Source organism: Streptococcus sp. ST14, assembly GCF_046098195.1.
Taxonomy (GTDB): domain Bacteria; phylum Bacillota; class Bacilli; order Lactobacillales; family Streptococcaceae; genus Streptococcus.
This window is the reverse complement of the sequence record NZ_JBJUSF010000014.1, coordinates 1-55,926: the sequence shown is the minus strand read 5'-3', so window position 1 is coordinate 55,926 and position 55,926 is coordinate 1. Positions and strand designations below refer to the sequence as shown.

Below are 55,926 nucleotides of genomic sequence, written 5' to 3'. Positions count from 1 at the left end.
TTGTCGTTAAAAACATTGTACCGTAAAAGGACTGTTATATGGCCTTTTTACTTTTACACAATTATACGGACTTTATCAAAAATGTTCCTATTTTCTTTATTTTATGCTGTTAATACATTTTTATTTCCGAATTAAAAATAATCCTATAAAAACTACTGATTTATGAGATAAATTAGATCACCTATTTTAAAAAAGCATCAAACTATAAACTAGTAGGTTCCACACTAAATGTAGCCCCATACTGCCCCATAAGTCAGATTTATAGCGTACAAGCCCTAAAAACATCCCAAGTGAAACATATAAACACCAAGCTAGAATGGTTCCTGGATGATGTGCTAAGGCAAATAAAACACTTGTCAAAGCAACTCGAATATCTAATTTTCTGACCAAGTTCCATAAAATTTCTCGATACAGAAATTCTTCAACCATACTCGCATTGATTAAGAACAATAAAAATGAAAACCAAGGAACTTGATGTTGAAGGCCAATTAAGTTTGCTTGATTCGTGCTTCCTTGAGCATGAATCAGACTAAAACATAGACTTATAATCAGTAGGCTAACGAATCCAATACCAAGCCATTTCATCCTAGTTTTCATATTGACCTTGGCCACTTGTTTACGTTGAACATACATCCATAAAAAAGAAATGAGCGACGCTCCATAGAGAATCTCTAGTATAGTTAACTCACCGATACAAAGCAATTTCAGTAAGTATAAGGATACCAATAGGACATTTACTTGTTGGAATATATAAACTGGAATTATTCTTTTCATAGTTACCTCCGAAATAAATCTTCATAATCTAAATCTAATGCCTGCACAATCCTTTCTACCCATGGACTTTGAGGCATTCGTTGTTCCATCTTGTAGTGACGAATCTTTTGATACAAACGATTCAATTCACTTGGATAGTGAAACTCTCCCGCAAACATTTTTCTGGTTAACTCAATCCAGCTGATATTTCTTTCAGCCAAAATAATGGACAAGTTCTCCCAAAATCGTTCAGCCATATTGCTTCTCCTTTAGTTAGATAAATAATGTGTTTGTGCCATGTAAATCAATTGTTTCGTATCTCTTGGCAATAAAGCTCTAGCTTCCTCCAAATTTAGATTTGGATAAACTCGCTTATTTGAAACCGCAAGAGGAAGTCTGATGGTTAGTTCAGGATTTTTTAATATCATTTCAATGAAATCCGTTAGTCTTAAATTGTCACGGTTCTTAAATCGTAATAAATTAGGAGATAAAAACTCAAAACAATCTGAAGAATAGCTCATCATCTCAATTAATTTATCCCTTGTCATTTCAGAAATCGAATGACAGGATACCTCAATGCCATAGTTTTGGAAGAATTCTAAAAGAATTTGATTTCTATGGTTATTTTTACTTAGATAGAGATCAATCATGTGAGACCTCCCAAAGATTCGGTTCCATTTGATATTCTGAGACGATTAAGGAATCTAATAAATTGGAGAAGTTAATTGATTTCTTGTCTTCATCATAAGCTTTTACAGTTACTTGGGTTGTAAGTATTCCCTCTTTTCCCTCGGCTCGATAGCCTTGCCCATATAAAACAAAAACAAGATTATGATTATCATCTATAAAGGCATCAGCTCCGTTCTTTATATCCTGACTTTCAAGGAATTCCATAATGTTTTGAAGATAGGATTCGTAAAATAGGGGGTAGTTGTGTTTTTTATGGTAATCATCTAAAAATGTCACCTCAAACTCACATGGATAATTGGGCATCAAAAATATTTGTTCATCCAGCTGTTTGATTTCTGCGTCATGTAATTCTGTTTCTAATTCATCACAATCTAGTATTGATTCTTTATTTAATGCTTTCATCTTTTTCCTCTATTTCTTTTAATTTCTTTGCGATTGCAGCAATCACAGGAACGGTTACACTATTACCAGCTTGTTTATAGAGCTGACTATTACTAGAGACTTTTCTAGCAGCTTCAAAAGCCCAATCAGGAAAGCCCTGCAGTCTAAAACACTCTTTAGGAGTGATTCGTCGTATCCTCAAACGGTAAAATTGCCCATCAATTAAGACACCAGCTACTTGGTAAACTTGTTTATCTTCTCCTTCATAGCTAGCCACTACTACTCCCATTTGCCCACTAGTTGTTAACGTATTCGCTATACCTTTTCCAACTCTACCACGACGATACTGAGAACTTGGTCTTTCTAAATTGATTGAATCCCCAATCTCTGCTTGAGCATATCCTTTTTTAGTTGCCTCACGGACTTTTAGAAATTGGATTGGTTCTGGAATCAGTATTTTGGGGATTTTATCTCCACCTTGCATTGTAGTCAGTGTTGGAGATAAGCCCTCACTTCCATAGACGCGACCAGTTTCCTTAAAGCTAGTTGGTAAATCTCCAACAACGACAATACCATGGCGATCCTGAGTATTTAAAGTAAACATTGGCTCTTGATTATCCTTAAAACGTCTACCATTTTGTCTCTTGTCTAATCTATCTGGTGTAATGCAAGGAATCGCAACCTTAAATCCTTCTCCTTTTCCACGAACTAATGTTGGCGCAAGACCTTCTGAATAATAGACTTCACCACTCATTCCACATCTTGATGGATTCAAATTTCCTAGTGCTTTCAAAGTCTCAGAGTTAGTTGCTTGACCTTCTCGTCTGAAAGGAAATAAGAGTCTGGTACCTTTCTTTCTAGAATGTCCGAGAATAAACACCCTCTCTCTGTTTTGGGGAACGCCAAAATCCTTACTGTTAAGCACCTGCCACTCAACATCAAACCCCAACTCATCAAGTGTGGTAAGGATTGTGGTGAACGTCCGTCCCTTATCGTGATTGAGTAGGCCTTTAACATTTTCAAGAAAAAGAAAACGTGGTTGGATTTGTTTGGCCGCTCGAGCAATTTCAAAGAATAAAGTTCCTCTAGTATCTTCAAATCCCAATCGTCTTCCTGCGATTGAAAATGCTTGACAAGGGAATCCCCCACAGATGATATCGACTTTCCCTCTAAGTTTTTTAAATTCGTCATCTGAAACATCTCGTATGTCATGAAATTCTATTTCTCCTTCCGTTTGAAAAATGGACTTATAAGATTTCCTAGCAAATTTATCAATCTCACAAAATCCAATACACTCATGTCCAACACTTTCCATTCCTAGTCGAAAACCCCCGATACCTGAAAATAAATCAATAAATCTCATTTCTTTATCACCCCTTTCTTATCGACTATCATTGTCAGAACTGTCACTCCACTTGAAATGACAATAAGCATAACTAATATCCACTCGATTGGCGACATTTAACCACCTCCTTTTCTAACACGGTTATTCCAAACAGAATACAAGCCGTTAAACACAAATTCAGCCAAAACTTCCGCTCGTCTAACAAAGCGAACATTGTCAAGAGCATACTGATAGATTCTCTCAAAATCAGTCATAGCAATTTCACTGGCTGTTTCAGAAAAACCTTCTCGTCTAAATTGATCTTGTACCAATCCCCAAATATAATCTCGATCATATTTTGTGACCTTTTCTACTTTTCTTCTCAAGATAGGTTGAGTATTCCTTTCTTCCTCATCCTCAATAAATAAAGAATCAGTCTCACTATATTTAGTCTCACTAACTTCAGTCTCACTAGGGGCTGAATATGAGACGGGGGGCGTTTCATTTTCAACCTGCCCTAGTCTTTTTTTAACACTAGGCCTATTTGAATTACCTACTGGGGTAGAAGACAATTCCCCTAAATAAATCTTATTAGCAAGTCTCCCTTTCTCACTTGAAGACTGTTGAACTTCATCAATTAAGTCATATTCTTTAAGAGTTTTTTTGATGGACAGTAATTTTGACTTCGAACAACCTAACAGTCTCATCAGTTTAGAATTAGAAAATACTAAATAGACTGATCCTTCTTCATCTATCCAACCACGACTGAGAGATAATTCTAAACGATCTTTTAAAATAGAATAAGCCACCTTTACTTCTAGTTTCATATCCATATATTTCTCGTCTTCAAAAAGAATTTTAGGTAATTTGTAATACCGTTCTGAAGTTTGGTATTGATTTGCGGTAATTCGTTTCATAGCGCTCCTCCAAGTTCTTTGAGTATTAAATCTCCACTTGATTCCAATCGAACCAAGCCACTTTTTTCTAATTCAGCCATAAGAGAGATGGCCTCAACAATATCTATTCCCATTTCACGTACTAAAAATGAAATAACAATATAGCGTGATGATTGTAATTCTTTTGTCATTTTTCCTCCAGAAAATAAAAAAAGGAGAACAATATTCAACTGTTCTCCAAAATAATTTTATTAAAAAGAAAAACCCTGCCAAATTAATTTTTGGTAGGGTTTTTGGCAGGAAACTAAATTAATTTATCAGTTTCTAAAATGTGTTCACGATTCTAAAAGGCTGATACTATAGTATTCCGAATTCTAATTGGTATATGCCTCTTATTTAAGAGTAACTGAAGCTCCAGCTTCTTCCAATTTAGCTTTGATTTCTTCAGCTTCTGCAGTTGGAACGCCTTCTTTGATGACACCTGGTGCACCATCAACAAGTTCTTTAGCTTCTTTAAGTCCAAGACCAGTGATTTCACGTACAACTTTGATAACGCCAACTTTTTTGTCACCAGCAGCTGTCAACTCAACGTCAAATGAGTCTTTAGCAGCACCAGCGTCAGCAGCACCAGCTGCAGCAACAGCTACAGGAGCAGCTGCAGTTACACCAAATTCTTCTTCGATAGCTTTTACAAGGTCGTTCAATTCAAGGATTGAAGCTTCTTTAATTTCAGCAATAATGTTTTCAATGTTCAATGCCATTGTTATTTCCTCCAAATAAGTTTTTAATTTTATAATCGTTTTTTCGTAGCTAAGCTACGCTGCGTAGCTTAAGATTAAGCTGCGTCTTCTTTGTTGTCTGCAACCGCTTTGACTGCAAGAGCAACGTTGCGCACTGGCGCTTGAAGTACAGAAAGGAGCATAGAAAGAAGTCCTTCGCGGTTTGGAAGAGTTGCAAGAGCAACGATTTCTTCTTTAGATGCGACAGCGCCTTCGATTGCACCACCTTTGATTTCAAGTGCTTCAGCGTTTTTAGCAAAGTCGTTCAAGATTTTCGCTGGTGCGATAACATCTTCGTTAGAAAATGCTACTGCAGATGGTCCAACAAATACTGATGCAAGATCTTCAAGACCAGCTTTTTCAGCTGCACGACGCAAGATTGAGTTTTTAATGACTTTATACTCAACTTCGCTTCCACGAAGCTCACGACGAAGAACTGTATCTTGCTCAACTGTCAAACCACGAGCGTCTACAACGACGATAGATGCAGCAGCTTTCATTTTTTCAGCTACTACGTCAACTAGTTCCGCTTTTTTAGCAATAATTGCTTCACTCATTAGTGTGTTCACCTCCGTAATTATTTTGCTTGGGGAATTTTTCCAAAAGAAAAACGCGCCCAAACCTAGACACGAAAGTACAATACGCTTCTTTTTACATGATACGTTTTGTCCTCGGTAGGATATTTACGAGTCAAGCTCCCCTACTGTCTTAGGCAGTTTTTTCAAACCGTATATAAGTATAGCATAGACAAAAAAAGAATGCAAGATTTTTGCAAACTTTTTTTGAATTTTTTTAAATCTCTACTGTCAAAACTTTGCCTTGCTTAACCACCTGTTCTCCAGCGATATAAACATCGTCAACATCACTGGCTTTGACTGCATAAACCAGGTGAGAGAGCATATTTTTCTGAGGCTGAAGATGGATTTTTCCCTGTGGTTGAATGACCAGAAAATCTGCTTGCTTGCCAACTTCTAGGCTTCCTATCTGCTTTTCCATTCCTAGAACCTTAGCACCCTCTATCGTCAGAGCTTTGAGGGCTGTTTCAATAGGAAATTGGCTGGCATCTCCACTTTTCATCTTTTGAAGAAGGGCTGCTGTGCGTCCTTCCTCAAACATATCTAGATTGTTATTGGAAGCAACCGAGTCTGTCGCAATCCCCACTGCTACTCCTGCTTTTTGGAGTTGGATGATTGGAGCGATTCCAGAAGCCAGTTTGAGGTTACTGATAGGATTATGGGCGATTGCTACATGAGAAGTTGCCAAGCGTTCAATTTCTCTCTCGTTTAATTCGACCCCGTGAGCAAAGACAGACGGATGATCTAAATAACCCAGTTCTTCTAGAAAGGCGAGGGGACGTTTGCCATAGCGTTTGAGGATAATTCCTGACTCTTCCTTGGTCTCTGCCACATGGATATGGATAGGAATGTCCAGCTTTTTTGCCATATCTAAGCTCGCTTCCAGCAAGTCTCTACTACAGCTGTAGGGAGAATGTGGAGCTACCATAACCTTGAAATTTGGGTTTTCATATCCTAAGATTTCCTCTATGATGGCTCGGGTTCTGCTTATGGTCTCAGCAGTTGTTTCTGCCTCTGAAGAAAAGAGGGTCGGTGAGAAATAACAACTCATCTTGGAAGCCTTAACTGCCTGATAAATTTGCTCAATATCCACACCATTGGGATTATACATATCGTTGAAGGTTGTTGTTCCTGACTGGAGCATCTCTGTCAGAGCTTCTTTGACTGCCTTGGTAGTCATATCGGGAGTAAATCCTGCTTCTGCTGGCCAGATATAGTCATTGAGCCATTCGTGGAGATTGCTGTCATCCTGAATTCCTCGCAAACCTGTCATGGCAGAATGGGTGTGGCAATTAACCAAACCAGGCATGATCCAGGCTCCCTGATAGTCTATAATCTGCTCAGCTTGCTCTAAAATATCTGGCTCCTCTTGGCCGACATAGACGATTTGAGAGTCCTTAACGGCTAAGACACCATCCAAATAAACATGGAAATCTTTGTCACAAGTCACGATATTTACATGCTGATAGACTTTCATTGTTTTCTCCTTCTAAGACCCTGATTTTTTCTAGCTATTGTAACAAAAAAGTCACCCGAAGGCAACTTTTTTCGTTCATGAGATTTCAAAATAGAAAGGATTATTCAGAGCTAAAATCTGCAGCTTTCTGCATTTGGTAATACTTGCCCTTTCTAGTCATGAGGTCATGATGATTGCCATACTCAACAATATCACCATCTACCAAAACTAGAATCAAATCCGCATCCTGAATGGTTGACAAACGGTGAGCAATGATAAAGCTTGTGCGCCCCTTCATGAGTTTGGCAAAGGCATCCTGTACTAGCACCTCTGTCCGTGTATCGATGGAGGAAGTCGCCTCGTCTAAGATAAGAATCTTTGGAATAGCTAGAAAGACTCGGGCGATGGTCAAGAGCTGGGCTTGCCCAACAGAGAGAGATTCTCCTGCATTTTCCAACTTGCTATCGTATCCCTGAGGCAACTGTTGGATGAAAAAGTCTGCATTGGCTGCTTTTGCGGCAGCAATCACCTGCTCCCTACTGGCATCAGGATTTCCAAAGGCAATATTGTCATGAATGGTCCCTTGCTTGAGCCAGGTTTCTTGGAGTACCATCCCAAACTGCTGTCTCAATGACGCTCGGGTATAATCATAAATGGACTGCCCATCTAACAAGATATCTCCCGAGTTAATAGGATAAAAACGCATGAGGAGATTGATAAGAGTTGACTTACCAGCACCTGTCGGACCAACGATGGCTACCTTGCTACCAGCTGGGATATCGATAGACAAATCCTTAATCAAGATCCTTTCAGGATTGTATCCAAAAGAAACATGCTTAAAGGAAATGGCTCCCTTAACTTGGTCACTGGTCAAGATTTCCTTACCTGTTTCAGCCACCTCTGGACTTTCTAAGACAGCATAGACACGCTCTGCACAAGCTAAAGCACTTTGCAACTCAGCTAGCACTGAAGAAATATCGTTAAAGGGCTTGGTGTACTGTTGGACATAGTTCAAAAAAGTCACTAAACGCCCAATGGTCAAGGTTGAACCCATCATGATACGATAGGCTCCCACTCCAGCAAGAAGAGCATAAATGAGCGCATTGACAAAGCGAGTCGAGGGATTAACCGTTGAGGAATAAAAGATAGCTGACTGAGAATAACTTGCGTAGTTGCCATTCGCCTCGTGCAGTCTTTGGATAAACTCTGTCTGAGCATTGAAGGACTGGATAATAGTCTGCTGGCTAAGTGATTCTTCAATCAACTGAGTCTGAATTCCCCTCGTCTCTGTTTGCTTCTGAAAGAGATGATAGGACCGTTTGGCAATAAAGCGTGAAATAACCATGGACAGTGGCGTCAACAACAAGACCAAGAGGGTCATGAGGAGATGAATTTGGAGCATGGCTAGAATACTAACCAAAATCATCAAAACACCAATGAAAAATTGGTTAAAAATCATGGTCAAGCCAGTTGCCAACTGTTCTATATCTGTAGTCACACGACTGACCATCTCTCCACTGCTCTGCCGATCCACAAAAGCAATCGGTAACCGATGAAGTTTATGGATGATTCGCTCTCGCAAGTCTCTGGTATAAGAGAAGATTAGACGATTATAAAGAAGAGGATTGGCCCATTGTACCAGAGTATTTCCTATGACTACCAAGATCATCTGAATGAAAATCTGCCAAAAAACTGGTGAAGAATCAGCAACTAGGACCTGGTCAATGACCTGCCCAATCAGAATAGGTAAGTAAATTGATAAGCCAACTTGGGCAATAGTTCCTAGAAAGGCTAGGAAAAGGAGGAAAGGATGGCTTAATAAATCCTTAGCCAAACGCTTGAGCGTCTGGTTTGCAGTTTGTCGTTTCATGCTAGTCCTCCTTTCCATGTTGGGATGCATTGATTTCGCGATAGACTTGGCTAGTCTTCATCAATTCCTCGTGCTTGCCAACAGCTAGGAGCTCACCTTTTTCCAAGAGGAGAATCTGATCCGCCATCTGTAGAGTCGAGGTTCGTTGCGAAATCAAGATTAAACTCGTATGCGGTAAGTTTTCTCGGATAGCTCTCAAGAGCTTAGACTCGGTAATGGTATCGAGGGCCGAGGTTGCATCATCTAGGATGAGAAACGGAGCTCGACGCAAGACCGCTCGTGCGATGGACAGCCTTTGTTTTTGTCCGCCTGAGAAATTTCGTCCTCCTGTCTCAACTAGGGTATCTAAGAGACCTTCCTTATCACTGACAAAATCCTTAGCTTGCGCCATATCCAAGGCCTGCCAGAGTTCTTTGTCAGTTACTTCTTGATCTAAACCTAGAGTCAAGTTGGCACGAATGGTTCCTTTAAATAGTTCTACTTTTTGGGGCACATAGGCAATCCATGACCGCCATTCCTCCAAATTACGAGGACTACGCCCATCTCGATAAAGGGAAATGCTTCCTCTATCTGTTGGATAAAGACCAAGTAAGACTTGCACCAAGCTTGACTTACCAGAACCCGTTCCCCCAATGATACCAAGGATGTGCCCTTGAGTCATATCAAAGGAAATGTTTCTCAGAGAAGGCTGGGCCGCATCAGGATAGGTAAAGGTTAATTCTTGGACTTGCAAAACCCGATCACCGGTAGCTTGCTTTTCTTCTAATTCTGAAAAAATATCTTCTGGAGCTTCGGTAAAAACTTCCTCAATTCTCTTGGCTGAGATATAGGACTGGTTGAGAGAATTGATCAGCATGGCGAGCTTAACCAATTCCACCAAAATCTGTAAGAGATAGTTGATAAGGGCAATCAGGGCACCTTGACTGAGTAAACCTCCTTGAATTGAAATATAGCCCTGCCAGATGATGACGAGAAGAGTTCCATTGACAATCAGATAAGTCAGAGGTGTTAACAAACTAGACCAGAAACCCGTCTTTTCTTGCAATCTAGCATAAACTTGGTTAAGGGTTTGAAAAATCTGTAACTCTCGTTTTTCCTGACCAAAAGCACGAATAACTCGCATGCCTTGTAATTGCTGGCGCGTTTCCTGAACCAGCTGATCCGTTTTCTTTCTGAGACTGCTGTAGAGAGGATTGACCAGTCGAGAGAGACCGACAATGACAATCGTCAAAATGACAACCATAACTAAGAACCAGAAAGTCAGCTCAGCCGAGATGCGATAGGCCATAAAAATGGCTCCAAAAACGATAATAGGCGCTCTCAAAAAGAGGCGCAGGAATTGATTGATACCAGTCTGAATCTGGTAAGTATCCGAAGTCAAGCGAGTCACCAAGCTAGAAGTTGTCAAACGATCTCTGCTGTCCTTGGGTAAGGAAAGAATATGACGATAAAGGTCGTCTGTCAGTTCTTTGGCAAAACCCACCGCAGCCTTAGCTGAGTAAAACTGGGCTACCAAGGCCACTAAAACGCCAATCACTGCAAAGATAAGGAGCAGGCCAATCTGCATCCAGAGATGCCCTTGATCTCTCTGGGGCAAGGATTGGTCAACAATCCCAGCAATCACCATGGGAACCAAGAGTTCAAAAACAGCTTCTAGCAACTTGAACAAGGGTGCTAAAATGGATTCTTTGATATAGGGTTTGAAGTAAGATAGTAAGTGTTTCATAAATCCCTTCTATTCTTATTCTGGAAATGAAGAAAGTGGGAAGCCCCACCCTCTCAGTTTTATTTGTTTAAGTAAGGTAATAGATAGCCATATCCTGCTTTTTCCATCTCATCCTTGGCTACAAAGCGCAAGGAGGCAGAATTAATACAGTAACGCAGGCCACCTAACTCCTGAGGTCCATCTGTGAAGACATGACCCAAGTGAGCATTGCCCGAGCGAGAACGAACCTCGATTCGCTCCATTCCATGGCTCAAATCCTTGTAGTAGTGAATCAATTCCTTAGAAATCGGACGACTAAAACTTGGCCAACCACAACCTGAGGCAAACTTATCCTTGGCGCAAAAGAGTGGCTCTCCCGTTGTTATGTCGACATAAATCCCTTCTTCAAAGGTCTGGTCATAAGCATTACTAAACGGCGCTTCTGTAGCAGCTTCTTGCGTAACACGGTAAGACTCTTCAGTTAAGCTTTCCTTTAACACCTCTTGACTAGGCTTTTCATAGTTAGATGCGTCAATCAATGGCTTATCAGCATCCGTCACATCGATATGACAATAACCTGAAGGATTCTTCTTGAGATAGTCTTGATGGTAGTCTTCTGCTAAAATGTAGTGGCGAAGTTTCTCCACCTCTACTGCAATCTTTCGACCCAGCATACGCTCCTGCTCCTGCACCACTGTATAGATAGCTGGCAGATCTGCTTCATCTTGGTAATAAATCCCCGTTCGATATTGACGACCTCGGTCATTCCCTTGTTGGTTAATAGACAAGGGATCAATAACACGGAAATAATATAGCAAAATCTCTCTAAGTGACACTGCTTTCTCATCATAAATCACTTGAACAGTCTCTGCATGGTCTGTTTCCTTGAGCAACTGGTAATTGGTCGTTTCGACTTGCCCATTAGCGTAGCCGACACTGGTTGCTAGCACTCCTGAAATTCGTGAAAAATACTCCTCTAGGCCCCAAAAACAACCACCTGCTAGATAAATTTCTGCCATCTTTATTTCTCCTTTATCAAGTTTTTAACTAATACTCTTCAAAATCTCTTCAAACCACGTCAGCTTACATCTGCAACCTCAAAACCATGTTTTGAGCAACCTGCGGCTAGCTTCCTAGTTTGCTCTTTGATTTTCATTGAGTATAAACTTCTTTTCAAAAAAAGGATAGGAAGCCCTCAGGTCGAGAGTTTCCCCATCCTATCCTCTATTTCTTTACTTTGTTTGGACACGGACACCTTGGGTATCAACTTTCAAATCATGCAGTTTGCCTTTGAAAGGTTGCTTTTGCAATTCTGCCTTAATCGCTGGCATCTTGTCATGAGAAGCCAAGACCATAACTGTCGGTCCGGCACCAGAGAGATAGGTCGCATAGGCTCCATTCTCTTTAGCTACTTGCTTAATCGTAGCAAATTCACGGACCAGACTTTGACGATAGCGCTCGTGGAAGAGGTCCCCCTCGATTGCTTGACCAGCTGTCACCATATCTCCTGCTAACAAGGCTGCAACGGCCACATTGGCGATAGAACTAGCTGCAACAGCTTCCTTGTAGGACAATTTCTTAGGAAGGACACCGCGGCTGTCTCGAGTGCGCAATTCATAGTTGGGAATATAAGCTAGAAAATCACACTCTGGGAAGGCAGCCACAATCGCTGAAACATTTCCTTCAACAGAACTTGCAATAACGAGATTGCCGTAAATTGCTGGAGCTACATTGTCAGGATGTCCTTCAATCTTGGTAGCCAACTGCAATTTGTCGTGGTTAGATAAGTTGAGATTGCCCAGTTGGTTAGCCAGTTCAATTCCAGCAACGATAACCGAGCTAGAAGAACCCAAACCACGCGCCAAGGGAACATCACTGGTCATTTTCAAGCGTCTCGGTTGCAAGTCAGGCGCAATTTGCAAGGCAATCTTAAGCAAAAGATTACGCTCGTCATGGGGAATCCATTTGCCAATCTGGTGTTCAATCAACCACTCATCCCGTTCTTCACAAACCTCAATTTGAAGATACTTGGTTACAGCTACACCGACCGAATCAAAACCTGGCCCGATATTGGCACTGGTTGCAGGTACAATAATCTTCATCCTATTCTCCTAACACCTTGAAGGTATTCAAGAGGTCAAATTCTGAAGCTTTGGCCAACTCAGCTGAAACATTCTCAAGCTGCGCTTTATTAATCTTATGAGTGATAATCACTACACGCGCCTTGTCACCCTCTTTACCATCTTGGAGGATTTGCTTGAAGGAAATATCTTGAGCGTTGAAAATCTCAGCCAATTTCAAGACCTGACCTTTTGAGTCTGGAGCCAAGATTGAGAAGTAGTAATTAGCTTTAACATCTTCTGGATTAGCCAAAACCAAGTCACGGCTGTATTCGTTGAAGTCTTTACCAATAGTGCCATCATTCAAGCGACGAACGATACGGACAATGTCCGCTACAACACTTGTTGCAGTTGGTTTTTGACCAGCACCTGGTCCGTAGTACATCGATTCACCGATGCCGATAGACTCCACAAAGACTGCGTTCATTACTCCATTCACACTGGCAAGTGGATGTGCTTTAGGTAGGAAGGTTGGAGTCACTTCTGCAGCAATACCTGAAGGAGTTTCCTCGATAGAACCAACTAATTTCACTACATAGCCAAGGTCTTGGGCTACAGCTACATCTTCTGGTGTGATGTTGCGGATTCCCTTGTGGGCTACATCGTCAAAGGCAACCTTCATACCAAAAGCAAACTGGCTCAAAATCACCATCTTGTAGGCTGCATCAATCCCATCCACGTCATTTGTAGGATCGCTTTCTGCAAAACCTAATCTTTGTGCTTCAGCCAAAGCATCATCATAAGACCAGCCTTCTTCCACCATCTTGGTCATCATGAAGTTAGAAGTTCCGTTAACGACACCAAGAACGCGCGTGATTTTATCAGAAGCCAATGAATTTGCTAGAGTGCGAAGAATTGGAATACCACCAGCTACTGCTGCTTCGTAGTAAAGTGCTACATTATGCTCTTTAGCAATTTCTAACAATTCTGCACCATGAACAGCCAAAAGGTCCTTGTTAGCAGTAACAACGTGTTTCCCAGCTTCTAAGGCACGAGTGATAAAGGTTTTAGCTGGTTCGATACGCCCCATCAATTCCACTACGATTGTAATGTCTTTATCTGACAAAATATCATCTACATTGGTTACAAAGTTAAAGTCATTTCCTGCTGCAAGCAAGCGGTTCTTTTCATCTTCATCCTTGACCAATACCTTGGCTACTTCAATCTCTGAATGAGCTGACTGAACGATTTTTTCTCCATTTTCCTTTAGGAGGAATGGCACACCACTTGCAACGGTACCAAATCCGAGTAAAGCAATTTTAACTGTCATGTTTGTCTCCTAGAAATTTTCTGATATAGCCATTATAACAGAATTTTGTGAAAATTCCTATTATAGTAAATCACTATTTCGATCTAGAAAAGAAAAAACGAATCCCATGATTCGTCTTTCTTGATAAATGAAAATTGATTTTAAAAATTATGAACGAATCTTTTGCAGACCGAGAACTGCGTCATGGTTAATCAATATTTGCCCATACTCTTGCAAAACGGAACGACTGATGTCACTGTCGTCTGCAAATTCACGCATACGAGCCAAGAGCCAGGCCGGATATGGACTAGGATGATTTTCTACATCGACTAAGATTGTCAAATAGTAGTGCCCATTCATCTTATAGAGCTCAGAGGTTTCCATCTGGTAGTTAACCGTCTTTGCAAAAGCAACTAAGTCAGCAAGGCTTGCAAAGCGCAGGATATAGTAGATATAAGGTTCTTTCTTACTCTCAGTCTCCTTGTCTGCCTGCTCTTGCTCTTCTGCCTTTGCTTCGACCTGCTCTAGAGATTGGATGGCCTCAATATCGTCCTTGGTCTTATCTGCAATGCTCTTTTCCAAGGTTTTGAGAAATTCATCTGGCGACATTTGGGCTAATTCTTCCATGTCTGGTAGATCCGCCAAATCTTCAAAATCCAGATTTTGGTCAATCTTGGATTTGGTCACAAAGACGTCGACCTTGTCTGGTTTTGGCGTTACACGAAAACTCAGCATGCCACTATCCAAGAAATTGTCTGGCATCTCTAACTCATCTAGAATAGCATAGAAAAACTCTTCAGTTTTTTCCTGAGGAACGAGAAAGTCTGCAATCTCCATTCCTCGGTCCATCAAATCATCTAAAGTCATTGTGATTTTCAGTGTTGTATCACTAATTTGTTTCATCTTCATATCTAGTAACCTCATACTTTCAGTCTATCTATTATACTAGATTTTTACGATTTTATCAAAAGAATGAAGCGAGAATGTGATATAATACTAGATATGATTTTAGATTTAAGAAAGAAAGTTCAATGAAAAATATAAAAGTAAATGCCTTGGCCAGCTTGCTGGTCAATATTCTCAATATCGTTTTTCCACTGATAACCAATCCTTATCTGACGCGGATTCTCAGCAAATCCAACTACGGTTATTTCAATACAGCTAATACCTGGGCAAGTTTCGTTATTCCACTAGCTGCCTTTGGAATATACAACTACGGGATTCGAGCTATTAGTAAGGTCAAGGATGACAAGAATAAAATCAACTACGTCTTTTCTAAGTTGTTTTATATCTCGGTTTTCACCTCTCTCCTGACGACAGGTATCTACTTCCTCATTATCTTCTTTGACACCAGCATTGAGAATCTGAAAGTCCTGTACTACATCCTAGGGGCCCAAGCACTCTTCCAATTTCTCAATATCGAATGGATGAACGAGGCTTATGAAAACTATGCCTTCATCCTCTATAAAACATTAATTATTCGAATTACCATGCTGGTCGCTATCTTCGCCTTTGTTAAAACGGCAGATGATATCGTTCCTTATGCTATCGTTATGACAGCGACCACTATCCTCAACTACCTGCTCAGTTTTCTTTGGATTAAGAGAGAAGTTTCTTTTGTTAAGATTGGTTTCGTCGAATTAGCTAAAGCTTCTAAACCACTCTTTACTATGCTTCTCCTAGCAAACGCTAATATGCTTTATACCTTGCTAGATAGAATGTTTATCACCAAGGGACCGGATGAGAACTATATTTCCTACTATACAATTGCCTATAGTATCGTCATGTTGATTGCCAGTGTCTTGAGTGGAGCTATCAACGTCAGTATTCCACGCCTCGGCTACTATCTCGGGAAAAAGGATTACAAGTCCTATAATTATCTCGTGAATCAAGCGGCATCCTTATTCTATTTCCTTATGGTTCCAACTAGTATCGGGATTATGATATTGGGACGGTACGCAACTGTTATTTATTCTTCTGAAAAATATCTTGAAGCGGGTATCGTAACTAGCGTCTTCGCTTTTCGTACCATCATCTGGGCTATTGAATTGATTCTTGGTAAACAGATTATCTTTATCAACGATCATGAAAATCGCTTAACTGCCTTCTACTTCCTTGGTGGTGGTGCCAATATACTATTAAATAGCATCTTGTATTTCAATAATATTTTTGCACCTGAGTATTACATCGCTACGACCATTATCGCAGAAACTATCGTTGTTTTACTTGAAATTCATTTTATCAAGAAACACCAACTGATTAGTTTAAAAGAAATTTTTATAACCTTAACACGTTATAGCCTCATATCCCTTGGTTTTATCCCAATCTTCTATATTTTCAAGATGATTTTCCAAATCAACTCTTATACGGTCAACTTCAATATGATTCTCATGGTTCTGTCTACCGTAGCAACTTGTGGTATCTATTACCTCTTGACCCTCTTTATCACCAAAGACAAAACACTCCACTATGCACTGAACCTTGTACTTGCTAAATTAAAACGAAATTAAAAAATCCCCTACTGATAAATTAGTTGCCAGTAGGGGATTTCTTCTTTATTCTTTTTCTTTCTTTTCAGAAGCGTTGGCTTCTAGATTTGAATCTTGTTTAGGTTGTTCAACAATAGAGGAATTAGCTTCTTGTTTCTGTTCTGGCTTGACTGCCTCGCTATTTACAGCAGCAACAGCCTGTTTCCAGATACCTTCTTCGTTTACTTTGTAACCATCAGGTGTTGTTGCGTTCTTCAACAAAGAACCATCAGCTTGGAAATAGTACCAATTACCATCAAGCTGTTTCCAACCTGTCTGCATAGCTCCTGATTCATCAAAGTAATAATGATCACCATTTACTTTATGAAGGCCAACCAACATAATGCCATCTTCAGGATTTAGATAATACCAGACGCCTTTGTCTTTTATCCAACCAGTTTTCATGGCTCCATTTGATTCAAAGTAACGGTAATGATTATCAAACCATTTCCAGCCAGTTTGCATGGCTCCAGATTTGCTAAAGTAATATTGCTTACCATCTACTTGATGGAGGCCGACTAACATAACGCCTTCCTTACCTTCAAGATAATACCAGACATCACCATCTTTCAACCAACCAGTTTGGAGTGCGCCCGACGTAGCGTAGTAATGCCAAGAATCATTTGACCACTGCCATCCAACTTGCATAGTACCTGCAGAGCTGAAGAAATAGTTCTTACCGTCAATCTCTTTAGATCCTACAGCCATAATACCAGTTTCTGGATCCAAATAATACCATGATTCTTTATCTTTCAACCAACCAGTTTTCATAGCACCTGAGTTCGTATAGAAGTACCAGCTATTTTCTTGCCACTTCCAGGCAGTCTGCATGGCACCACTAGCATTCAAATAGTAACGAACACCATTTATATCTTGTCTACCAGTTAACATGATGCCATCTTTATCCAGATAATACCATGTTTCCTGATCCTTGACCCAGCCGGTTTTCATAGCTCCAGAACTTGCAAAATAGTTCCAGTGACCATCAACAAAGGCCCATCCAGTTTGCATGACACCTTCTTGATTAAAGTAGTATGTGCTTCCATTGATATTCTTTTTACCAACGGTCTTTAGCCCATCCTCATCATAGAAATACCAATTTGAATCAATCTTTTGCCAAGTTGAAGGCTTACCTGCTGTTTGAAGTGCACCACTTTCGCTAAAGAACATCTTCTTTCCATTATAGACTTGGTGTCCTGTTAGCATCTTCCCATCTGCCGCAAAGAGATACTTTTTCCCTCCAATTTCAGAGAGCTCGCTAAATCGTCTAGCACCATTTGATTGGATATAATACCAAGAGTCGTCTAGTTTGAACCAACCACCAGTTTGCATTTTACCATTTTGGTTCAGATAGTAATCATTCCCTTTGGCATTTTCTCCCCAGTCGTCGTTAAGGTGAAGCCAGCGACCTGCTTGCATTTGTCCTTTTCCATTAAAGAAATAAGTGGCTCCGCCAATCTCTCTCCAGCCGATAGCCATTTCTCCGTCAGTCAAACGATATTTCCAATAACCATCTTCTTGATACCATTTTTCGTCAACTACAGGGATATTAGGGAAGGTATTTGAAACATTTGCAAATCCTTTATCGCTAATATCAAAAACGGTAGCGTCTTGAGTTTGGCTAGCAGCATGAAGAACCTGAATATTTTTCTTCTGAAGGTATTCTCTGGTTGAAGCAACATTAATATCTCCACCAGTTGTCTGAATAATCATTTTTGGTGATAAGTTTTCAAGGAAATTAATCGTATTTGAAATTGTCGCATCATAATGGTGGTTCCATTTCATCATATCAACCTTGCCGATAACTGGACCTAACTTATCTTCTGCTCCTTCGGCATTATCCAAATCTCCTCCAAGATAGATTCTCTTTCCTGCCACAGTCACTACTGAAACAATGGAGTTGGAGTTATCATCTCGAACTTTTTTCAGATTCCCTTCAGCATCATATTCATTCTTATAGTTATAGAGCTGGATATCCATATCACCTAATTTTAGGTGGCTATCCTCATCTGAAATATTCTGGATAAGAGTAACTCCTCGTTTTTGAGCTGCTCTCAAAGCATTATCATAATTGAAAAGATTATCCCATAGTCCCCAGTTTGCTGTAATCCGATCATCTGAATACTTTTTCAAATAAAACTTACCGACCTGATATCGATTGAGTATTTCGTCTGCTCCACCAATATGGTCACTATGAACATGAGTGCCTATAATAAAATCTAATTTTTTTACACCTATTTGATCCAAGTGGCGAATCAATCGATCCTCCAATACTTGATAATTTCTCATGGAAATTCCCCAGCGGCTTGGATAGCGTGGATCACTCCCATCAGGAAAATCATAGTCTTCTCCCATATCAATCAAAGCATAGTGACCATTGCTTTCCAGAAGGATGGCATCACTCCCAGATTTTGCTTTTGTATTTATGAAATGGATACGATTGCCCGAACCTGCAGAGATGGTATCTGCATCTACTTCTTGCGATAACTGAATCAGTAATAGAAAGAATGCGAGAACACTATAGCTGACTGATTTTAATAACCATTTATTTTTCACCTTGAAAACTCCTTTATCTTAACAATAAGCAACTTTTTTAATCTAATCAATCCAATAATTTTTATCCCCTCCTGGGACTTGTTGCTCAATAGGAGGTGGAGTCATATAGTTTTCTCCAAATTCGTAGACAAGTATTTCATGGTATTTTCTCGGAACCTTGACCACAATGTCTTCATAGGGCATATCAATCAAATCATAGAGCCATTCTTTTTTTATACCATTTGGATAATAAGGGTCATAGATAGTACAAGTAAGATCTGTTGCTTGATCTACACTATACTTTAAAGCAAGATTCTCTAATTTTTGATTCCATAGCTGTGGGGAAGTTAAGCGGAAAATCGCTGATCCCATATAACGAGGGAGGTTCTTAAGTCCACCATTCTCAGACTTGATCCCTTTAAAATTCAATGAAGAAAGTCGAATGAAATATTTGTAGAGCTTCATTTTCTTACGGTCACTTTCCTCTGTGACGACACCATCATATGGAAAAATGTCAACGCAAGTTCCCAATACGACCGTTGGGTCTACAAGGTTAGCATCTCGACGAGTCCTTACATCATAGACTCTCATATAACTGTATGGGTATCCCTTTGTTTCTCTGAATGAAATCAATTTGTAGTAGGGATGATTTTCATTTTGTAAAACCTTGTACAGTTTTTCAAATTCATCACGCGCTAAGGAAATATCTGTATCATCATCCCAAGGAATAAATCCTTTATGGCGTACAGCTCCTAGTAAGGTTCCAAAATCAATAAAGTATTTGATTTGATGTTGTTCACAAAGATCATGTAGATACTTTAAAATATCCAATTCTACTTGCTTGATTTCTTCAAGAGTTAAAATTCTTTCAGACATAGGTTCTATTCTCCTAAATTTGACTAAATTTTTAAACGTTTCTTAATCCCAATCCCGTCATTTAGACCTTTTAACAATCTTCCATAATTTAAAATCATGATGAGATACTCTTTGTTCAACCGGCGGCAATTGCATATAGTCTCCGTAGTCTGAGGTCAAAATTTCATGATAATTTTCCGGAATGGTAAATTCCTTACCTTCAAATGTTCCAGTAGTAACTTGTTCCAGCCATTCACGTCTCCACACTGGTTTGTTCATATCCTTGTAGATAAGATAATCCACTTGCTCATAATCTGAGACTTTACGGGATTTTGCAAGCTCTTCAATCTGGGCAACGTATTTGTTCGTATTGGTGAAATAGAAAATAATAACTGACACATAACGTAGCAGTGAATTCAGTACACTTTTCGTATTAGTAATGCCTTTAAAGGTGTAGCAACTCAATTGACGTTTCTTTATCAGTTTCGTCATCTTGTTTTTAAATTCTACGTCATCCTCGTAGCCATCTACAGGGAAAATATCGACATAGATTCCCATATTCGAATCGATGCGAACATCTTCTTCCAGCAAGTAAGTATGGTTATCCTGCACTTTCATGAAGGGATAGACATAGTTGAGATTATTTTTATAAGACATGACCTCGTAACGTTCATCAGGGTTAGCGATAAGGTAGTCTTGCAACTTTTCATAATCTTCTCGTAACATGCAGATATCCATGTCATCATCCCAAGGGATAAATCCTTGATGACGTACAGCACCAATTAGACTTCCATATGCTAAGAAATACTTGACACCAATTTTCTGACAAACTTCATGAATATACTCCATGATTCCAAGTTCCATCTGTTGAATTTCATTGACATCTGTTACTTCTTGGTACCGAACTCCTTCATCGCGTTTGCAGACTACGAGTCCATAGCCAATCGCTAGCCAGAAGATGATATTAATAAAGTTGGTTGAATACATAATCTGACTTTCAAATAATTGACCAAACAAGATACCGAAGAAAAGGATCATGATCAATTTATCAGTGTTTTTCTTGGAAACAATCAAATACGTTAAAAAGCGCTTGATGACATAAGCCAGTACAAGAAGGAAGGATACCAAACCTAGAACTCCCGAACTGACAAATATGGTCACAAAAATGTTATGGAAATTCCCACCAATAAGGGAGTTTTGAATCTCAAATTTACTGAAATATTCTGTGTAGTAATCTGGAACGTTTCGTACACCATAACCAAAAATTGGTTTGGCACTTCCCATCTTGATGGCATTTTTCCAGATATAGGTTCTACCACTTGGTGTTGTTTCGATCAGATGGAGCTCACCGTTTTTCTTAGTAACAGATGAATCTGTCTCAGCATAGGATTGTCCTTTGTTTAAATCTAAGACAGTCGCAGTTTCAGATGAGATATAGATTGAAGTTACATAGCTTAATCCAATATTAGTTGCAGTAATCAGCAAACCAGCAACTATAAAAGTGAGGAATCGTTTAACGATACTTCCTCTAGTAGCAAAGAAACTATAGAGTCCAATCATGAGAAGTAAAGAAAGTAAGGCTCCTCGACTTTGCATCGTAGCGAAGTAAACGAATTGAATCACATTGTTCAATTTAAGATAAACAGAATATTTACTTCCTTTATGGATCAAATACATAGCCAAAATAATGCTAATGTATGAAAATATCGCGCTAGCATTTGGATTGACAATCCCCCACAGACGGCCGTTCATGACACCATAGTAATAAGATTGTTCACCAATCTTAAATAGGATGAGGACTCTACTTATCAATAAACCAAACGCAAAAATTGCTGAAGAAAAAGATACAATTTGAACCGTATAGGCAATCCAGTCAAATAATTTTTTAAGTTGCCCTGATTGTAACATGGTAAATAATAAAACATAGGTTACCATGAAGAGAATTTCAATCACATTTCCAATCAGATGTCCAGAGCGATTGAAAATAGCTGATAGCAGATGACTTCCAGCTAAGAGTCCAAATAAGGATAGAAATTTGCGATCTGCTGTGATTTCTTTCCACTTAAACAATAAGGTATAGCAAATATAAAGCACTACAATCGCTGATAATCCCTTGTAGAGGGGATTTGCTATCTTATAAACCAGTGAACTCATACTTAAAATCGAAATGAAAACAAATAGATACGCAATCCATAGTTTTGATTTTTCAAAGTATTCATCCATTTTTGAAAAATTCATTTTCAACTCCTTCTCATGATATTAGTTTTTTAATCCAACAATTTTCTTATATAGCCATGGAGAAATGACAAGTGAAAGGATCGCTACCTTGCGAAAAGTAGTGAAATAAGCATCTTTCCATATTTCGCGTCGGTGTTGAACAATCCAATTCCTCAGCTCGGCTTTCTCCTTTTGATACTCTTTACGTGAAGTAAAGATAATTTTATCGTAAACTGTGATGTACGACCAACACTCTCTATTTATTAATTCGTATTTTAAATTAGGGAAGGCTTGTGAAACTTGAGCAATTATTTGCTTATAAACTTCTATTGTGTCAAATACATGTCGATTAACAGATGTTGTTGCACTTCCCTCACGATGATCATAATAATAAACAGGTTTGTCAATAAATACGCAACTGCATCTTGTCTTTAGTAGCAATTCAGTTAAAAATAGAGCATCTTCAGCTAGGTGATAGTTTGTATTAAACTTTTCATCCGCAAGCAGGTCTCTCTTAAACAGTTTTGCAACTGGAAAAAATGATGTTCTGGTAGTCATCAGTAGTTCCTTCATGGTTTCTTCTGTTGACCAGAGTTCTGTTTTTCCTGAATGTGAAGGTATATCAGTTACAATGCCGTTTTTGATATGGTGCAGAGGAGCAATTGCAAAGCCTACATTCAACCCTTCAACTGCACTTACTAAAGTAGCTAGGTAATCTTGGGTAACGAAATCATCGCTATCAATAAAGGTAACCCAAGAACCCGTCGCTAGCTGAATTCCCATATTTCTAGCATTTGAAACACCAGCATTTTCGATATGATAAACCTTGATATTCTCATACTGAGATGCTAAGTGATCACAGATCTGTCCACTAGAATCAGTAGAACCATCGTTGATTAGGATTAACTCAAAATGGGTATAAGTCTGTTGAAGAATCGACTCCACACATCGCTCCAGATAGGCTTCTACATTGTAGACCGGAACGATAACGCTTATTTTTTCTCCCATCATGCACCATATTCTCCCTTGTACTCTGTGTAGCTCTTGTCCATGTCTGCTATAATAGCATCATGATGCGGTACTTGCTTGTCCGCTGGTGGCGGTGTCATATAGTCCCCAAAAGCAGTGCTGAGATAGGCATCATAGCCGACTGGGATGGGCATCTCAGTTCCTTCAAATGGCAAGAAAAGATTGTCTTCAAAAGATGCGATTGGGTATTTGTTTCGCATGTAGCCGGGACCTGAGCATAATTCCGTAATGCCATCGCTCTCAGCCAGACCATACTTGGTCATTTCTTTTTCAGCTTTTTTCCAAATGTTATAACGTAGAGATTTTGGAGTCAGGCCGAGTAAGATGCGACTTCCCCATTTCATGACTACACCATGCTTTTCTGGGACAGTTTGGGCACAAAAGAGTGAATAGATCAAGGCCCAACGAACCTGTTTCTTACGCTCAGCTGGATTTTTAGGATAATAATCCAAAGGTAAAACATCCAAGGCCAAACCGTGTGGCAAATCCAAATCCTTCTGATAAGGCTTGATACAAGTGGTTTCCTTATCACGAATGGTAATAAAAAGGTTACGGTCTACAAAATCTTTGTTACTCTTTGACAAGAAATAACGCTCGTCTGCATAACGTGGCCACAGTTCTGCTAATTTTTCATAGTCCTTACGTGGCATGAAAAAGTCCAAATCATCATCCCAAGGAATGAAACCTTTATTACGAAGGGCGCCAATGGCTCCTCCACCACAGAGATAGCACAACAAATCATGTTCTTTACAAAATGCGACGAAATATTCAGCCATTTCCAGACTACGAGCCTGAATCGCTTTCAAATCACTCATGTCTCTCCTCTTCTGTCCAATAACGAGTTATATCGTTTTATTATACCATAAAAAAGCCCTAAAAATCCATCAGATACTAAGAAAAATCAAAGCCTAAACCACTTTTTCACTGGTGATTCAAACTTTGATTTTTTTATAGTATTCTATCTCATTCCCATTTGGGCGAGTTTGGTCTGGTATTTATTTTGATCGACCAGAAGACCTTGCCCACCATAGATATCATAAGCGTCCACCCAGTCACCAAGTTCTGGGACAGTGAGTCTTTCAATGCCATTTTGAGCACCTTCTAGGACAGATAAGCCATTGGTCAACAAGAAGCTATATGGTAGATTTGTTGATGTCATGCCAAAGACTTTTCCAAGTGCCTCTGATCCCGTAAAGAGCTTGGTTGGATCTTTGATTTGCTCAAGAACGGCTGACATGACTTGTTGCTGACGTTTGGTACGGCCATAGTCTCCCTCATCATCATCACGGAAGCGAGCATAGTTCAGCAAGGTGGAGCCATTCATCTGCTGTTTTCCAACTTTGATAGTTTGAGTTGGGGATTCTGTCTCTGTTGCATGAAGGTCATCTCCAACTGTGGCTTCTGTCAAAGGTTGACCATTCAATGTTGAGAATTGGGCATCAATCGTTACTCCGTCAGGGAAGAGGGTATCAATAGCTGTTGCAAAGGCCTGGAAGTCGACCAGGGCATAGTACTTAATATCCAAATCAAAGTTGTCTTTTAGAACCTTGCGGACCATTTCAGCCCCTTTTTGCCCTTCTTGTTCCCCAAGTTCATAGGCAACATTTAATTTGTTATCCGTCTGTTTCTGGCCATTTACAATCTTACTGTACCCGTCGATATAAACTAAGTTGTCACGCATAAAGCTGACTAGTTTAATCTTCTTATCCGATCCACTGACATTCAGTACCATGATCGTGTCGGTACGAGTCTCCGCACTATTTTGACCGATACGGCCATCTGTCCCCATGACTAGGATATTCACACCATCTTTGGTATCCTGACCGTTAAAGACCTCTACTTGAGCTGCCTTGGCGTCAGCTGGCTTATTTGTTGGATTGGCTGCTGGCTGGAAACCTCGAAGAAACATAAAAATCATCCCTGCAAGCACACAGGTAATCAACAGCAAGAGCCAAGTCAGTATTCGTTTGAAGCGAATTCTTCTCTTTTTCTTTTTGACTTTAGGTTGAGGAGCTACCTTTTCACGTTTCTTAGACCGGCTTCTACTGCCGTAGGTCGGAAGATCAATATCTTTACCCCAAGTTTCTTCTTTTTCTTCTTGGTAGGAAGGGTGAACTTCAGACTTGGGACCTGCCATTTTCTGTTGCAGATAATCAAATTCCCTCCGTTCACGGTCGTTGAGGTAATGAATATTTTTGAAGAGATAGTCATAACGTAACTGCTCGTGATGACTTAAAGGATTTTCTTTGCTCATTGACTCTCCTTTTCTATATCAGTTATGGTAAAAATCGGGTAGGTTCCCAGTATCTTGTGCTGGATTCCAATAGCTTCTAGTTCTTGTCTGGCAAAATGAACCAGTTCTTTATCACTATAGTCTACATCGATAATGAAATAGTATTCTCCCAAGGCTGTTTTAAGGGGGCGACTCTCAATCTTTGTTAAGTCAATTCCTCTCCAAGCAAAGGTCGAAAGTGCCTTGTAAAGAGCACCAGGTAGGTTGTCCGGTAAGGTCAAGGCCAAACTCATTTTTTCAGCTTGTGAGTTCAAAGGAATCTTCGGTATCTCTGCCCCTAACACCCAAAAACGTGTGAAATTGGCTTCCATTTCCTGAATATCCTCTGCAATCAATTCTAATCCATATTCGTCATCTGAACTTTTAGGAGCAATGGCTGCGTATGGCTGGTCTGGATGTTCCGAGATAAAGCGGGCCGCATAGGCGGTACTGGCTGTTACCTCAATTTTGGCTTCTGGATAGTGTTTGTCGATGAATTTCTTTCCTTGAGCCAGAGCCTGAGGATGAGAAAAAATTTTCTCAATTTTTGACTGACCTGGAACCACCATCAACTGCTGGTGAATGGGCTGAACGATTTCTGCAACTGCTTGGATGCGAGCCTGATGAAAAAGATAATCCAAACTTTCATGAACGCTACCTTCAATGGAGTTTTCAACTGGTACCACAGAATAGTCCACCAAGCCCTGTTCATAGGCCTTGATAACATCTGTGATATTGGCAAAGGTATGCAATTCCTCTTTGGGAAAGGCTGTCTGCACAACATGATGCGAAAAAGATCCCTTGGGACCTAGATAGGCAATTTTCATCTCAGTTCCTCTATAATTTCCTCTGGGCTTAACTTGGTAACATCTAGAACCCGACTGGCTACTTCCTCATACCAAGCTTGTCTTTCATGGAAAATAGCTGCTAGTTCTTCCTTACTATTATTTAGAAACAGCGGGCGCTGATTGTCCTTATCAGCTGCGATACGTTGGTAGAGGGTTTCAAAATCTGCTTTTAGGTAGATGTTATCAGGATTGGTTTTGAGCAAGTCACGATTTCTCTGAGAAATGACGACTCCTCCGCCAGTTGACACAACTCGGTCCGTTTTTAGTAAGTCAGCTAGGACTTCTGACTCGACTTGACGAAAGGCCACTTCTCCTTTTTCAGCGAAGAAATCCGCAATGGACATGCCCAAGCGTTCCTCGATTAAGGCATCCATATCGATGTAATCTGGGTCCAAGCTTCTTGCGATTGTGGATTTGCCAGCCCCCATAAATCCGAGTAATACCTTAGCCATGAATCAAGCTCTCCAAATCATCAAAGAAGCTAGGATAGCTGGTATTGATGGCTTCAGCACGATCAAGTTCCACTTCTCCATCCGCAACCAAGAGGGCTGCGATGGCTGTCATCATGCCAATTCGGTGGTCACCAAACGTATTGACTCTAGCGCCATGAAGGGCTGATTTCCCTTTGATAATCATCCCATCTGCTGTAGGAGTGATATCCGCCCCCATGCTATTTAAGGCGTCAGCCACCACCTGAATGCGGTCAGTTTCCTTGACCTTGAGTTCCTCAGCATCCTTAATAACTGTTACACCTTGCGCTTGTGTCGCTAGAAGGGCAATAATGGGTAATTCATCAATCAAACGGGGAATCAAGGCTCCACCAATCTCTGTTCCTTTTAAGTCTGAAGACTCGACAGTCAGGGTTGCTGATTTAGCGACTGGATCGATTTCAGTTATTTCCAATTTCCCACCCATAGCACGAATGACATCAATAATACCAGTACGCGTTTCATTGATGCCCACATTCTGCAGCACCACACGAGAATCTGGCACAATCAAACCAGCGACCAACCAAAAGGCTGCACTGGAAATATCTCCTGGAACAACTACCTTTTGTCCGATCAGTTTTTGTGGTCCTTGAACTGTGATTTTCTTGCCATCCACACTTAAATGGCCACCAAATTGTTGCAACATATCTTCGGTGTGGTTGCGTGTACATTCTTTCTCGATAATAACGGACTCCCCCCGAGCCTGCAAGGCTGCAAATATCAAGGCAGACTTGACTTGAGCAGAGGCGATTGGTAACTCATAGTGAACCGGTGTTAGGTTTTTAGTACCTTTCAAGTGCAGAGGAGGCAAGTCTCGCTCTGTTTGACCAGAAATGCTGACTCCCATTTTTTTCAAGGGAAGGGTCACGCGATCCATAGGACGTTTAGAAAGACTATCATCTCCAAACATCTCTACTTCGAAGTCTGCACCAGCAAGGACACCTGAAATGAGGCGAATCGAGGTGCCAGAATTCCCCATATCCAAGGCGTTCTGCGGAGCTTTTAAGCCATCCATGCCTACACCTTGAATGGTAATAACCCCATCTTTGTCCTCAATTTTAACACCAAGGTCACGAAAAACCTGCATGGTTGAAAGTACATCCTCGCCACGCAAAATATCATAAACCTTAGTCTCACCTTCAGCCAAACTTCCAAAGATAATCGAACGATGGCTGATGGACTTATCACCTGGAACTCGGATACTGCCATGTAAGTGACGAATGTTTGTTTTTAGTTTCATACCAGACCTCATACTTGCAATACTTTTTCTTATTTTATCACAAAAATGCTAGAAATTCTTGAAATTTCTAGCATTTTCTTGACTTTTATACCTGATTTAGATAGAGAACTAGAGGGAAATCTTTATTTTAACAAATCTGAAACAGGTTCAAAGATAATCTTTTCGATATCAGATAAGTAAATAGATAACTGTTGCTGTTTAGCAAAGAAATCAGATAATAGAGCGTTTTCTTGGATTTGCTTGCTGAAAGACTGCATCTTTTCTTGGAAAGAAGTATCTGGCATTTGTCCAGTTTGAGCCATGACTTGGATTTCTTGCTGGAAGGCAAGGTAATCTGCAAAAATCTTGCCTGCTTGTTCATCTGCTTGGATGGCATCTTTTGCCGCCTTGACAGCCTTGTATTCTGGTAATTCGCGTAAGCCGCGACTAAGTGCATTTGCACTATCATAAATATTTGACATAATTGTCCTCCTTATTTGATTATTTTATAAATATTATACATAATGCATTGTATTAGTTATTACTGTGCAATAACTTTAATGTGACCTCTTGAATGTCCATAACTTAATTCTTTATCTGGGACATATTTTATAATCAATGAAGCTAAATTTGAATCTGTTATAGCTTCATTTGATACAAGTTTATCAAAATAGCTATTTATCTCATCATCAGTTAAAGAAGGTTCAATTGATTTCACTATATCACGGAATACTTCTTTCATTCCTGCTACACCAGATGCACTATTTTCATTTGTCTGATTGATTGTTACGTTAATTTTATCAGTATCATTTGCATGTAAAAGTTCTAAGTAATATCCATAGCTTGTTGCGAAATATTTTGTTTTTATATTTCCTTTTTTGATATCTTCTAAGGAGCTATTAGATTTGCTATTATAGTCATTGATGAAAGCATTGACCACTTTATCATCTACGTATTTTGTGACTGTTTTCTCTGGATTCTCTGTTTCTTTCTTCGAACTATCTTTCGTAGTCTCTGCACTTTCTTCTTGTTTTGAGTTTTCCTTTGTGGTCTCTGAACTTATATCATAACTATTTTTGATATCTTTTTTTACTGAACAACCTCCAAGTAGTATTGACGTTATTAAAAGGACTCCAATGACTGATTTCATTCCAATATTTGACATGATTTTCTCCTTATTTAATGACGACTGTGTAGTCCGTATTTTCTGAAATTAAGCGCTCAGCTCGTTCCAGATCCTGAGCATTTTTAAAGGAAATTTGTAGAATCCCGTGAACATCTTCACGGTTTTCTTCGTTGATGTGGATATTAACCAAAGAAGTCCCACGAAGTAATTCCAAAATCCGCAAGATAACATCTTCTTCATCGGGAACATCGACATAGAGGTCATAAGAACTGTCCACACCACCACGCTTATGGATTTCCATGGCCTGACGTTGCGCACGCGCTTGGTTGAAAAAGTTCCAGATTTGCTCTTCATCTCCCTTGCTGATGGCTTGTCCAACCTCATCTAGGCGCTCCTTGAAATCCGCAATTCGATCCAGAATAGTTTCACGATTGGACAATAGAATAGAAGTCCACATACCTGGCTCGCTTTCCGCAATGCGGGTCATATCTCGAAAACCACCCGCCGCAAAGCGCCTTGCCATCTCATGTTCTTGAGCATAAACTGCCGTCTGCTCCATAAGGCTGGAAGCCAGAATATGAGGAAAATGGCTAATCTGAGAAGTCACCCGATCATGCTCCTTGGCATCAATCTCGATAAAACGAGCATGAAGACCTGAAAGCAGATTCTTCATTTCCTCAAGTGTGTCAGGACTTGTCAGGCTCGAAGGTGTGAAAATATAGTAGGCATTTTCAAAGAGATTAACATCCGCAGAGGCAGCCCCTGTCTTGTGGCTACCAGCCATGGGATGGGCCCCGACAAAGCGAACAGGCTTGCCAGCTAAATACTGCTCCGCTGCTTCCACAATGGCTGACTTGGTTGAGCCTGCATCCGAGATAATGACGCCTTCCTTCAAGTCTAAGTTTGCCAGTTCCTTAATAAAAGCAATGGTCTGTTTGATTGGCAAGCTGAGGACGATGATATCTGCCAAAGGAGCAAAACTGGCAAAATCATCTGTTGCACGGTCAATCATGCCTTCTTTCAAGGCGATATCTCTCGAAGCCTGACTGCGATTATAACCTAAAATTTCATAATCAGGATGATCGCGCTTGATACCGAGTGCCATCGAAGCACCAATCAAACCGAGACCTGCGATATAGATGGTTTTTGCCATAAGGACTCCTTAATAGTTCTTTGTATAGTCTCGGTGCTTGGCAACTGCCTCTTTTAATTCCTCTAGATTGTCAGATGAGAATTTTTCAAGGATTTCTTGCGCCAGAACCGTTGCCACAACAGCTTCCATGACCACACCTGCTGCTGGAAGAGCGGTCGGATCACTTCTCTCCACAGTTGCCTTGTAAGGTTCGTGCGTCTCGATATCCACACTCATAAGAGGTTTATAAAGAGTGGGAATGGGTTTCATGACTCCACGAACAACAATTGGTTGCCCATTGGTCATACCACCTTCGAAACCACCTAGATTATTGGTACGACGAGTATAGCCGTCTTCTTTAGACCAGAGAATTTCATCCATAACTTGGCTACCTTTTCGGTAACCAGCTTTAAATCCAAGACCAAATTCCACCCCTTTAAAGGCATTAATAGAGACAACTGCTTGGGCCAATCTGGCATCTAATTTTCTGTCCCATTGGACATAGGAACCGAGGCCAACTGGAACACCTCCGACGACTGTCTCCACAACCCCACCGATGGTATCACCGTCACGTTTGATTTGGTCAATATAGTCCTTGATTTCCTGTTCCCGCTCTTGGTTGACAATAGAAACTTCCGACTGGGCTGCCAGTTTTTTAATCTCTGCGACTGTTAAGTTTTCTGGAACATCGATCTCCTTACCACCAAAGACCACGACATGGTTAGCAATCTCCATATCTAGCTCAGCTAAGAGACGTTTGGCTACTGCCCCAACAGCAACTCGCATGGTGGTTTCACGAGCTGATGAACGTTCCAAAGAATTTCGCAAATCATCAAAACGGTACTTGATGCCCCCTACCAAATCGGCATGACCGGGACGTGGATGGGTGATTTTCCGTTTACTTTTAAGGCAATCTTCGATGTCTTCTGCAGACATGATATCCAGCCATTTCTGGTGGTCCTTATTGATGACATCCATGGTAATGGGAGCCCCTGTCGTCTTCCCGTGACGAACGCCCGATGTAAAGACAACCTGATCACTCTCAATCTTCATACGACCACCACGACCGTAGCCACCCTGACGACGTTTCAGATCCTCGTTGATGTCCTCTACTGTTAAAGGAAGGCCCGCTGGAATTCCTTCAATAATAGCCGTCAGACGGGGGCCGTGTGATTCTCCTGCAGTTAAATATCTCATACGTTCTCCTTATTTTACCAAGTAGTCTTTCATCTCTTCCAGGGAAACTGGGTGAATGGTCGCTGAACCAAGCTCTGGTACCAAGACCAATTTCAAGGTGTTGCCACGTGCCTTCTTGTCATGAGTCAAAGCCTGATAAAGCTTGTCAACATCCCAGTTTTCATAGTCAACTGGCAAACCAAATTTCTGACACATAGCTGTGATGGACTGGGTTATTCCTTCTGGCATAAGACCTTTTCCCTCAGCAACCTTGGAAATCTGCACCATCCCCATGGCCACGGCCTCACCATGCATGACTTTGCCATAACCGGCCGTTGCTTCAATGGCATGACCAATAGTGTGTCCAAAATTGAGGTAAAGACGAACACCGTTATCCAACTCATCTTCAACCACCATCTTCCGCTTAACCTGACAAGAATGTTCAATCAAAGTCTCTGCATGCTCCAGAATGCTCTCTACAGAACCATCCAGCTCCGTCAAGAGAGCCCAAAGTTCTGGATCCTCAATCAAGCCATACTTGATAACCTCACCCATCCCTTCAATCAACTCTCTTTTCCCAAGAGTTTCAAGGACAAGCGGATCAATCAGAACCCCATCTGGTTGGGCAAAAGTACCCACCATATTTTTAGCAAATGGGGTATTGACACCCGTCTTTCCACCGATAGAAGAATCCACCTGGGCTGTCAAACTAGTCGGAATCTGAACAAAGTGAATGCCCCGCATATAGGTAGAGGCTACAAAACCAGCTAGGTCCCCAACGACACCACCACCAAGAGCCACGATCCCATCGCTACGAGTCAACCCCTGCTTGACTAGAAATTCATAGACTTTCTGAACAGTTGTTAAATTTTTTCGTTCTTCGCCTTCTAAAAAGTCAAAAACAGCTACCTGAAAACCAGCATCTTCTAGGCTGAGTTTAATCTTCTCTGCATAGAGAGAAGCTACATGGTTATCGGTTACAATGACCACTTTTTGAGGTTGCCAGAGTTCTCGCAACCATTGACCAGCCTGAGCCAGACAACCTTTTTCAATCTGAATATCATAAGGATGATGCGGAATATCGATTCTGATTTTCATAGGAGGGTCTCCTTTTCACTATTTATATTTTTCTGTTAAGGACTGCCAAATTTCTTCTGTCGGCATTTCTTTACCTGTCCACAGTTGAAAAGCTTCAGCAGCCTGATAGAGCAACATTCCTAGACCATTGACAGCTGGATTGCCCTGCCTCCTAGCCCATTTCAAAAATGGCGTTTCAAAGGGTTGGTAAATGATATCTGCGACCAAGAGAGCCTCTGGCAAATTGATACTTTCTGGAACTGGCGACGACTGGCCATCCATCCCAACACTAGTCGCGTTGACGAGCAGGTCCGACTCGGCAATCCTTGATTGCAGTTGAGAAAGATCTTCTAAAGCATACAAGTCCACTTTAAAGCCCGTTTGCTCCTGCAACTTGTCTAGATAAGGTCTTGTTTTTTCCATAGAAGCTAAACGAACAAAGACTGAAATCTGACTGGCCCCGTCCAAAATGGCTTGTGCCAAGATTGATTTGGCCGCACCACCTGCGCCCAGAATGGTCATTTTCTTATCCGAGATTGTAAAAGAAGGCAAGCTCTTAAAGAATCCCTTGCCATCTGTATTATATCCAATTAAATTCCCATTATCATTGACAACGGTGTTGACCGCCCCAATCAAACGAGCTTCATCACTCAATTCATCCAAAAAGGGAATCACTTGCTCCTTGTAAGGCATAGACAGGTTGATCCCAAACATCTGGTAACGGCGAATATTGGCGACTGTTTCTGCCAAGTCACCCGCTTCGATTTCCCAAGCCACGTAGACACCATTGGTAGCAGTCGTCTCAAAAGCACTATTGTGGATAAAAGGTGAGATGGAGTGTTTAATGGGATTTGCAACGACAGCAGCCATACGTGTGTAGCCATCAAGCTTCATCCAAAATCTCCCTGATTTTTTTCATGTTTGATAGAGAAATCTGACCTGGAGCACTCGCTTCATCTAGACTAGCAAATGACCAACTTGAACCCGTCACATCTGAAGTGATACGAGATACCTTGCCCATTTTCCCCATGGAAATGGTCACGTACTCTTGCTCAGGGTTGAGTGTTTTAAATCCTCGAGTGTAGTTCATCAAGTCTAAAACATCCTGCTCCGTATGGGCCATGACAGATACCTTGACCACTTTTGGAGAAAGACTGGTCAACTCAGACAGGATTTCCATCATGTTTTCAGGTGTCTCTTGGAAATTATGGTAACTCAAAACAAGATTTGGAAAATCCAACATTTCCTCAAAAACATCCTTGTAGCTGAAGTACTCAAAATCCACATAGTCTGGCTGATAGAGTTGAGTGACTTCCTTGATGATTTGAACATACTCCTCAGAAGACAGTTCAATTTCTCCTCCCTCAGAGCGAGTCCGAAGGGTAAAGACCAGTTCGCGGCCTGCGAATTTCTCAAAGATTGCAGGTGCTACCTGTAAAATGGCTTCCTTGGCGAGGAAGTCTGCACGCCACTCGATGATATCGGCATCTTCATACCGTGTGGCATCCAGTTCTCGCGCTTCTTCTAAACTTCTTGGCATCACTGAAACGATTAATTTCATCTACTAACCTTCATACTAATCACCTTAAGGTAATTACTGCTTTCATCTTTTTTATTATAGGCAAAGTCTGCTGGAAGTCCATATTGGTTTAAGATCTGATATTTTCTTCCTGCAAAACCTTTATCAATTTGTTCTGTAAATTTCTGACGGGAAACATTGGCAGCATTGGTACTGGCAATGATAATGCCTCCCGGATTTAAAATCTCTAGACTTTGGGAAATCAGCTTGTAATAGTCCTTAGCTGCAGAGAAAGTTTGTTTTTTATTACGAGCAAAGCTCGGCGGATCCAGGACAATCACATCGTAGGTCAAACCTTTTCGCTTGGCATACTTGAAGTAGTCAAAGACATCCATGACGATAAAACGATGGTTGTCTGTGCTGAGTCCATTTGCCTGAAAATGAGCTTCTGACAACTCTCTGGATCGTTTTGCCAAGTCAATAGAAGTCGTCTCACTCGCGCCTCCCATAGCTGCAGCAACTGAAAAGGCAGCTGTATAGGAAAACATATTGAGTAAGGATTTGCCCATGGCTAGACCGTCAACCAGACTCCCACGAACATCGTGCTGATCCAGAAAAATACCTGTCATCAAGCCATCATTCATAAAGACCTGATAGAGTACACCATTCTCAAGAACAGTAAAGTAGTCTGGCGCTTTCTCACCATAGACATGAGCAGACTCGTAATCTAGACCTTTAAAACGAATCTTTTCATATGCTCCCAAGACCTCAGTAAAGACTTCCTTAAAAGCCTTTACAATCAACTCACGAATCTGGTAAACATAGGAGTTGTACCAAGAAAAGACAGCATAATCTTCATAGAGATCAATCGTCAGCCCACCAAAACCATCTCCCTCTTGGTTAAAGAGGCGAAAGGCAGTTGTCAAGTCATCTTGATAATAAGGCTTTCTAGCTTCCTTGGCCTTACGAAACAGAATTTCAAAAAAGGCTTGGTTGAAACCAACCTTTTCCTTGCTGACCAACCAACCGATTCCCTTGTTCTGCTGGGAAAGATAGGCGCTCCCTAAAAACTTCCCGTCTTGACTAAGAACTTCTACTGCCTGATCCGTCAGATCAATATCTGTTAAATCGCTTGCTTCCAAAAGAACTAGACCCTTAGCTAGCTTTTTTTCAACACGTCTGCTGACCCTAATTCTATTCATAGCTACTATTATAGCAAATTTTGTGACAATTCTCAAAAAAGAAACCGTTTAACCATTTGTACTTTAGTTTACTGAGTGTCATTTTTGTTAAAATAAGTTTATTCCATTTACTTTTTCACCAAAACATCCTCTCCCTTGTGATGGAAAGAGAGATTCTATTCGCTAAAAATAGACAATTTCAGAAATGAGTATAGAATCTTGCGCAAACGTTTGCCTAGTTCTAAACTTTATGGTAGAATAAAACACAACATTGATAAGCAAGAGGAAAAACAATGCAAAATCAGACACTTATGCAATACTTTGAATGGTATCTGCCTCATGACGGCCAGCACTGGGCTCGACTGACAAATGACTCAGAGCACCTAGTAAACCTTGGCATCAGCCATGTCTGGATGCCACCTGCCTTCAAGGCAACCAACGAAAAAGATGTCGGCTATGGGGTCTATGACTTATTCGACTTAGGCGAGTTTCACCAAAAAGGTACTGTCCGCACCAAGTATGGGTTTAAAGAAGACTATCTTCAAGCCATTCAAGCCCTAAAGGCACACGGAATCCAACCAATGGCTGACATCGTTCTCAATCACAAGGCTGCAGCAGATAAATTAGAAGCCTTTCAAGTTATCGAAGTCGATCCCGAGGACCGTACAGTTCAACTAAGTGAGCCCTTTACTATCAACGGATGGACCCACTTCACTTTTGATGGACGTCAGAAAACCTATAATGACTTTGAATGGCACTGGTACCACTTTACAGGTACAGACTACGATGCCAAACGCCGTAAGTCTGGAATTTACCTAATCCAAGGAGACAATAAAGGTTGGGCAAACGAGGAATTGGTTGATAACGAAAACGGCAACTACGACTACCTCATGTACGCTGACCTAGACTTTAAGCATCCTGAAGTCATCCGAAACCTCTATGACTGGGCTGACTGGTTCATGGAAACGACTGGTGTAGCTGGTTTCCGCTTGGATGCCGTTAAGCACATCGACTCCTTCTTTATGGGCAATTTCATTCGTGATATGAAGGAAAAATACGGCGAAGATTTCTATGTTTTTGGTGAATTTTGGAATCCGGATAAAGAAGCTAATCTGGACTATCTCGAGAAAATAGAAGAACGCTTTGACCTTGTCGATGTTCGTCTCCACCAAAATCTCTTTGAAGCCAGTCAAGCTGGATCAAGCTATGACCTTCGTAACATTTTCACAGATAGCTTGGTTGAACTCAAGCCTGACAAGGCTGTCACTTTCGTTGACAACCATGATACTCAACGAGGGCAGGCCCTTGAGTCTACTGTTGAAGAATGGTTTAAACCAGCAGCCTACACCCTCATCCTTCTTCGTGAGCAAGGTCTTCCATGTGTCTTTTATGGAGACTATTACGGCATTTCAGGGCAATTTGCTCAACAAGATTTCAGAGAAGTTCTTGACCGTCTCCTAGCCATCCGAAAAGACTTGGCTTATGGAAAGCAGACAGACTACTTTGACGATGCCAACTGTATCGGTTGGGTGCGTGCAGGCGCTGAAAAACAAACACCGCTCGCGATCCTTATCTCAAACGACCAAGAAAACAGCAAGTCTATGTTTGTCGGTCAAGAATGGGCTGGCCAAACCTTTGTTGATCTCCTTGAAAATCACCCAGCACAAGTTACGATCAATGCTGACGGTTATGGAGAATTCCCAGTAGCGGCGGGTTCAGTCAGTGTCTGGGCAGCCAATACAATCTAAAATACTAAGCCAAGTCCACTAGGATTTGGCTTTTTTGGTATGAAAAAGACCTACCCAAATGGATAGATCTTTACTTGATTACAATTTACCTGCTACCGCATCCAAGAGTTCTTGGATTTTCGCTTGGTTGCTTCCTCCTGCCATGGCCATGTCTGGTTTACCACCACCACGTCCATCGACGATTGGAGCCAATTCTTTTACCAAATTACCTGCGTGGATGTCTTTGCTCTTGCTAGCTACAAGAACGTTGACTTTGTCACCGATAGCGGCCACTAGGACAAGCACATCAGAGTAGTCTTTTTGTTTCCAGTTATCCGCAAAGGTACGGAGGGCACCTGCATCTGATACAGAAACTTGACTAGCAATGTAACGGTGATCGTTGACTTCCTTCACATCCTTGAAGACATCACCTGCTGCAGCTGCTGCAGCTTTTTCCTTCAATTCGGCATTTTCTTTTTGAAGTTGACGGAGTTGCTCTTGAAGGCCTTCAACCTTGTGAGGAACTTCCTTGAGTTGAGGTGCTTTAAGAGTTGCTGCGACTGCTTTCAGAGCGTCTTCTTGTTCACGGTAGGCTTCAAATGCTTCCTTACCAGTCACTGCCAAGATACGGCGAGTTCCTGATCCGATCCCTTCTTCTTTGACAATCTTGAAGAGACCAATCTCAGAAGTGTTGCCAACGTGGGTACCACCACAGAGTTCCACAGAGTAATCACCGATGGTCACAACACGAACTTCCTTACCGTATTTCTCACCAAAGAGGGCCATCGCTCCCATTTCCTTGGCAGTGTCAATATCTGTTTCAACAGTTTCTACAGCAATTGCTTCCCAGATTTTCTCGTTGACTTGCTGTTCAATCGCACGCAATTCTTCAGCAGTCACTGCTTGGAAGTGGGTAAAGTCAAATCTAAGGAATTCAACTTCATTAAGAGATCCTGCTTGTGTCGCGTGGTTTCCAAGGATATTGTGAAGGGCAGCGTGAAGCAAGTGAGTCGCAGCGTGGTTTTTCATGACACGGTGACGACGATTTGTATCAATTGCCAAGGTATATTCTTGGTTCAAGGCAAGCGGTGCAAGGACGTCAACAGTATGAAGAGCTTGTCCGTTTGGTGCTTTTTGAACATTGGTCACAGTAGCCACAACCTTACCTGACTCATCCAAGATTTGTCCGTGGTCAGCTACCTGTCCACCCATTTCAGCATAGAATGGAGTTTCCGCAAAGATAAGTGAGGCAGTTCCTTCTGATACAGCTTCTACTTCTGCATTGTCAGCCACGATAGCCACCAATTTAGAAGATAATTGGCTAGCATTGTAGTTGAAGACACTTTCTACGGTGATGTTTTGAAGGGTTTCATTTTGCATACCCATTGAGCCACCCTTAACAGCTGAGGCACGCGCGCGTTCTTGCTGTTCTTTCATGGCTGCTTCAAATCCTTCACGGTCTACAGTCATGCCAGCTTCTTCAGCGATTTCTTCAGTCAATTCAACTGGGAATCCATAAGTGTCATAAAGTTTGAATACATCTTGACCAGCAATGACAGATTGACCTTTTTCTTTCAAGTCAGCTACAATGCCTTGGGCAAAGTGTTGACCTGAGTGAAGGGTACGAGCAAATGATTCTTCTTCGCTCTTAACGATTTTTTCGATAAAGTCACGTTTTTCAAGCACTTCTGGGTAGTAGCTTTCCATGATTTTACCAACAGTTGGAACGAGTTTGTAAAGGAAAGGCTCGTTGATTCCCAATTTTTGACCATGCATAGAAGCACGACGGAGCAGACGACGAAGGACATAACCACGACCTTCATTTCCTGGAAGGGCACCATCACCGATAGCAAATGAAAGTGAACGGATGTGGTCAGCGATGACCTTAAAGCTCATGTTGTCGCCATCTTGGTCATAAACCTTACCAGACAATTTCTCCACTTCACGGATGATCGGCATGAAGAGGTCCGTTTCAAAGTTGGTCTTAGCCCCTTGGATAACGGCCACCAAACGCTCCAAACCAGCGCCCGTATCAATATTCTTGTGTGGCAATTCCTTGTATTCGCTACGAGGAACGGAAGGGTCTGCGTTAAATTGTGACAAAACGATGTTCCAGATTTCGATGTAACGGTCGTTTTCGATATCTTCTGCAAGAAGGCGAAGACCGATATTTTCTGGGTCAAAGGCTTCTCCACGGTCAAAGAAAATCTCTGTGTCCGGTCCAGAAGGTCCCGCACCGATTTCCCAAAAGTTGTCTTCGATTGGGATCAAGTGGCTTGGATCCACTCCTACTTCAATCCAGCGGTTGTAAGAATCCTTATCTTCAGGATAGTAGGTCATATAAAGTTTTTCAGTTGGGAAATCAAACCATTCAGGACTTGTTAAGAGCTCATAAGCCCAAGTGATGGCTTCATCACGGAAGTAATCTCCGATAGAGAAGTTCCCCAACATTTCAAACATGGTATGGTGACGCGCAGTCTTCCCTACGTTTTCGATGTCGTTGGTACGGATAGCCTTTTGGGCATTGGTAATACGTGGATTTTCAGGAATGATGGTCCCGTCAAAGTATTTCTTAAGGGTTGCTACCCCAGAGTTGATCCACAAAAGTGTAGGGTCATTTACAGGAACCAAGCTCACTGATGGTTCTACTGAGTGACCTTTGGTCGCCCAGAAATCAAGCCACATTTGGCGAACTTGAGCACTAGATAGTTGTTTCATAATATCTCCTTATTTACTTGTTTAATTTGATTGGCTTTCTAGCATCTCCACATAGTCAATTGCGACACAGAGGGAAACGACCAAGTCTGCATAAGAGTCTTCATAGACGGTTACGGTGTAAGTTGAGGTCAGATGGAAAATCTCTTTCCGAATCTCGGCAATCACTTGGTCGCGGTCATCCAGCAATTTGAAATTCAAATCCCAGATATTGCCCTCGATACGAAGCCCCAGATTATCAAACTCATACTTATCTCGCCAGAAGGTCAACTTCTTGCGAATGACGAAATTGGAACCGTTTCGTAGCTGAATAGTAAAGCGAGGAAGCAAGGTGAAAAATTCTTTACTAATCTCACTGACTTGCTCACCATAGGCGTCATAGATGGTAAAGGTCTTAGGAATTTGGAAAAATGATCCCTCCACCTGATAGTTCACTACTCCTCTATCATCCTTGATATCGAAGCGTTCGCCTCCAAGACGAAACTTTTGTTTCACGAGAAATGTCTTCATAAACACCTCCAAAAATCAAAAGACAAGTCCATATCACGAAGGGCGAAAAACCGCGGTACCACCTTCATTCAATGAACTTGTCATTCTCTTGTTCTTATGCAATTGTCTGATTGAGTAGCATGATTTCCTAGCTTAGATGGCTCGCAGCACCGCCAATTCTCTGGACTAAGATAACTGAAAATCAATTCTCAACTTTATTATTATATCGTTTTTTGGGTTCTGCGTCAACTGGAAATGATTCCCATTTAAGAAACCCCATTCTCTACATCTCTACTTACTTTTTCATGAGATATTATTCTTACCGCTATTACTTTTCTTTATCCCCAATTTTCATATTAGAAAACACAGCCACTAAAATATTTACAAATATAAAGGTGCCTATCACCCAATATATAGACTCAGTTGTTAGATATTTGCGATCCAAGCCATCCTTTAAATGCAATAGTATAATTGTTTGGTTAACAATCAAAAAGGTTGCCCAGAAACTTTTTTTGAAAAAAGTAGACATTTTCATGATTTGTTACCGCTTTCTATTAAGATAAGATTAGTATACTACTAGGCAATGAAATAAGCAACTAGAATAGAAAAAGATAAGGCTGTAAAAGTTAACTTCTATTAAGAAAACGAACCAGCTTAACTGATTCGTTTCATAACTGCTAACTACTACTTCCGATACATTTTAAACTGTAGGAAGAGGTCGCTATATTTTCCTGTCCATTTATGGTCAAACTTTTCATAAACTTCTAGGTGTTTCATGGTATCAGCGTCTGGATAGAAGGATTTGTCCTCACGAGTCTCCTCTGGGAGCATTTCCTTGGCTGGCAGGTTTGGTGTTGAGTAGCCCACATACTCAGCATTTTTCAGAGCATTTTCGGGTTTCAACATAAAATTGATAAAGGCATAGGCAGCATCCTGGTTTTTCACAGTTTTTGGAATGACCATGTTATCAAACCAGAGATTGCTGGCCTCAGTCGGAACGACATACTTGAGGTTAGGATTTTTCTCCAACATCTGGCTGGCCTCCCCGGAAAAGGTCACACCAATAGCAGCATTATTCTGAATCATGTAACCCTTCATCTCGTCTGCCACAATGGCCTTGATATTTGGAGTCAATTTGTAGAGCTTATCCACTGTCTCTTCCAACTGCTGAGGATCCTTGGAGTTGAGACTGTAACCAAGTGAGTTAAGCCCTAGTCCCAGTACCTCACGCGCCCCATCAAAGAGCATAATGGAATCCTTGTATTCTGGTTTCCAGAGGTCATCCCAATGCTCGGGCGCCTCATCTATCATGGTTTCATTGTAAACAATTCCCAAGGTCCCCCAGAAGTATGGGATGGAGAATTTGTTGCCCGGGTCAAAAGACTGGTTGAGGAACTCAGGTCCGATATTTTCGATTCCTTCAATTTTTGAATAATCAAGCGGAACTAAGAGGTCTTCGTCCTTCATCTTGTTGATCATGTATTCACTTGGGATGGCAATATCATAGGTTGTTCCACCCTGCTTGATCTTGGTATACATGGCTTCGTTAGAATCAAAGGTCTCGTACTGTACTTGTATGCCTGTTTCTTCTGTGAATTTCTCCAAGAGTTCTGGATCGATATAGTCCCCCCAGTTGTAGATAACCAATTTCTGACTGTCTCGGCTATTGATTTTACTATCTATATGAGTCGCAATTCCCCACAAGACAAGGATAATCGCTACAATTCCTGCTAAAAATGAATAGAGTTTTTTCATGCTTGCTCCTCCTTCTCACGTGAGATAAAGTAATAGCCAACAACCAGGATAATACTAAAGAGAAAGACAAGGGCAGACAGGGCATTGATTTCTAGAGAAATCCCCTTACGAGCACGAGAGTAAATCTCAACTGATAGGGTTGAAAAGCCATTTCCCGTCACAAAGAAGGTCACGGCAAAATCATCCAGCGAATAGGTGAAGGCCATGAAATAACCTGCAATGATAGACGGAGTCAGGTAAGGAAGCATGATTTCCTTAAACATCTGAAACTGGCTGGCTCCCAAGTCATAGGCCGCATGAATCATGTCATCATTCATCTCCTTGAGGCGAGGCAAGACCATCAAGACCACGATAGGGATGGAAAAGGCCACGTGACTAGATAAAACCGTCAAAAAGCCAAGTGAAAACTTAAGCTGGGTAAAGAGAATTAAGAAGCTAGCACCAATCATAACGTCAGGCGCAACCATCAGGATATTATTGAGTGATAAAAAGGCTTCTTGGTATTTCTTACGAGACTGGTAGATATAGATAGCACCAAAAGTCCCGATAATGGTCGCAATCAAGGCTGATAGAAAGGCCAAGAAAAAGGTTTGGGTGAGGATCAACATGAGGCGACCATCACCAAACATGGTTTTAAAATGGCTCAAGCTAAAGCCTGTAAAGCTGTTCATATCATCGCCAGCATTAAATGCATAGCCAATCAAGTAAAAAATTGGCAAATAAAGGATGATAAAGACAAAGGCTAGGTAGAGATTGGCAAATTTTTTCATCGTTCTCTCCTTTCCTTGGTCACCCACATGGTGATGAACATGGTCAGGATAAGGATCACCCCGATGGTAGAACCCATACCGTAGTTGTCATTGGTCAGGAAGTTCTGCTCAATGGCCGTTCCCAGCGTGATAACGCGGTTCCCACCGATCAAACGTGTCAACATGAAGAGACTCAAACTAGGGATAAAGACAGACTGAACCCCACTTCTCACCCCGTTCATAGACAGAGGGAAGATAACATGGCGGAAAGTTTCCCACTTGGTCGCACCGAGGTCGTAGCTGGCATTGATGAGATTGTTATCCATATCATCCAAGACATTGAAAATCGGCAAAATCATAAAGGGAAGCTCGATGTAGCTTGCGACAAAGATGAAGGAGAAATCAGTAAAGAGCAACTGCTGCGAACCGATTCCGATGAATTCCAAAAATTGATTAATAGAGCCATTTTGACCAAAAATCCCAATAAAGGCATAAGCCTTTAGGAGCAGATTGATCCAGGTTGGCAGGATAATCAGCATGAGCCAGAGTTGACGGTGCTTAAGACGGGTCAAAAAGAGGGCTGTCGGATAACTGATGAGCAGTGTTACCAAGGTTACAATCCCTGCATAAAGCACAGAGTTGAAGCTCATTTTGAGGTAGGTCAAGTTTTGTGACGCAAAGTAGGATTTATAGTTTTCTAAACTAAACTGCCCTTCAATGTTGAAAAAGGATTGTCCAAAAATCAGGACCAAGGGTGCGAGAACAAAGAGGGCAATCCAAAGCATGTAGGGTACTACAAAGAGTTTAGAGGTTGTTTTCTTCATCTCTTTCCTCCTCGATCGCGTTAATCAGACCTGCTTCTTGCTCTTCGATTTCTACGTATTCTTCGATACGAGCATCGAACTCTTCTTCGGTTTCGTTGAGACGCATGATGTGGATATCTTCTGGTTCAAAGTCCAGACCGATTTCCTCACCCACAATGGCCTTACGGGTCGAGTGAATCATCCATTCGTTTCCGAGCTCGTCATAGGCGATAATCTCGTAGTGAACCCCACGGAAAAGCTGGGTATCAACCTTAACTTGGAGCTTGCCTTCTTCAGGAAGGGTAATGCGCAAGTCCTCTGGACGAATAACGACCTCAACAGGCTCATTTGGCTTCATCCCTCCATCAACCGCTTCAAAGCGTTTGCCGTTAAACTCAACTAAATAGTCTTCAATCATGGTTCCTGGCAAGATGTTGGACTCGCCGATAAAGGTGGCAACAAAGTGGTTGATTGGCTCATCGTAGATGTCCACTGGTGTTCCAGACTGAACAATCTCGCCATCGTTCATAACGAAAATCCAGTCACTCATGGCAAGGGCTTCCTCCTGATCGTGAGTGACAAAGACAAAGGTAATCCCCAATCGTTGTTGCAGTTCACGCAGTTCGTACTGCATGTCTGTTCGCAATTTCAAATCCAGCGCTGACAAGGGCTCATCCAACAAGACCACACGGGGCTGGTTGATAATGGCACGGGCAATGGCCACACGCTGACGTTGTCCTCCAGAGAGTTTACGAATCGAACGCTTCTCGTAACCTTCCAACTGAACCATCTTGAGAACTTCCGCTACGCGTTGTTCGATTTCTTTCTTATCGATTTTACGCAAGCGGAGCGGAAAGGCAACATTTTCAAACACATTCATATGTGGAAACAAGGCATAGGATTGGAAGACCGTATGAACATCACGTTTATTGGTTGGAATGTCGTTGATCCGCACCCCATCCAGTAAAATATCCCCTGTCGTCGCATCCAGTAAACCTGCAATGATGTTCAGGATGGTTGATTTTCCTGAACCAGATGCGCCCAAAAGAGTGTAAAATTTCCCTTCTTCCAACTCAAAGTTAATGTCTTTGAGAACCTTGGTGTTGCTGTCTTCAAAAACTTTAGAGACGTTTTTGAATTCAATAATTGGTTTTTTCAATTGTCATAAATTCCTTCTTTTTCATAAATTAACAGATCCGGGCTCTGTCAGGCCGCTACTACCTCGTGTAGGAGATTGAACTGCCTACATACATCTTCACTAACGATAGGCTTTCACCCCCTTTACAATGGTTATAGTAGCAACTTTTCTACCCCAATCTTATTCCTTCTCACCCAAGATTCGGACTTCTCTCTCAAGGGTGACACCTGAGTGTTCCTTGACTTTTTCGATAACAGATTGGATCAAATCTTCATAGTCTTTGGCCGTTCCGTCAGCAACATTAATCATAAAACCGGCATGCTTTTCAGATACTTCCACACCACCGATACGATAGCCCTTCAAGCCAGCCTCTGAAATCAACTGTCCTGCAAAATGCCCAACTGGACGCTTAAAGACTGACCCACATGATGGATATTCTAGAGGTTGTTTGAGTTCACGTAGGTGCGTCAAGCGGTCCATCTCTTGCTTGATAACCTGATGATTCCCTGGAGATAGGGCAAATTTAGCTGACAAAACAACAGCCCCAGAATCCTGAATAGCTGAATGGCGGTAACCAAAAGCCAAATCCTTGGCAGATAAGGTCTTGATTTCCCCTTCCTTGGTCAAAATTTGACAAGACTGCAAGATATGGGCAATCTCTCCTCCATAGGCACCTGCATTCATAAAGACAGCTCCACCGATACTTCCAGGAATCCCACAAGCAAACTCAAAACCAGTCAAACTATGACGGAGGGCAATACGTGTTGTTTCAATCAAGTTCGCTCCAGCTTCTGCTTCGATGGTATAGCCATCAACTGAAACGTTATTAAGCTTATCACACAAGATGACAAAACCACGGATTCCACCTTCACGAACAATGATATTGCTGGCATTCCCAAGCACCATCCAAGGAATACTCTCCTGATTGGCAAATTGAACGACACGCGCCATCTCATAGCGATTCCGTGGCAAAACCAGATAATCCGCTCGTCCCCCTACCTTAGTGTAGGTATAGAGCTTCAATGGTTCCTTAAAACGAATATCAATTCCTTCTAATTGTTCTTGTATTCTAGTTACTAATGTCATATCTCTCATCCTTTTGTAAAGTGATTTCATTATACCATTTTTAAAGATTTTTGACGACTGGAAATTTCTGTATCCAATCTTCACATAAAAAAAGAGGTCACCCTCTTTTTATGATTTTTTCCAAAATGTAGATTTTGTTAGCCAGACAAGAGCTATAAGTTCTGCGAGAAGGATGAACTCAACTAAAAGTGGATTTGTAATCCATCCCACTTGAGATAAGGCTGGAGCCAAGTCAAACAAAGCATGCAAGCCATAGGCAGCAATGAGATAGATCCATTTCTTTTGACGGACACTTTGATAGACCCAGACAGTAAGGCTAATTTGGAGAACCAGAGCAAGCACACGCTCAACCCCTAGTAGATAAACCTGCCATACAGAAAGAGACTGAACCGTTTCGAGTGTAGACTTTGGAAGGAGATTGGCTACATCAGTATTTGAAGACTGGATGAGTGAAAAGAGAATCAAAAGACTGATCAAGCTTCCCATTCCGAGATAGAGCATTTCCAAGCCCCCATGTCCCAAACCATAAGCCAAAGCATCTCTATCTTCCAACTTTCTCTTTTTCTCCAACCATTTAAAAAAGACAAGACGAGCTGTTTCCTCAAAGAGGGCTGCCATAGCGATTCCATAAAGGACGTATAAGAAAGGCTGCTCCTGCATGAGCGGAATGGCTCCATCTTTTTGCGGATGGAGTACCAGAAGATGAACCATCTTCTCTAACACTTGAGAAGAAACAAAAAATGCGATTGCCCCCAAGCCCATCACTGCAAGAGAAATCTTAAAGCGTTTTTTGGCGTACCAAGTCCCACCCACTAGGACTAAAACCAAAGCGATCATAGTAAGGATAATATGTAGTGTCATTTTTTTCTCCTATTCTGACTTGTCAATGTCTTTCTTCATTTCGTCAACATTAAATTTCGCAAATAAATACTGGCGATCTTGGACTGGAAAACGTTGGTCCAATTGATCAACAGCTCCCACCTCGATCATGCCTTCCTTGATAACAAAGTCCATCACATGTCCACCAAAAGTCAAATCATCCGAGATAAAGTGCAAATGGTAACCCGCCACACTGACACCATGGAAAATCTCTGGCGTCCAAAAACCAACGATGGTTCCCGATACATTTTCACGGCTATATTCAGGTTGGTGAGTCGCTACATCAGCAAACTTAGTGTCTGTTGTTGATTTGGGAATCATCCGTACATGCATGTAGGCAAATTCCCCATGAATCTTGATGGAACGAAAGAGATTCTCCCCATCATAGTAGGACTCAATTCGTTTTTCCAATTCCTTATCTGTCATCTCAAAGCGCTGACGAAAAATCACTTCTGCCTGATGAGGGACCACTGCTGCATAGGGAATAAGAGCATCCGCTGCCACCTCGACGATTTCAGGCGTTTGACCAGACCCCTTGGCTTGATAAGCCTTGCCATCAAGGACAATCAACTCCCCATCAATCGAATCAAGGGTTCCCAAACCGAGGTCACCATGTTCCAGTAATTCTCCCACTGTCATGGTTCCACCATAGAGACCTGCCATTAGGGCACCTAGAGTATTGTATTGAAATAATTTAACCGGTTCCTGCACTTTTCTATCCATTCTCTTTCTTAACTTCTTTTCAATGAATCATCATACTTTCTAAGTATACCACATTTGCTCCTAGTTGTGAAAGGGAGAAATACTTTTCCCATTGCAAAGGAAGCAAAAAAAAGGTACAATGTAACAAAATCAAGGGAGGTCTGGAATGAAGAAAGAAAGTAAATACCAAGCAGTCGTTTCCTTTCTCAAAAAAGGTATCGAATCAGGAAAATTTCCAACAGGTAGCCGGCTTCCCTCTATCCGTCAACTGAGCCAAGACTTTCACTGTAGCAAGGACACTATCCAACGAGCCCTGCTGGAATTACGCCATGAACAATACCTCTATGCCAAACCCCAAAGTGGCTACTATGTTCTAGAACAAGGACAGCACCAAGACTTGGAAATTGAAGTCACTGACGAGCATGCTAGTGCCTATGACGACTTCCGACTCTGCGTCAACGAAACCCTGATAGGCCGAGAAAACTACCTCTTCAACTACTATGATAACCAAGAAGGCCTTGAGGAACTCAGACAATCTGTCCATCAACTCCTCTTTGACCAAGCCCTCTACTGCAAACCCGACCAACTGGTTCTAACTTCTGGCACCCAGCAAGCTCTCTTTATCCTTTCTCAGATTAACTTTCCGAGCGAGGGAGCTGAGATTTTGGTTGAACAGCCGACTTACCACCGGATGAACCGCCTCTTGGTCGCTCAGGGATTAGCCTACCAGACCATTGAACGCCGAATTGATGGCATTAACCTTGAAGAACTGGAAGAACAGTTTAAATCTGGAAAAATCAAGTTTTTCTATACCATTCCTCGCTTCCACTATCCCCTAGGTCATTCCTATTCTGATCAGGAAAAAAGGGCTATTCTAGATCTAGCAAACCAGTATGGTGTTTACATCGTAGAGGATGACTATCTAGGAGATTTAGACCCTAAAAAAGGGCAGACCTTCCACTATCTGGACACTGAGGATCGGGTCATTTATATCAAGTCCTTCTCAACCAGCCTCTTTCCAGCCCTTCGTATTACCGCTCTCATTCTCCCAAATGCCCTAAAAAAGGCCTTTGTTTCCTACAAAAATATCCTAGACTATGACAGCAATCTCATCATGCAAAAGGCTCTCTCTCTTTACATCGATAGCCAGCTATTTGAAAAAAATCGACTGGCCCGTCTTACCCTTCAAGAGAACTATCAGACTCGGATGAAGGAGCTACTTGAAAAAAGCACCTGTCCCTTGCCTTACTATCCTCTACATGATGGTCTTTTGCTTGATTTGAGAGACTATCCTAAAATCACCAGTTTAAAACACAGCTCACTCAAACTAGACTTTTTTGAGAAGGCTTATTTGGACGCCTGTCCTTATCAGTTTGCCAAAGTCTCTCTCGAAAATCTAGAAGAGTTATTAGAATACATAAAAGCAGAATTGGATTAAAGTCCAACTCTGCTTTTTCTTATTGTTCAACTTCTGTTAGTTTCGCTGCTTTTTCAAGATAAGTTTGATAGGTTCCGTCATCTTTCAGTTTTTGGATAACCTTATCGACTACTGCTTTCAAGTCTGATTGATTCTTCTTAATAGCAACAGCATTGGCTTCGCCATCTTTCATCGTCAAAGTGGCTGTCGCAACGGCAAGATCTGAGTTTTTACCTGCGTAGCTAAGAGCAACTGGTTCATCCATATGAACAGCATCCACTTTTCCAGCCTGCAATTCATTAACTGCTTCCCCCATATTGGTCAAGGATGTCAATTGGGCATTTGGCAATTGTTCCTTCACCATAGTTTCTGGAACGGTTCCCTTTTGAGCTGCGATATTGGCACTTGCAAGGCTTGAAAGATCCTTGTACTTATCTAAATCGGCTTTTCTAACCAAGAAACTCATCTTGTTTTCATAGTAAGGGATTGAAAAGTCAAAGACTTCCTTTCTCTCATCTGTGGCACTAATTCCTGCAATGGCTAAGTCAGCCTTTCCAGTTTGAAGGCTGGTCAAAACATTGTCAAAACTCATGCTAGAGATTTCAAGTTTAACCCCAAGCTCATCCGCAATCGCTTGAGCCATATCAATATCTGCCCCAACCACTTGGTTTTTACCATCTACCAAGGATTGGAATTCAAATGGTGCATAGTCTGGGCTGGTCGCAACGACTAGCTTTCCTTTTTGTTTGATAGCGTCCACAGCAGACTGGGAGCTATCCGTTCCTGACTGGCAAGCTACTAAAATCACGCTAGCAAGCATGCTACACACAACTAATATCCATTTCTTAAATTTCATAAATAAACGACCTTTCTGTTAATTCTGAATAATTATAACTCTTTTAAAAATAGTTGTCAACCCTTTTAGAGATTTTGATTGTAAAACAATTCTTTTCATAAAAAAGAAGACTGATTTATTTTAATCAGCCTTTTCTTCTGTATATTTAAACCGTTTCTTATAATTCGACAATCTTACCTGTTTCAAAGTAAACAACCCATTCACAGATATTCTTTGCGTAGTCTCCGATACGTTCCAAGAAAGAAATGACTTGGAAGTAATCACGGCCTGTAACTATAGCTTCAGGATTTTTCCTAATTTCTTCTGTTGCCAAATCTCGGATGCTATCAAAGTAATGGTTGATTTTTTCATCCATCGCCGCTACTTCGTAGGCTTGATCCACAGAACCGTTGAGATAGAGATCTAGGGCTGCTTCGACGAAATTTTTCACGTCGCGTCCCATCTTTTTGATTTCTTCTTCAACAGAAGGGATACGTTGCTCCCCCTTCATACGAATGGTCGCTTCAGCGATAGACACTGCATGATCTCCCATGCGTTCCACGTCTGACACTGCCTTGAGAACGGTCAAGACGGTACGAAGGTCTTGCGAAACAGGTTGTTGGAGGGCAATCATTTCAAATGATTTTTTTTCCAGCTTCACTTCATATTCATTTACTTCTGCATCGTCTTCGATGACTTCTTTTGCCAAATCACGGTCATGCGTAACAAAGGCACGCACTGTACGATTGATCTGCGAGAGCACTTCTTGTCCCATAGCATAGAACTGGTTGTGCAATTTCTCCAAATCTTCTTCAAATTGAGATCGTAACATCATTCAACTCCTTATCCAAATTTTCCTGTAATATAATCTTCTGTTTCCTTGTTTTGTGGGTCTAGGAACATCTTCTTCGTATCATTAAACTCGATCAAATCCCCATCTAGGAAAAATCCTGTTTTATCAGAGATACGTGAGGCTTGTTGCATCGAACGCGTTACCAAGAGCATGGTGTATTTATCTTTCAGACCATACAAGGTTTCCTCAATCTTACCTGCAGAAATAGGATCCAAAGCTGAAGTTGGTTCATCTAAGAGGATAATTTTGGGACTGGTTGCTAGGACACGAGCAACACAAACACGTTGTTGTTGTCCACCAGAGAGACCAATGGCCGAATCATGCAAACGATCCTTTACTTCATCCCAGATAGAAGCACGTTGCAAGGCTTTTTCTACTGCTTCATCCAAAACATGTTTATCCTTAACCCCATTGATACGTAGGCCATAGACAACATTTTCGTAGATAGACATAGGGAAGGGATTGGGCTGTTGAAAGACCATACCAATTTCCTTACGCAATTCAACCGTATCGGTACGGGGGCTGTAGATATTGTGACCATTATAGACCACTGATCCAGTTGTTGTCACCTCAGGATTTAGATCGCCCATGCGGTTGATGGCTTTGAGCAGGGTGGACTTTCCTGATCCAGAAGGACCAATCAAGGCCGTTATTTCCTTAGGTTGGAAAGAAAGGGAAACACTATTCAAGGCCTTCTTTTTATTGTAATAAACGGACAGGTCTGACACCTGTAAAATCGCTTCTGACATACCGTTTCCTTTCTAACCAAAGTGTCCCGTTACATAGTCATTGGTTGACTGTAACTTAGCATTTTGGAAAATATTGGATGTCTTATCGTACTCAATCAAATCACCCAAGTAGAAAAATCCTGTGTAGTCACTTGCACGCGCAGCCTGTTGCATACTGTGGGTAACGATGATGATGGTAAAGTCCTTCTTCAATTCCAACATGGTTTCTTCCAGCTGGGCTGTCGCAATCGGATCCAAGGCTGAAGCAGGTTCATCCATCAAGAGGATATCTGGCTTGACAGAGATGGCACGAGCGATACAGAGACGTTGCTGCTGACCTCCAGAAAGCATCAAGGCTGATTTGTGAAGGTCATCTTTGACCTGATCCCAAAGGGCAGCCTGTCTTAGAGAGGTTTCTACAATTTCATCAAGTACTTTCTTGTCCTTAACACCTGCACGTTCATGAGCAAAAGTGATGTTGCGATAGATAGACTTAGCAAATGGATTTGGACGTTGGAAGACCATTCCGATATGCTTGCGCATCTCATAGACATTGATTTCTGGACGGTTGACGTCAATCCCTCGGTAGAGGATTTGACCTGTGACCTTGGCAATATCAATGGTATCATTCATCCGATTGAGACTGCGAAGATAGGTAGATTTCCCAGATCCAGAAGGACCAATCAAGGCTGTAATTTTATTTTTTTCAAATTGCATATCGATGCCCTTGATGGATTCATTTTTACCATAGTAAACATGTAAATCCTTAGTAGAGAGGGCCACTTTTTCTTCAGGGAAAGTGATGATATGCTTTTCATCCCAGTTATATTTTGACATGGCTTCTCCTTTAGGCAGCGGTTAATTTCTTGTGTAAATAGCTTCCGAGTTTGCGAGCTCCAAAGTTAAAAATCAAGATAAAGATGAGGAGCACGGCGGCAGAACCAGCAGATACAATGGTAGCATCAGGAATGGTTCCTTCACTGTTGACCTTCCAGATGTGGACAGCTAGGGTTTCTGCTTGTCGGAAGATTGAGATAGGGCTGGTAACACTGAGGACATTCCAGTTAGACCAGTCAAGGGCTGGAGCGGATTGTCCTGCCGTATAGATAAGAGCGGCGGCCTCACCAAAGATACGGCCAGATGCCAAGACAACACCCGTTACGATACCTGGAAGGGCTTCTGGAATGACGACATGGACCACAGTCTCCCAACGAGAAATTCCAAGGGCCAGACCAGCCTCACGTTGTGTATGGTGAACGTGTTTTAAACTGTCCTCAACATTTCGAGTCATCTGAGGAAGGTTAAAGACTGTCAAGGCCAAGGCACCTGAAATGATTGAAAATCCATACTCAAACTGGACTACAAAGATCAAGTAACCAAAGAGACCCACAACGACTGATGGTAGAGAAGACAAAATCTCAATACAGGTACGAATAAAATTAGTCACAGGTCCTTTTTTGGCATACTCAGCGAGGAAAACACCAGCACCCATAGATAGCGGAACAGAAATGATCAAGGTAATGACCAAAAGGAAGAAGGAATTGTAGAGCTGAATCCCGATACCCCCACCTGCTTGATAAGAGGAGGATTTCCCCGTCAAGAAAGACCAAGAGATATGCGGTAACCCTCTCACCAAGATATAGAGAATCAAGGATGCCAAGATGGCAACGATGATACCCGCGATGGTATAGAGGACAGCTGTTGCAAGTTTATCTAATTTCTTAGCGTGCATAGTTTTTCTTTCCTCTTTCTTTCGTAATCAATTTAATCACACTGTTAAAGGCCAAACTCATCAAGAGCAATACCAAGGCCAGTGACCAGAGAACGTTATTATCAACCGTTCCCATGACGGTATTTCCTATACCCATAGTCAATACAGATGTCAAGGTCGCAGCTGGTGTTGTTAACGAGGTTGGGATAACTGCTGAGTTTCCGACAACCATCTGAATAGCAAGGGCTTCACCGAAGGCACGCGCCATCCCAAAGACCACTGCAGTGAAAATACCTGAACGTGCTGCTTTCAAGGTCACACGCCAGATGGTTTGCCAACGAGTGGCTCCCATAGCTAAACTAGCTTCACGGTAATGACGAGGAACAGCACGCAAGCTGTCTGTTGTCATAAAGGTTACAGTTGGTAGGATCATGACAAAGAGAACGAAAATCCCTGACAAGATCCCAAAACCAGTTCCACCAAAGACGCCACGGACAAAAGGCACCACAACTTGCAAACCGATAAATCCATAGACTACTGAAGGAATACCGACGAGGAGTTCAATGGCTGGTTGCAAAATTTTTGCACCCTTTGGTGAGACTTCTGTCATAAAGACTGCAGCACCAATAGCGAAGGGAGTTGCGATGAGGGCTGATAAAATCGTCACAATAAAGGAGCCCAAAATCATCGGAAGGGCACCAAATTGTTTCCCTGAAGGATTCCAAGTTTGTCCAAAGAGGAAATCAAAAATGTTCACTCCATTGACAAAGAAGGTCGACAAGCCTTTTTGGGCTACAAAAATCAAAATCATCGCCACAATGATAACAATCAAAGAAAGGCAGGTGAAGGTCAAACCTTTACCGAACTTCTCAAGGCGAGAGTTCTTTGAAGGAGAGAGTAATTTTTTAGATAATTCTTCTTGATTCATTATTGACCTCCTTCTACTGCTGTAACTGTGCCTGAAGCATCCTTTTGGACTTTCATCTCATTGATGGAGATATAGCCCATGCCCTTAACAATTCCATTTTGGGCTTCATCTGAGAGGACGAAATTCAGGAATTCAGCAGCTAACTCATTCGGCTGACCAAGTGTGTACATATGTTCATAAGACCACAAAGGCCAGTTGTTTGTCGTTACATTTTCAGTTGTTGGTTCATAGCCATTGAGCTTCATGGTTTTGACCGAGTCATCCACATAGGCAAAGGCTAGGTAAGAAATGGCTCCAGGGGTTTGGGAGACAATCGATTTGACCATCCCATTAGAATCCTGTTCTTGGCTCTGCATAGCCGCCTGACCATTCATTACGACATTGTCAAAGGTTGCTCGTGAACCCGAACTTGCTGCACGGTTGATGATCGAAATAGCTAAGTCTTTACCACCAACCTCTCTCCAGTTAGTCACTTCACCAGTAAAGATTTTACGAAGTTGCTCAATTGTCAGATTTTCAACAGCCACTTCTTTGTTCACAATCACTGCAAGACCAGCTACTGCAACCTTATGATCCACAAGCGCCGAAGCGTCAATACCATCTTTTTCCTCAGCAAAAACGTCAGAATTACCAATATCTACAGCTCCAGACTGCACCTGGGAGAGTCCTGTTCCCGAACCTCCACCTTGAACGTTGACTGTTTTTCCGATATTTTTTGAACCAAATTCGTCTGATGCTGCTTCGACCAGAGGCTGAAGGGCAGTTGAACCGACAGCTGTCATGGTTTCTCCACGATCAATCCAGCTTGCACATCCCGCTAGAGAACCTGCAAGCAAAAGTATCGCAAGAGATAGAACGAGCTTTTTTCTTTTTTTCACTGTTATTCTCCTTGAACATAATGATAAATGTTCTGATTTCTTCCGTTTGTCCTGATCATCCAATCATCATCAATGATTGTCCCGCTTTATTTTATCTAGTCATTCTTAGGAGCGGACAATTCCATCGTATAATATAAGCAATAATGAAAGACTATCAGAAAAAACTCATACTTCCACTATAACATAGAATAGGCTCTTTGACTAGCTTTTTCACCTGAATCTAAGCCCTTTTGGATAATAATTTTTCAAAACATTACCCGTTACCTTGGCAAAGCCTAGTCCGTTTCCTTGAACCACAACTTGGTACCAGCCATTTGGTCGAGCTTCATACAATTGAACAGTCTCACCAGCCACATATTTTACAAAGTCCTCATCATTGATTTCGACACTTTGTTTTACTTGACTTGGTTTCAAGGCTAATCCGAGAGCAAAGCTTGGTTCGAAGCGTTTCTTTTTAAAAGTACCCAGATGGAGTCCATTTCGGGCAATTTTGAGTTTCCCTAGATCAGGTAGCATCTCGGGCAAGAGATAAAGTTGGTCTCCAAAAGTCTGCAAGATACCAGTTAGATTGACTCGCAAGTGTTTTTGGGCAAATTCTTGCCACAAGACCAGCTGTTCCCGACTGTGATTGCTCTTGCTAGCTTTGAATTTAGGTGCTGGATTTTGTCCCTTAAACTGCAGGTGGGCAACAAACTGGCCTTCTCCCTTGAAATGATGAGGGTACATTCGAGACGTTTCAGGAAGATCAATTCCTGCTACCATACCATTCACATGCTCGACTGGAAGCAATTCAAAATCATAAGTATCCAGCAACCAGTGGACGATTTCTTCGTTTTCCTCAGGTGCCCAAGTACAGGTCGAGTAGACCAGACGGCCACCCTCAGCAAGCATGGTCACTGCATCTTCTAAAATTTCTCTTTGGAGACTAGCGCATTGGCTCGGATAATCGAGGCTCCAATAATCCATGGCATCGGGCTGCTTACGAAACATCCCTTCACCCGAGCAAGGTGCATCAAGGACAATCACATCAAAGTAACCTTTAAAAACCTTGGCCAATCGGTCAGCAGATTCATTAGTCACAACAACGTTTGTAGCTCCAAATCGCTCCATATTTTCCACTAAAATTTTAGCACGCTTGCTTGAGATTTCGTTGGAAACAAGGACTCCTTGATTAGCCAGATAGGCTGCTAGTTGAGTGGATTTTCCACCTGGAGCCGCCGCCAAGTCCAAGACCTTCATGCCAGGAATTGGTTGAGCTACCTGGGCCACCATTTGGGCTGCAGGCTCTTGCGAATAAACGAAACCGGTCACATGCTCTGGAGATTTCCCAGAAACCTTACCATAATACCCCCAAAGTGTATTTGGAATGGCATCTGCAAACAATAACTGACTTTCTTTTAAGGGGTTGACCCGAAAAGCCGAAACCGCTTCTTGTTTAAAAGAGGCAAGAAAGTCTGGCTCTATAATATTTGTAGTGGGTAAATCCTCTATAGATATTATGGAGCCTATTTTTGTATAGAAAAAAAGTCCCAT

At 41.6% G+C, this 55,926-nt stretch carries 54 protein-coding genes and 1 other annotated feature; of the genes, 3 read left to right on the top strand and 51 right to left on the bottom strand.

The features are described from left to right. Positions 1-186: 186 nt before the first annotated feature. From ACIY19_RS06120 to mecA, 16 genes are all read right to left on the bottom strand, one after another. A complete protein-coding gene (locus tag ACIY19_RS06120) occupies positions 187-774 on the bottom strand; it encodes a CPBP family intramembrane glutamic endopeptidase (RefSeq protein WP_409002965.1) in 588 nt (195 codons plus the stop codon). A gap of 2 nt (positions 775-776) precedes the next feature. Next, on the bottom strand, positions 777-1,010 hold the full coding sequence (locus tag ACIY19_RS06115) for a transcriptional regulator (protein ID WP_409002964.1): 234 nt from the start codon (positions 1,008-1,010) through the stop codon (positions 777-779). Between the two features lie 12 nt (positions 1,011-1,022). Further along, positions 1,023-1,403 carry a hypothetical protein gene (locus ACIY19_RS06110; RefSeq protein WP_409002963.1) on the bottom strand — a complete coding sequence of 127 codons (381 nt, stop codon included), beginning with the start codon at positions 1,401-1,403 and terminating at the stop codon, positions 1,023-1,025. Next, positions 1,396-1,845 (bottom strand): hypothetical protein, encoded by a 450-nt coding sequence (locus ACIY19_RS06105; protein ID WP_409002962.1) that lies wholly within the window; start codon positions 1,843-1,845, stop codon positions 1,396-1,398. Before ACIY19_RS06105 ends, ACIY19_RS06110 begins: the two co-directional genes overlap by 8 nt. Further along, positions 1,829-3,187, bottom strand: coding sequence for a DNA (cytosine-5-)-methyltransferase (gene dcm / locus ACIY19_RS06100; RefSeq protein WP_409002961.1), 1,359 nt, complete (start codon positions 3,185-3,187; stop codon positions 1,829-1,831). The genes ACIY19_RS06105 and dcm overlap by 17 nt, the downstream gene beginning before the upstream one ends. A gap of 98 nt (positions 3,188-3,285) precedes the next feature. After that, the gene (locus ACIY19_RS06095; RefSeq protein ID WP_409002960.1) at positions 3,286-4,065 is read right to left on the bottom strand and encodes a replication initiator protein A; all 780 of its coding nucleotides are present in this window, start codon (positions 4,063-4,065) and stop codon (positions 3,286-3,288) included. Beyond that, the gene (locus tag ACIY19_RS06090; RefSeq protein ID WP_000159607.1) at positions 4,062-4,235 is read right to left on the bottom strand and encodes a hypothetical protein; all 174 of its coding nucleotides are present in this window, start codon (positions 4,233-4,235) and stop codon (positions 4,062-4,064) included. The genes ACIY19_RS06095 and ACIY19_RS06090 overlap by 4 nt, the downstream gene beginning before the upstream one ends. 201 nt (positions 4,236-4,436) lie before the next feature. Next, the gene (rplL, locus tag ACIY19_RS06085; RefSeq protein ID WP_001196964.1) at positions 4,437-4,805 is read right to left on the bottom strand and encodes a 50S ribosomal protein L7/L12; all 369 of its coding nucleotides are present in this window, start codon (positions 4,803-4,805) and stop codon (positions 4,437-4,439) included. 74 nt (positions 4,806-4,879) lie between these two features. Then, positions 4,880-5,380, bottom strand: a complete 501-nt coding sequence (gene rplJ, locus ACIY19_RS06080; protein ID WP_001287274.1) for a 50S ribosomal protein L10 — start codon at positions 5,378-5,380, stop codon at positions 4,880-4,882. A gap of 38 nt (positions 5,381-5,418) precedes the next feature. Next, positions 5,419-5,554: a sequence feature (ribosomal protein L10 leader region), on the bottom strand. 61 nt (positions 5,555-5,615) lie between these two features. After that, the gene (locus ACIY19_RS06075; RefSeq protein ID WP_409002959.1) at positions 5,616-6,875 is read right to left on the bottom strand and encodes a TRZ/ATZ family protein; all 1,260 of its coding nucleotides are present in this window, start codon (positions 6,873-6,875) and stop codon (positions 5,616-5,618) included. Positions 6,876-6,975: 100 nt separating this feature from the next. Further along, positions 6,976-8,724 carry an ABC transporter ATP-binding protein gene (locus tag ACIY19_RS06070; protein WP_409002958.1) on the bottom strand — a complete coding sequence of 583 codons (1,749 nt, stop codon included), beginning with the start codon at positions 8,722-8,724 and terminating at the stop codon, positions 6,976-6,978. A 1-nt stretch (position 8,725) separates the two neighbouring features. Then, positions 8,726-10,450 (bottom strand): ABC transporter ATP-binding protein, encoded by a 1,725-nt coding sequence (locus tag ACIY19_RS06065; protein ID WP_247931002.1) that lies wholly within the window; start codon positions 10,448-10,450, stop codon positions 8,726-8,728. Positions 10,451-10,509: 59 nt separating this feature from the next. After that, positions 10,510-11,448: a peptide-methionine (R)-S-oxide reductase MsrB gene (gene msrB, locus ACIY19_RS06060; protein ID WP_247931001.1), complete on the bottom strand. Its 939-nt coding sequence runs from the start codon at positions 11,446-11,448 to the stop codon at positions 10,510-10,512. Positions 11,449-11,661: 213 nt separating this feature from the next. After that, positions 11,662-12,531: a homoserine kinase gene (thrB, locus tag ACIY19_RS06055; protein ID WP_000692417.1), complete on the bottom strand. Its 870-nt coding sequence runs from the start codon at positions 12,529-12,531 to the stop codon at positions 11,662-11,664. Between the two features lies 1 nt (position 12,532). Then, entirely contained in the window at positions 12,533-13,819 is a 1,287-nt protein-coding gene (locus ACIY19_RS06050) for a homoserine dehydrogenase (RefSeq protein ID WP_000216365.1), read from the bottom strand. Positions 13,820-13,966: 147 nt separating this feature from the next. After that, positions 13,967-14,707 carry an adaptor protein MecA gene (gene mecA, locus ACIY19_RS06045; RefSeq protein WP_000782696.1) on the bottom strand — a complete coding sequence of 247 codons (741 nt, stop codon included), beginning with the start codon at positions 14,705-14,707 and terminating at the stop codon, positions 13,967-13,969. A gap of 122 nt (positions 14,708-14,829) precedes the next feature. Here mecA and ACIY19_RS06040 point away from each other — a divergent pair, with 122 nt between their 5' ends. Next, positions 14,830-16,308 carry an oligosaccharide flippase family protein gene (locus ACIY19_RS06040; protein WP_000789709.1) on the top strand — a complete coding sequence of 493 codons (1,479 nt, stop codon included), beginning with the start codon at positions 14,830-14,832 and terminating at the stop codon, positions 16,306-16,308. Between the two features lie 45 nt (positions 16,309-16,353). On the opposite strand, the gene ACIY19_RS06035 is transcribed toward ACIY19_RS06040, so the two are convergent. The 17 genes from ACIY19_RS06035 to ACIY19_RS05955 all read right to left on the bottom strand — a co-directional run bounded on the left by ACIY19_RS06035 (position 16,354) and on the right by ACIY19_RS05955 (position 35,021). Then, the gene (locus tag ACIY19_RS06035) at positions 16,354-18,882 is read right to left on the bottom strand and encodes an MBL fold metallo-hydrolase (protein ID WP_409002957.1); all 2,529 of its coding nucleotides are present in this window, start codon (positions 18,880-18,882) and stop codon (positions 16,354-16,356) included. Positions 18,883-18,924: 42 nt separating this feature from the next. Next, a complete protein-coding gene (locus tag ACIY19_RS06030; RefSeq protein WP_409002956.1) occupies positions 18,925-19,737 on the bottom strand; it encodes a phosphorylcholine transferase LicD in 813 nt (270 codons plus the stop codon). A 57-nt stretch (positions 19,738-19,794) separates the two neighbouring features. Continuing rightward, entirely contained in the window at positions 19,795-21,954 is a 2,160-nt protein-coding gene (locus ACIY19_RS06025; RefSeq protein ID WP_409002955.1) for a LicD family protein, read from the bottom strand. 21 nt (positions 21,955-21,975) lie between these two features. Then, positions 21,976-22,944 carry a glycosyltransferase family 2 protein gene (locus tag ACIY19_RS06020; RefSeq protein WP_409002953.1) on the bottom strand — a complete coding sequence of 323 codons (969 nt, stop codon included), beginning with the start codon at positions 22,942-22,944 and terminating at the stop codon, positions 21,976-21,978. After that, positions 22,941-23,777 (bottom strand): phosphorylcholine transferase LicD, encoded by an 837-nt coding sequence (locus ACIY19_RS06015; RefSeq protein ID WP_409002952.1) that lies wholly within the window; start codon positions 23,775-23,777, stop codon positions 22,941-22,943. Before ACIY19_RS06015 ends, ACIY19_RS06020 begins: the two co-directional genes overlap by 4 nt. A gap of 143 nt (positions 23,778-23,920) precedes the next feature. Beyond that, the gene (locus ACIY19_RS06010) at positions 23,921-25,216 is read right to left on the bottom strand and encodes an LCP family protein (RefSeq protein WP_409002951.1); all 1,296 of its coding nucleotides are present in this window, start codon (positions 25,214-25,216) and stop codon (positions 23,921-23,923) included. Further along, the gene (gene pheA, locus ACIY19_RS06005) at positions 25,213-26,061 is read right to left on the bottom strand and encodes a prephenate dehydratase (protein WP_409002950.1); all 849 of its coding nucleotides are present in this window, start codon (positions 26,059-26,061) and stop codon (positions 25,213-25,215) included. The genes ACIY19_RS06010 and pheA overlap by 4 nt, the downstream gene beginning before the upstream one ends. After that, positions 26,058-26,534 (bottom strand): shikimate kinase, encoded by a 477-nt coding sequence (locus ACIY19_RS06000; RefSeq protein ID WP_409002949.1) that lies wholly within the window; start codon positions 26,532-26,534, stop codon positions 26,058-26,060. Before ACIY19_RS06000 ends, pheA begins: the two co-directional genes overlap by 4 nt. Then, the gene (gene aroA / locus ACIY19_RS05995; RefSeq protein ID WP_409002948.1) at positions 26,527-27,810 is read right to left on the bottom strand and encodes a 3-phosphoshikimate 1-carboxyvinyltransferase; all 1,284 of its coding nucleotides are present in this window, start codon (positions 27,808-27,810) and stop codon (positions 26,527-26,529) included. The genes ACIY19_RS06000 and aroA overlap by 8 nt, the downstream gene beginning before the upstream one ends. A gap of 122 nt (positions 27,811-27,932) precedes the next feature. Then, positions 27,933-28,271, bottom strand: coding sequence for a YlbF/YmcA family competence regulator (locus ACIY19_RS05990; protein ID WP_409002947.1), 339 nt, complete (start codon positions 28,269-28,271; stop codon positions 27,933-27,935). Positions 28,272-28,330: 59 nt separating this feature from the next. Beyond that, the gene (locus tag ACIY19_RS05985; RefSeq protein WP_409002946.1) at positions 28,331-28,954 is read right to left on the bottom strand and encodes a hypothetical protein; all 624 of its coding nucleotides are present in this window, start codon (positions 28,952-28,954) and stop codon (positions 28,331-28,333) included. A 10-nt stretch (positions 28,955-28,964) separates the two neighbouring features. Next, positions 28,965-30,068: a prephenate dehydrogenase gene (locus ACIY19_RS05980; RefSeq protein WP_409002945.1), complete on the bottom strand. Its 1,104-nt coding sequence runs from the start codon at positions 30,066-30,068 to the stop codon at positions 28,965-28,967. 9 nt (positions 30,069-30,077) lie between these two features. Beyond that, positions 30,078-31,244, bottom strand: a complete 1,167-nt coding sequence (gene aroC / locus ACIY19_RS05975; RefSeq protein WP_247930989.1) for a chorismate synthase — start codon at positions 31,242-31,244, stop codon at positions 30,078-30,080. 9 nt (positions 31,245-31,253) lie between these two features. Continuing rightward, on the bottom strand, positions 31,254-32,321 hold the full coding sequence (gene aroB, locus ACIY19_RS05970; protein ID WP_409002944.1) for a 3-dehydroquinate synthase: 1,068 nt from the start codon (positions 32,319-32,321) through the stop codon (positions 31,254-31,256). Positions 32,322-32,339: 18 nt separating this feature from the next. Continuing rightward, entirely contained in the window at positions 32,340-33,194 is an 855-nt protein-coding gene (locus ACIY19_RS05965; RefSeq protein WP_409002942.1) for a shikimate dehydrogenase, read from the bottom strand. Further along, complete coding sequence (gene aroD, locus ACIY19_RS05960; RefSeq protein ID WP_409002941.1) at positions 33,184-33,861, bottom strand: type I 3-dehydroquinate dehydratase; 678 nt, start codon at positions 33,859-33,861, stop codon at positions 33,184-33,186. The genes ACIY19_RS05965 and aroD overlap by 11 nt, the downstream gene beginning before the upstream one ends. After that, positions 33,858-35,021, bottom strand: coding sequence for a class I SAM-dependent rRNA methyltransferase (locus tag ACIY19_RS05955; RefSeq protein WP_409002940.1), 1,164 nt, complete (start codon positions 35,019-35,021; stop codon positions 33,858-33,860). The genes aroD and ACIY19_RS05955 overlap by 4 nt, the downstream gene beginning before the upstream one ends. Positions 35,022-35,293: 272 nt before the next feature. Between ACIY19_RS05955 and ACIY19_RS05950 the strand changes: the two genes are divergently transcribed. Continuing rightward, a complete protein-coding gene (locus ACIY19_RS05950) occupies positions 35,294-36,748 on the top strand; it encodes an alpha-amylase (RefSeq protein WP_409002939.1) in 1,455 nt (484 codons plus the stop codon). Between the two features lie 78 nt (positions 36,749-36,826). Here the strand turns inward: ACIY19_RS05950 and alaS are convergent, their stop codons facing one another. The 10 genes from alaS to budA all read right to left on the bottom strand — a co-directional run bounded on the left by alaS (position 36,827) and on the right by budA (position 47,064). Beyond that, on the bottom strand, positions 36,827-39,445 hold the full coding sequence (gene alaS / locus ACIY19_RS05945; protein ID WP_409002938.1) for an alanine--tRNA ligase: 2,619 nt from the start codon (positions 39,443-39,445) through the stop codon (positions 36,827-36,829). A 21-nt stretch (positions 39,446-39,466) separates the two neighbouring features. Then, entirely contained in the window at positions 39,467-39,952 is a 486-nt protein-coding gene (locus ACIY19_RS05940) for an LURP-one-related/scramblase family protein (protein WP_000847088.1), read from the bottom strand. A 307-nt stretch (positions 39,953-40,259) separates the two neighbouring features. Further along, positions 40,260-40,466: a hypothetical protein gene (locus ACIY19_RS05935; RefSeq protein ID WP_409002937.1), complete on the bottom strand. Its 207-nt coding sequence runs from the start codon at positions 40,464-40,466 to the stop codon at positions 40,260-40,262. Between the two features lie 149 nt (positions 40,467-40,615). Next, complete coding sequence (locus ACIY19_RS05930) at positions 40,616-41,686, bottom strand: ABC transporter substrate-binding protein (protein WP_213988065.1); 1,071 nt, start codon at positions 41,684-41,686, stop codon at positions 40,616-40,618. Beyond that, on the bottom strand, positions 41,683-42,456 hold the full coding sequence (locus ACIY19_RS05925; protein ID WP_000712716.1) for an ABC transporter permease: 774 nt from the start codon (positions 42,454-42,456) through the stop codon (positions 41,683-41,685). The genes ACIY19_RS05930 and ACIY19_RS05925 overlap by 4 nt, the downstream gene beginning before the upstream one ends. Beyond that, complete coding sequence (locus tag ACIY19_RS05920; RefSeq protein ID WP_000754114.1) at positions 42,453-43,259, bottom strand: ABC transporter permease; 807 nt, start codon at positions 43,257-43,259, stop codon at positions 42,453-42,455. Before ACIY19_RS05920 ends, ACIY19_RS05925 begins: the two co-directional genes overlap by 4 nt. Further along, positions 43,240-44,397 (bottom strand): ABC transporter ATP-binding protein, encoded by a 1,158-nt coding sequence (locus ACIY19_RS05915; RefSeq protein ID WP_000742901.1) that lies wholly within the window; start codon positions 44,395-44,397, stop codon positions 43,240-43,242. Before ACIY19_RS05915 ends, ACIY19_RS05920 begins: the two co-directional genes overlap by 20 nt. A 159-nt stretch (positions 44,398-44,556) precedes the next feature. Next, positions 44,557-45,462, bottom strand: coding sequence for a UDP-N-acetylmuramate dehydrogenase (murB, locus tag ACIY19_RS05910; protein ID WP_409002936.1), 906 nt, complete (start codon positions 45,460-45,462; stop codon positions 44,557-44,559). 108 nt (positions 45,463-45,570) lie between these two features. Next, on the bottom strand, positions 45,571-46,323 hold the full coding sequence (locus ACIY19_RS05905) for a YhfC family intramembrane metalloprotease (RefSeq protein ID WP_084872034.1): 753 nt from the start codon (positions 46,321-46,323) through the stop codon (positions 45,571-45,573). 9 nt (positions 46,324-46,332) lie between these two features. Continuing rightward, entirely contained in the window at positions 46,333-47,064 is a 732-nt protein-coding gene (gene budA / locus ACIY19_RS05900) for an acetolactate decarboxylase (protein WP_084872032.1), read from the bottom strand. Positions 47,065-47,209: 145 nt separating this feature from the next. On the opposite strand from budA, the gene ACIY19_RS05895 reads away from it, so the two are divergent. Further along, positions 47,210-48,481: a PLP-dependent aminotransferase family protein gene (locus ACIY19_RS05895; protein WP_268698134.1), complete on the top strand. Its 1,272-nt coding sequence runs from the start codon at positions 47,210-47,212 to the stop codon at positions 48,479-48,481. 19 nt (positions 48,482-48,500) lie between these two features. Here ACIY19_RS05895 and ACIY19_RS05890 read toward each other — a convergent pair whose 3' ends face one another. From ACIY19_RS05890 to ACIY19_RS05855, 8 genes are all read right to left on the bottom strand, one after another. Next, positions 48,501-49,316: an ABC transporter substrate-binding protein gene (locus ACIY19_RS05890; protein WP_268698133.1), complete on the bottom strand. Its 816-nt coding sequence runs from the start codon at positions 49,314-49,316 to the stop codon at positions 48,501-48,503. 157 nt (positions 49,317-49,473) lie between these two features. Beyond that, entirely contained in the window at positions 49,474-50,127 is a 654-nt protein-coding gene (gene phoU / locus ACIY19_RS05885; protein WP_000946469.1) for a phosphate signaling complex protein PhoU, read from the bottom strand. 11 nt (positions 50,128-50,138) lie between these two features. Then, positions 50,139-50,897, bottom strand: coding sequence for a phosphate ABC transporter ATP-binding protein PstB (gene pstB / locus ACIY19_RS05880; RefSeq protein ID WP_001287327.1), 759 nt, complete (start codon positions 50,895-50,897; stop codon positions 50,139-50,141). Between the two features lie 12 nt (positions 50,898-50,909). Continuing rightward, positions 50,910-51,713: a phosphate ABC transporter ATP-binding protein PstB gene (pstB, locus tag ACIY19_RS05875; RefSeq protein ID WP_000049851.1), complete on the bottom strand. Its 804-nt coding sequence runs from the start codon at positions 51,711-51,713 to the stop codon at positions 50,910-50,912. A 10-nt stretch (positions 51,714-51,723) separates the two neighbouring features. Beyond that, entirely contained in the window at positions 51,724-52,608 is an 885-nt protein-coding gene (pstA, locus tag ACIY19_RS05870) for a phosphate ABC transporter permease PstA (protein ID WP_000543051.1), read from the bottom strand. Continuing rightward, the gene (gene pstC / locus ACIY19_RS05865) at positions 52,598-53,515 is read right to left on the bottom strand and encodes a phosphate ABC transporter permease subunit PstC (RefSeq protein ID WP_001070948.1); all 918 of its coding nucleotides are present in this window, start codon (positions 53,513-53,515) and stop codon (positions 52,598-52,600) included. The genes pstA and pstC overlap by 11 nt, the downstream gene beginning before the upstream one ends. Further along, positions 53,515-54,393, bottom strand: a complete 879-nt coding sequence (locus ACIY19_RS05860; RefSeq protein WP_268703583.1) for a phosphate ABC transporter substrate-binding protein PstS — start codon at positions 54,391-54,393, stop codon at positions 53,515-53,517. The genes pstC and ACIY19_RS05860 overlap by 1 nt, the downstream gene beginning before the upstream one ends. Positions 54,394-54,603: 210 nt before the next feature. Then, the gene (locus tag ACIY19_RS05855; RefSeq protein WP_409002935.1) at positions 54,604-55,926 is read right to left on the bottom strand and encodes an RsmF rRNA methyltransferase first C-terminal domain-containing protein; all 1,323 of its coding nucleotides are present in this window, start codon (positions 55,924-55,926) and stop codon (positions 54,604-54,606) included.

Coding starts and splice junctions, on each gene's coding strand:
- ACIY19_RS06120 (WP_409002965.1), bottom strand. CDS start 774: ATGAAAAGAATAATTCCAGTTTATATATTCCAACAAGTAAATGTCCTA.
- ACIY19_RS06115 (WP_409002964.1), bottom strand. CDS start 1,010: ATGGCTGAACGATTTTGGGAGAACTTGTCCATTATTTTGGCTGAAAGA.
- ACIY19_RS06110 (WP_409002963.1), bottom strand. CDS start 1,403: ATGATTGATCTCTATCTAAGTAAAAATAACCATAGAAATCAAATTCTT.
- ACIY19_RS06105 (WP_409002962.1), bottom strand. CDS start 1,845: ATGAAAGCATTAAATAAAGAATCAATACTAGATTGTGATGAATTAGAA.
- dcm (WP_409002961.1), bottom strand. CDS start 3,187: ATGAGATTTATTGATTTATTTTCAGGTATCGGGGGTTTTCGACTAGGA.
- ACIY19_RS06095 (WP_409002960.1), bottom strand. CDS start 4,065: ATGAAACGAATTACCGCAAATCAATACCAAACTTCAGAACGGTATTAC.
- ACIY19_RS06090 (WP_000159607.1), bottom strand. CDS start 4,235: ATGACAAAAGAATTACAATCATCACGCTATATTGTTATTTCATTTTTA.
- rplL (WP_001196964.1), bottom strand. CDS start 4,805: ATGGCATTGAACATTGAAAACATTATTGCTGAAATTAAAGAAGCTTCA.
- rplJ (WP_001287274.1), bottom strand. CDS start 5,380: ATGAGTGAAGCAATTATTGCTAAAAAAGCGGAACTAGTTGACGTAGTA.
- ACIY19_RS06075 (WP_409002959.1), bottom strand. CDS start 6,875: ATGAAAGTCTATCAGCATGTAAATATCGTGACTTGTGACAAAGATTTC.
- ACIY19_RS06070 (WP_409002958.1), bottom strand. CDS start 8,724: ATGAAACGACAAACTGCAAACCAGACGCTCAAGCGTTTGGCTAAGGAT.
- ACIY19_RS06065 (WP_247931002.1), bottom strand. CDS start 10,450: ATGAAACACTTACTATCTTACTTCAAACCCTATATCAAAGAATCCATT.
- msrB (WP_247931001.1), bottom strand. CDS start 11,448: ATGGCAGAAATTTATCTAGCAGGTGGTTGTTTTTGGGGCCTAGAGGAG.
- thrB (WP_000692417.1), bottom strand. CDS start 12,531: ATGAAGATTATTGTACCTGCAACCAGTGCCAATATCGGGCCAGGTTTT.
- ACIY19_RS06050 (WP_000216365.1), bottom strand. CDS start 13,819: ATGACAGTTAAAATTGCTTTACTCGGATTTGGTACCGTTGCAAGTGGT.
- mecA (WP_000782696.1), bottom strand. CDS start 14,707: ATGAAGATGAAACAAATTAGTGATACAACACTGAAAATCACAATGACT.
- ACIY19_RS06040 (WP_000789709.1), top strand. CDS start 14,830: ATGAAAAATATAAAAGTAAATGCCTTGGCCAGCTTGCTGGTCAATATT.
- ACIY19_RS06030 (WP_409002956.1), bottom strand. CDS start 19,737: ATGTCTGAAAGAATTTTAACTCTTGAAGAAATCAAGCAAGTAGAATTG.
- ACIY19_RS06025 (WP_409002955.1), bottom strand. CDS start 21,954: ATGAATTTTTCAAAAATGGATGAATACTTTGAAAAATCAAAACTATGG.
- ACIY19_RS06020 (WP_409002953.1), bottom strand. CDS start 22,944: ATGATGGGAGAAAAAATAAGCGTTATCGTTCCGGTCTACAATGTAGAA.
- ACIY19_RS06015 (WP_409002952.1), bottom strand. CDS start 23,777: ATGAGTGATTTGAAAGCGATTCAGGCTCGTAGTCTGGAAATGGCTGAA.
- ACIY19_RS06010 (WP_409002951.1), bottom strand. CDS start 25,216: ATGAGCAAAGAAAATCCTTTAAGTCATCACGAGCAGTTACGTTATGAC.
- pheA (WP_409002950.1), bottom strand. CDS start 26,061: ATGAAAATTGCCTATCTAGGTCCCAAGGGATCTTTTTCGCATCATGTT.
- ACIY19_RS06000 (WP_409002949.1), bottom strand. CDS start 26,534: ATGGCTAAGGTATTACTCGGATTTATGGGGGCTGGCAAATCCACAATC.
- aroA (WP_409002948.1), bottom strand. CDS start 27,810: ATGAAACTAAAAACAAACATTCGTCACTTACATGGCAGTATCCGAGTT.
- ACIY19_RS05990 (WP_409002947.1), bottom strand. CDS start 28,271: ATGTCAAATATTTATGATAGTGCAAATGCACTTAGTCGCGGCTTACGC.
- ACIY19_RS05985 (WP_409002946.1), bottom strand. CDS start 28,954: ATGTCAAATATTGGAATGAAATCAGTCATTGGAGTCCTTTTAATAACG.
- ACIY19_RS05980 (WP_409002945.1), bottom strand. CDS start 30,068: ATGGCAAAAACCATCTATATCGCAGGTCTCGGTTTGATTGGTGCTTCG.
- aroC (WP_247930989.1), bottom strand. CDS start 31,244: ATGAGATATTTAACTGCAGGAGAATCACACGGCCCCCGTCTGACGGCT.
- aroB (WP_409002944.1), bottom strand. CDS start 32,321: ATGAAAATCAGAATCGATATTCCGCATCATCCTTATGATATTCAGATT.
- ACIY19_RS05965 (WP_409002942.1), bottom strand. CDS start 33,194: ATGAAGCTTGATGGCTACACACGTATGGCTGCTGTCGTTGCAAATCCC.
- aroD (WP_409002941.1), bottom strand. CDS start 33,861: ATGAAATTAATCGTTTCAGTGATGCCAAGAAGTTTAGAAGAAGCGCGA.
- ACIY19_RS05955 (WP_409002940.1), bottom strand. CDS start 35,021: ATGAATAGAATTAGGGTCAGCAGACGTGTTGAAAAAAAGCTAGCTAAG.
- ACIY19_RS05950 (WP_409002939.1), top strand. CDS start 35,294: ATGCAAAATCAGACACTTATGCAATACTTTGAATGGTATCTGCCTCAT.
- alaS (WP_409002938.1), bottom strand. CDS start 39,445: ATGAAACAACTATCTAGTGCTCAAGTTCGCCAAATGTGGCTTGATTTC.
- ACIY19_RS05940 (WP_000847088.1), bottom strand. CDS start 39,952: ATGAAGACATTTCTCGTGAAACAAAAGTTTCGTCTTGGAGGCGAACGC.
- ACIY19_RS05935 (WP_409002937.1), bottom strand. CDS start 40,466: ATGAAAATGTCTACTTTTTTCAAAAAAAGTTTCTGGGCAACCTTTTTG.
- ACIY19_RS05930 (WP_213988065.1), bottom strand. CDS start 41,686: ATGAAAAAACTCTATTCATTTTTAGCAGGAATTGTAGCGATTATCCTT.
- ACIY19_RS05925 (WP_000712716.1), bottom strand. CDS start 42,456: ATGAAAAAATTTGCCAATCTCTACCTAGCCTTTGTCTTTATCATCCTT.
- ACIY19_RS05920 (WP_000754114.1), bottom strand. CDS start 43,259: ATGAAGAAAACAACCTCTAAACTCTTTGTAGTACCCTACATGCTTTGG.
- murB (WP_409002936.1), bottom strand. CDS start 45,462: ATGACATTAGTAACTAGAATACAAGAACAATTAGAAGGAATTGATATT.
- ACIY19_RS05905 (WP_084872034.1), bottom strand. CDS start 46,323: ATGACACTACATATTATCCTTACTATGATCGCTTTGGTTTTAGTCCTA.
- budA (WP_084872032.1), bottom strand. CDS start 47,064: ATGGATAGAAAAGTGCAGGAACCGGTTAAATTATTTCAATACAATACT.
- ACIY19_RS05895 (WP_268698134.1), top strand. CDS start 47,210: ATGAAGAAAGAAAGTAAATACCAAGCAGTCGTTTCCTTTCTCAAAAAA.
- ACIY19_RS05890 (WP_268698133.1), bottom strand. CDS start 49,316: ATGAAATTTAAGAAATGGATATTAGTTGTGTGTAGCATGCTTGCTAGC.
- phoU (WP_000946469.1), bottom strand. CDS start 50,127: ATGTTACGATCTCAATTTGAAGAAGATTTGGAGAAATTGCACAACCAG.
- pstB (WP_001287327.1), bottom strand. CDS start 50,897: ATGTCAGAAGCGATTTTACAGGTGTCAGACCTGTCCGTTTATTACAAT.
- pstB (WP_000049851.1), bottom strand. CDS start 51,713: ATGTCAAAATATAACTGGGATGAAAAGCATATCATCACTTTCCCTGAA.
- pstA (WP_000543051.1), bottom strand. CDS start 52,608: ATGCACGCTAAGAAATTAGATAAACTTGCAACAGCTGTCCTCTATACC.
- pstC (WP_001070948.1), bottom strand. CDS start 53,515: ATGAATCAAGAAGAATTATCTAAAAAATTACTCTCTCCTTCAAAGAAC.
- ACIY19_RS05855 (WP_409002935.1), bottom strand. CDS start 55,926: ATGGGACTTTTTTTCTATACAAAAATAGGCTCCATAATATCTATAGAG.